At 59.4% G+C, this 56,930-nt stretch carries 55 protein-coding genes; 44 read left to right on the top strand and 11 right to left on the bottom strand.

Annotation, left to right across the window (positions count from 1 at the left end; translation table 11 throughout):
- The first annotated feature begins 17 nt into the window (after window positions 1–17).
- From secD to KGB21_RS25260, 3 genes are all read left to right on the top strand, one after another.
- On the top strand, window positions 18–1,886 hold the full coding sequence (gene secD, locus KGB21_RS25270; RefSeq protein ID WP_223507043.1) for a protein translocase subunit SecD: 1,869 nt from the start codon (window positions 18–20) through the stop codon (window positions 1,884–1,886).
- A 9-nt stretch (window positions 1,887–1,895) separates the two neighbouring features.
- Window positions 1,896–2,810 carry a protein translocase subunit SecF gene (gene secF / locus KGB21_RS25265; RefSeq protein ID WP_034150847.1) on the top strand — a complete coding sequence of 305 codons (915 nt, stop codon included), beginning with the start codon at window positions 1,896–1,898 and terminating at the stop codon, window positions 2,808–2,810.
- Window positions 2,811–2,929: 119 nt separating this feature from the next.
- Complete coding sequence (locus tag KGB21_RS25260) at window positions 2,930–3,481, top strand: glycine zipper 2TM domain-containing protein (RefSeq protein WP_034150846.1); 552 nt, start codon at window positions 2,930–2,932, stop codon at window positions 3,479–3,481.
- Window positions 3,482–3,729: 248 nt separating this feature from the next.
- Here KGB21_RS25260 and suhB read toward each other — a convergent pair whose 3' ends face one another.
- Window positions 3,730–4,548, bottom strand: coding sequence for an inositol-phosphate phosphatase (gene suhB, locus KGB21_RS25255; RefSeq protein WP_034150845.1), 819 nt, complete (start codon window positions 4,546–4,548; stop codon window positions 3,730–3,732).
- A 146-nt stretch (window positions 4,549–4,694) separates the two neighbouring features.
- Here suhB and trmJ point away from each other — a divergent pair, with 146 nt between their 5' ends.
- The 21 genes from trmJ to KGB21_RS25150 all read left to right on the top strand — a co-directional run bounded on the left by trmJ (window position 4,695) and on the right by KGB21_RS25150 (window position 23,687).
- Window positions 4,695–5,465, top strand: a complete 771-nt coding sequence (gene trmJ, locus KGB21_RS25250) for a tRNA (cytosine(32)/uridine(32)-2'-O)-methyltransferase TrmJ (protein ID WP_034150844.1) — start codon at window positions 4,695–4,697, stop codon at window positions 5,463–5,465.
- 2 nt (window positions 5,466–5,467) lie between these two features.
- A complete protein-coding gene (gene cysE / locus KGB21_RS25245; RefSeq protein ID WP_034150843.1) occupies window positions 5,468–6,244 on the top strand; it encodes a serine O-acetyltransferase in 777 nt (258 codons plus the stop codon).
- A 238-nt stretch (window positions 6,245–6,482) separates the two neighbouring features.
- Entirely contained in the window at window positions 6,483–6,974 is a 492-nt protein-coding gene (gene iscR / locus KGB21_RS25240) for a Fe-S cluster assembly transcriptional regulator IscR (RefSeq protein WP_007903581.1), read from the top strand.
- A gap of 51 nt (window positions 6,975–7,025) precedes the next feature.
- Window positions 7,026–8,240, top strand: a complete 1,215-nt coding sequence (locus tag KGB21_RS25235; protein ID WP_034150842.1) for an IscS subfamily cysteine desulfurase — start codon at window positions 7,026–7,028, stop codon at window positions 8,238–8,240.
- 83 nt (window positions 8,241–8,323) lie between these two features.
- Window positions 8,324–8,710 (top strand): Fe-S cluster assembly scaffold IscU, encoded by a 387-nt coding sequence (iscU, locus tag KGB21_RS25230; protein WP_007916892.1) that lies wholly within the window; start codon window positions 8,324–8,326, stop codon window positions 8,708–8,710.
- Window positions 8,711–8,744: 34 nt separating this feature from the next.
- Window positions 8,745–9,068, top strand: coding sequence for an iron-sulfur cluster assembly protein IscA (gene iscA / locus KGB21_RS25225; RefSeq protein ID WP_034150841.1), 324 nt, complete (start codon window positions 8,745–8,747; stop codon window positions 9,066–9,068).
- 8 nt (window positions 9,069–9,076) lie between these two features.
- Window positions 9,077–9,598 carry a co-chaperone HscB gene (gene hscB / locus KGB21_RS25220; RefSeq protein WP_034150840.1) on the top strand — a complete coding sequence of 174 codons (522 nt, stop codon included), beginning with the start codon at window positions 9,077–9,079 and terminating at the stop codon, window positions 9,596–9,598.
- A gap of 51 nt (window positions 9,599–9,649) precedes the next feature.
- Window positions 9,650–11,512: a Fe-S protein assembly chaperone HscA gene (gene hscA / locus KGB21_RS25215; RefSeq protein ID WP_034150839.1), complete on the top strand. Its 1,863-nt coding sequence runs from the start codon at window positions 9,650–9,652 to the stop codon at window positions 11,510–11,512.
- Between the two features lie 2 nt (window positions 11,513–11,514).
- Window positions 11,515–11,856, top strand: coding sequence for an ISC system 2Fe-2S type ferredoxin (fdx, locus tag KGB21_RS25210; RefSeq protein WP_034150838.1), 342 nt, complete (start codon window positions 11,515–11,517; stop codon window positions 11,854–11,856).
- 14 nt (window positions 11,857–11,870) lie between these two features.
- A complete protein-coding gene (iscX, locus tag KGB21_RS25205; protein ID WP_017123703.1) occupies window positions 11,871–12,071 on the top strand; it encodes a Fe-S cluster assembly protein IscX in 201 nt (66 codons plus the stop codon).
- 88 nt (window positions 12,072–12,159) lie between these two features.
- Window positions 12,160–12,585, top strand: coding sequence for a nucleoside-diphosphate kinase (ndk, locus tag KGB21_RS25200; protein ID WP_007916882.1), 426 nt, complete (start codon window positions 12,160–12,162; stop codon window positions 12,583–12,585).
- Window positions 12,586–12,613: 28 nt separating this feature from the next.
- A complete protein-coding gene (gene rlmN, locus KGB21_RS25195; RefSeq protein ID WP_034150837.1) occupies window positions 12,614–13,756 on the top strand; it encodes a 23S rRNA (adenine(2503)-C(2))-methyltransferase RlmN in 1,143 nt (380 codons plus the stop codon).
- A gap of 16 nt (window positions 13,757–13,772) precedes the next feature.
- A complete protein-coding gene (gene pilW, locus KGB21_RS25190; RefSeq protein WP_223507042.1) occupies window positions 13,773–14,531 on the top strand; it encodes a type IV pilus biogenesis/stability protein PilW in 759 nt (252 codons plus the stop codon).
- Entirely contained in the window at window positions 14,531–15,559 is a 1,029-nt protein-coding gene (locus KGB21_RS25185; protein WP_223507041.1) for a helix-turn-helix domain-containing protein, read from the top strand. Before pilW ends, KGB21_RS25185 begins: the two co-directional genes overlap by 1 nt.
- A 2-nt stretch (window positions 15,560–15,561) precedes the next feature.
- Complete coding sequence (gene ispG, locus KGB21_RS25180; RefSeq protein WP_003185136.1) at window positions 15,562–16,671, top strand: flavodoxin-dependent (E)-4-hydroxy-3-methylbut-2-enyl-diphosphate synthase; 1,110 nt, start codon at window positions 15,562–15,564, stop codon at window positions 16,669–16,671.
- A 37-nt stretch (window positions 16,672–16,708) separates the two neighbouring features.
- Complete coding sequence (gene hisS / locus KGB21_RS25175) at window positions 16,709–17,998, top strand: histidine--tRNA ligase (protein WP_034150834.1); 1,290 nt, start codon at window positions 16,709–16,711, stop codon at window positions 17,996–17,998.
- A gap of 42 nt (window positions 17,999–18,040) precedes the next feature.
- Complete coding sequence (locus KGB21_RS25170; RefSeq protein WP_034150833.1) at window positions 18,041–18,682, top strand: tetratricopeptide repeat protein; 642 nt, start codon at window positions 18,041–18,043, stop codon at window positions 18,680–18,682.
- Complete coding sequence (gene bamB / locus KGB21_RS25165) at window positions 18,675–19,826, top strand: outer membrane protein assembly factor BamB (RefSeq protein ID WP_034150832.1); 1,152 nt, start codon at window positions 18,675–18,677, stop codon at window positions 19,824–19,826. The genes KGB21_RS25170 and bamB overlap by 8 nt, the downstream gene beginning before the upstream one ends.
- 241 nt (window positions 19,827–20,067) lie before the next feature.
- Window positions 20,068–21,537: a ribosome biogenesis GTPase Der gene (der, locus tag KGB21_RS25160; RefSeq protein ID WP_034150831.1), complete on the top strand. Its 1,470-nt coding sequence runs from the start codon at window positions 20,068–20,070 to the stop codon at window positions 21,535–21,537.
- Between the two features lie 222 nt (window positions 21,538–21,759).
- Window positions 21,760–22,908, top strand: coding sequence for a pyridoxal phosphate-dependent aminotransferase (locus KGB21_RS25155; protein ID WP_223507040.1), 1,149 nt, complete (start codon window positions 21,760–21,762; stop codon window positions 22,906–22,908).
- Window positions 22,896–23,687 carry an amidohydrolase gene (locus KGB21_RS25150; protein WP_034150829.1) on the top strand — a complete coding sequence of 264 codons (792 nt, stop codon included), beginning with the start codon at window positions 22,896–22,898 and terminating at the stop codon, window positions 23,685–23,687. The genes KGB21_RS25155 and KGB21_RS25150 overlap by 13 nt, the downstream gene beginning before the upstream one ends.
- Window positions 23,688–23,891: 204 nt before the next feature.
- Here the strand turns inward: KGB21_RS25150 and leuA are convergent, their stop codons facing one another.
- Window positions 23,892–25,571 carry a 2-isopropylmalate synthase gene (leuA, locus tag KGB21_RS25145; RefSeq protein WP_223507039.1) on the bottom strand — a complete coding sequence of 560 codons (1,680 nt, stop codon included), beginning with the start codon at window positions 25,569–25,571 and terminating at the stop codon, window positions 23,892–23,894.
- 167 nt (window positions 25,572–25,738) lie between these two features.
- On the opposite strand from leuA, the gene KGB21_RS25140 reads away from it, so the two are divergent.
- Window positions 25,739–26,317, top strand: coding sequence for a hypothetical protein (locus KGB21_RS25140; RefSeq protein ID WP_223507038.1), 579 nt, complete (start codon window positions 25,739–25,741; stop codon window positions 26,315–26,317).
- 131 nt (window positions 26,318–26,448) lie between these two features.
- Here KGB21_RS25140 and KGB21_RS25135 read toward each other — a convergent pair whose 3' ends face one another.
- Window positions 26,449–27,270, bottom strand: coding sequence for a M23 family metallopeptidase (locus KGB21_RS25135; RefSeq protein WP_223507037.1), 822 nt, complete (start codon window positions 27,268–27,270; stop codon window positions 26,449–26,451).
- 3 nt (window positions 27,271–27,273) lie between these two features.
- Window positions 27,274–28,653 (bottom strand): exodeoxyribonuclease VII large subunit, encoded by a 1,380-nt coding sequence (gene xseA / locus KGB21_RS25130; RefSeq protein ID WP_223507045.1) that lies wholly within the window; start codon window positions 28,651–28,653, stop codon window positions 27,274–27,276.
- 137 nt (window positions 28,654–28,790) lie between these two features.
- Here xseA and KGB21_RS25125 point away from each other — a divergent pair, with 137 nt between their 5' ends.
- Window positions 28,791–29,552, top strand: coding sequence for a sulfite exporter TauE/SafE family protein (locus KGB21_RS25125; protein WP_223507036.1), 762 nt, complete (start codon window positions 28,791–28,793; stop codon window positions 29,550–29,552).
- Window positions 29,553–29,713: 161 nt separating this feature from the next.
- On the opposite strand, the gene KGB21_RS25120 is transcribed toward KGB21_RS25125, so the two are convergent.
- The 3 genes from KGB21_RS25120 to KGB21_RS25110 are packed head-to-tail and all read right to left on the bottom strand — an operon-like array spanning window position 29,714 to window position 32,097.
- Window positions 29,714–30,109 (bottom strand): hypothetical protein, encoded by a 396-nt coding sequence (locus tag KGB21_RS25120; RefSeq protein WP_034150825.1) that lies wholly within the window; start codon window positions 30,107–30,109, stop codon window positions 29,714–29,716.
- A gap of 8 nt (window positions 30,110–30,117) precedes the next feature.
- Window positions 30,118–30,546 (bottom strand): DNA polymerase III subunit chi, encoded by a 429-nt coding sequence (locus KGB21_RS25115; protein WP_223507035.1) that lies wholly within the window; start codon window positions 30,544–30,546, stop codon window positions 30,118–30,120.
- Between the two features lie 60 nt (window positions 30,547–30,606).
- Window positions 30,607–32,097 carry a leucyl aminopeptidase gene (locus KGB21_RS25110; RefSeq protein WP_223507034.1) on the bottom strand — a complete coding sequence of 497 codons (1,491 nt, stop codon included), beginning with the start codon at window positions 32,095–32,097 and terminating at the stop codon, window positions 30,607–30,609.
- Between the two features lie 391 nt (window positions 32,098–32,488).
- Between KGB21_RS25110 and lptF the strand changes: the two genes are divergently transcribed.
- From lptF to pdxJ, 8 genes are all read left to right on the top strand, one after another.
- Complete coding sequence (gene lptF, locus KGB21_RS25100) at window positions 32,489–33,607, top strand: LPS export ABC transporter permease LptF (protein ID WP_034150822.1); 1,119 nt, start codon at window positions 32,489–32,491, stop codon at window positions 33,605–33,607.
- The gene (gene lptG / locus KGB21_RS25095; protein ID WP_034150821.1) at window positions 33,600–34,661 is read left to right on the top strand and encodes an LPS export ABC transporter permease LptG; all 1,062 of its coding nucleotides are present in this window, start codon (window positions 33,600–33,602) and stop codon (window positions 34,659–34,661) included. The genes lptF and lptG overlap by 8 nt, the downstream gene beginning before the upstream one ends.
- A gap of 171 nt (window positions 34,662–34,832) precedes the next feature.
- Entirely contained in the window at window positions 34,833–36,632 is a 1,800-nt protein-coding gene (lepA, locus tag KGB21_RS25090; protein WP_034150820.1) for a translation elongation factor 4, read from the top strand.
- Window positions 36,633–36,637: 5 nt separating this feature from the next.
- A complete protein-coding gene (gene lepB / locus KGB21_RS25085; RefSeq protein ID WP_034150819.1) occupies window positions 36,638–37,492 on the top strand; it encodes a signal peptidase I in 855 nt (284 codons plus the stop codon).
- Window positions 37,493–37,676: 184 nt separating this feature from the next.
- On the top strand, window positions 37,677–38,366 hold the full coding sequence (rnc, locus tag KGB21_RS25080) for a ribonuclease III (RefSeq protein WP_034150818.1): 690 nt from the start codon (window positions 37,677–37,679) through the stop codon (window positions 38,364–38,366).
- Entirely contained in the window at window positions 38,359–39,261 is a 903-nt protein-coding gene (gene era, locus KGB21_RS25075) for a GTPase Era (protein WP_034150817.1), read from the top strand. Before rnc ends, era begins: the two co-directional genes overlap by 8 nt.
- Before the next feature lie 120 nt (window positions 39,262–39,381).
- On the top strand, window positions 39,382–40,071 hold the full coding sequence (recO, locus tag KGB21_RS25070; RefSeq protein WP_223507033.1) for a DNA repair protein RecO: 690 nt from the start codon (window positions 39,382–39,384) through the stop codon (window positions 40,069–40,071).
- 52 nt (window positions 40,072–40,123) lie between these two features.
- Window positions 40,124–40,870: a pyridoxine 5'-phosphate synthase gene (pdxJ, locus tag KGB21_RS25065; protein ID WP_034150816.1), complete on the top strand. Its 747-nt coding sequence runs from the start codon at window positions 40,124–40,126 to the stop codon at window positions 40,868–40,870.
- 83 nt (window positions 40,871–40,953) lie between these two features.
- Here the strand turns inward: pdxJ and mltF are convergent, their stop codons facing one another.
- Window positions 40,954–42,414, bottom strand: coding sequence for a membrane-bound lytic murein transglycosylase MltF (gene mltF / locus KGB21_RS25060; protein ID WP_034150815.1), 1,461 nt, complete (start codon window positions 42,412–42,414; stop codon window positions 40,954–40,956).
- Window positions 42,415–42,699: 285 nt separating this feature from the next.
- Between mltF and purL the strand changes: the two genes are divergently transcribed.
- A complete protein-coding gene (gene purL / locus KGB21_RS25055; RefSeq protein WP_223507032.1) occupies window positions 42,700–46,596 on the top strand; it encodes a phosphoribosylformylglycinamidine synthase in 3,897 nt (1,298 codons plus the stop codon).
- A 5-nt stretch (window positions 46,597–46,601) separates the two neighbouring features.
- Window positions 46,602–46,913, top strand: coding sequence for a YqfO family protein (locus KGB21_RS25050; protein WP_034150813.1), 312 nt, complete (start codon window positions 46,602–46,604; stop codon window positions 46,911–46,913).
- Window positions 46,914–47,082: 169 nt separating this feature from the next.
- Here KGB21_RS25050 and KGB21_RS25045 read toward each other — a convergent pair whose 3' ends face one another.
- Both KGB21_RS25045 and KGB21_RS25040 read right to left on the bottom strand, forming a co-directional pair.
- Window positions 47,083–47,586 (bottom strand): murein L,D-transpeptidase family protein, encoded by a 504-nt coding sequence (locus tag KGB21_RS25045; RefSeq protein ID WP_034150812.1) that lies wholly within the window; start codon window positions 47,584–47,586, stop codon window positions 47,083–47,085.
- A gap of 108 nt (window positions 47,587–47,694) precedes the next feature.
- Window positions 47,695–48,246: an NUDIX hydrolase gene (locus KGB21_RS25040; RefSeq protein ID WP_223507031.1), complete on the bottom strand. Its 552-nt coding sequence runs from the start codon at window positions 48,244–48,246 to the stop codon at window positions 47,695–47,697.
- 147 nt (window positions 48,247–48,393) lie between these two features.
- On the opposite strand from KGB21_RS25040, the gene KGB21_RS25035 reads away from it, so the two are divergent.
- The 8 genes from KGB21_RS25035 to guaA all read left to right on the top strand — a co-directional run bounded on the left by KGB21_RS25035 (window position 48,394) and on the right by guaA (window position 55,848).
- Window positions 48,394–48,993: a CoA pyrophosphatase gene (locus KGB21_RS25035; protein ID WP_034150810.1), complete on the top strand. Its 600-nt coding sequence runs from the start codon at window positions 48,394–48,396 to the stop codon at window positions 48,991–48,993.
- Window positions 48,994–49,048: 55 nt separating this feature from the next.
- Complete coding sequence (locus tag KGB21_RS25030; protein ID WP_034150809.1) at window positions 49,049–49,573, top strand: gamma carbonic anhydrase family protein; 525 nt, start codon at window positions 49,049–49,051, stop codon at window positions 49,571–49,573.
- Window positions 49,570–49,785, top strand: a complete 216-nt coding sequence (locus tag KGB21_RS25025; RefSeq protein WP_034150808.1) for a DUF1289 domain-containing protein — start codon at window positions 49,570–49,572, stop codon at window positions 49,783–49,785. The genes KGB21_RS25030 and KGB21_RS25025 overlap by 4 nt, the downstream gene beginning before the upstream one ends.
- A 208-nt stretch (window positions 49,786–49,993) precedes the next feature.
- The gene (locus KGB21_RS25020) at window positions 49,994–50,461 is read left to right on the top strand and encodes a VUT family protein (RefSeq protein WP_034150807.1); all 468 of its coding nucleotides are present in this window, start codon (window positions 49,994–49,996) and stop codon (window positions 50,459–50,461) included.
- Window positions 50,462–50,548: 87 nt separating this feature from the next.
- Window positions 50,549–51,730, top strand: a complete 1,182-nt coding sequence (gene purT, locus KGB21_RS25015) for a formate-dependent phosphoribosylglycinamide formyltransferase (RefSeq protein ID WP_034150806.1) — start codon at window positions 50,549–50,551, stop codon at window positions 51,728–51,730.
- A gap of 203 nt (window positions 51,731–51,933) precedes the next feature.
- Window positions 51,934–52,482: a sugar ABC transporter ATPase gene (locus tag KGB21_RS25010; protein ID WP_223507030.1), complete on the top strand. Its 549-nt coding sequence runs from the start codon at window positions 51,934–51,936 to the stop codon at window positions 52,480–52,482.
- A 219-nt stretch (window positions 52,483–52,701) separates the two neighbouring features.
- Window positions 52,702–54,171 (top strand): IMP dehydrogenase, encoded by a 1,470-nt coding sequence (guaB, locus tag KGB21_RS25005; RefSeq protein ID WP_034150805.1) that lies wholly within the window; start codon window positions 52,702–52,704, stop codon window positions 54,169–54,171.
- Between the two features lie 99 nt (window positions 54,172–54,270).
- The gene (guaA, locus tag KGB21_RS25000; protein ID WP_034150804.1) at window positions 54,271–55,848 is read left to right on the top strand and encodes a glutamine-hydrolyzing GMP synthase; all 1,578 of its coding nucleotides are present in this window, start codon (window positions 54,271–54,273) and stop codon (window positions 55,846–55,848) included.
- 84 nt (window positions 55,849–55,932) lie between these two features.
- Here guaA and KGB21_RS24995 read toward each other — a convergent pair.
- The coding region (locus KGB21_RS24995) for a membrane-targeted effector domain-containing toxin (RefSeq protein ID WP_223507029.1) at window positions 55,933–56,930 on the bottom strand (998 nt) is incomplete at its 5' end.

The raw sequence follows: 56,930 nt of genomic DNA, 5'->3' as shown, positions 1-56,930 counted from the left end.
CATAAACGGGCGGCGTGATGCTGAACAAATACCCTCTGTGGAAATACATTCTGATCCTGGCGGTGCTGGCGGTCGGTCTGATTTATTCCGCTCCCAATCTTTATCCTGATGACCCGGCCATTCAGGTCAGCGGCGCAAGCACTGCGCTGCAGGTCAATCAGGCTGATCTGGACCGCGTGAGCGCTGCGCTCAAAGAGTCCGGGATCAACGTCAAGGCAGCTTCGCTGACCGCTGGCGGAAAGGGCGGTCTGATTCGTCTGGTTAAAGCCGAAGACCAATTGCCTGCCAAAGATGTCGTGCGCAAGGCGTTGGGTGATGACTACGTCGTCGCGCTGAACCTGGCACAAACCACCCCGCAATGGCTGCGCAACCTCGGCGCGCACCCGATGAAGCTGGGTCTGGACTTGTCCGGTGGTGTGCACTTCCTGCTGGAAGTGGACATGGACAAAGCCCTCGACGCACGCCTGAAAGTCTACGAAGGCGACGTCAAGAGCCTGTTGCGTAAAGAGAAACTGCGCTATCGCAGCCTGCCGCAACTCAATGGCGCCATCCAGCTGGGCTTCGCTGATGAAGACAGCCGTGAACAGGCCCGTTCGATCATTCGCAAGAACTTCAACGATTTCGACATTGTTCCGGCCGACCTCAATGGTCAGGCGGTGCTGCGTCTGGCGATGACCCCAGCCAAGCTGGCGGAAATCCGCGAATACTCCATCAAGCAGAACTTGACCACGGTACGTAACCGCGTCAACGAGCTGGGTGTTGCCGAACCGATAGTCCAGCGTCAGGGCGCCAACCGCATCGTGGTTGAGCTGCCGGGCGTGCAGGACACCGCAGAAGCCAAGCGTATCCTCGGCAAGACGGCCAATCTTGAGTTCCGTCTCGCCGCCGAGCCTGGCGCTTCGAAAGCCACTTCCGAAGAATTCGAGTTCCGTGAAGGCAAGCGTCCTCCTGCGCTGATCGAGCGTGGCCTGATCATCACCGGTGACCAAGTCACTGACGCCAAGGCTGGCTTCGGCGAGCACGGCACGCCAGAAGTGAACATCCGTCTGGATGGTCACGGCGGCGAGCTGATGAGTCGTGCGACTCGCAGCAACGTCGGTCGCAGCATGGCGGTGATCTTCATCGAGCAGCGTCCTGTTACCACTTACACCAAGCAAATGGTCAACGGCGTCGAGAAAGACGTCGCGGTTCAGACGTTTAAAGAAGAGAAGAAGATCATCAGCCTGGCGACCATTCAGTCGCCGCTGGGTGCTCAGTTCCGCATCACTGGTCTGAACGGCCAGGGCGAGTCGTCCGAACTGGCGCTGCTGCTGCGTGCCGGTGGTCTGGCTGCACCGATGTACTTCGCTGAAGAGCGCACCATTGGCCCGAGCCTGGGTGCGGACAACATCACCAAAGGTATCGATGCATCGCTGTGGGGCATGCTGTTTGTCTCGCTGTTCATCATCGCCATCTACCGCTTCTTCGGCATCATCGCCACCGTCGCACTGGCGGTGAACATGGTGCTGCTGCTGGCCCTGATGTCGCTGCTGGGTGCAACGCTGACCCTGCCGGGTATCGCCGGTATCGTATTGACCATGGGTATGGCGGTCGACGCCAACGTACTGATCTTCTCGCGTATCCGTGAAGAGATTGCGGCGGGTATGACCGTACAACGGGCAATCAACGAAGGCTTCGGCCGGGCATTCACCGCGATTCTCGACGCCAACCTGACAACACTGTTGGTCGGCGGGATTCTCTTTGCCATGGGCACAGGCCCGGTCAAGGGCTTCGCAGTGACCATGTCCCTCGGGATCTTTACCTCGATGTTCACGGCCATCATGGTGACCCGCGCGATGGTCAACCTGATCTTCGGCGGTCGTGACTTCAAGAAGTTGTGGATTTAAGGGGCTGCCATGTTACGTACAATCAACTTCATGGGCGTTCGCAACTTTGCGTTCGGCGTCACATTGTTCCTTACGGTCCTGGCACTGTTCAGTGTCTTCACCAAGGGCATGAACTGGGGCCTGGACTTCACCGGCGGTACGCTCATCGAGCTGACCTACGAGCGTCCGGCCGATGTCACCAAGGTGCGTGAGCAACTGGTGACTGCTGGTTATCACGAGGCGATCGTGCAGAGCTTCGGTGCGACTACCGATTTGCTGGTGCGCATGCCGGGTGAAGATCCGCAGCTAGGCCATCAAGTGGCAGAAGCGCTGTTGAAAGTCGGCGGCGAAAACCCGGCGACGGTCAAGCGCGTCGAGTTCGTCGGCCCGCAGGTGGGTGAAGAGCTGCGCGACCAGGGCGGCCTCGGCATGCTGATGGCGCTGGGCGGCATCCTGATCTACCTGGCTTTCCGCTTTCAGTGGAAGTTTGCGGTCGGTGCGATCGTTTCCCTGATCCACGACGTGATCGTGACCATCGGTATCCTGTCGTTCTTCCAGATCACCTTCGACCTGACGGTGTTGGCGGCGGTACTGGCGATCATCGGTTACTCGCTCAACGACACCATCGTGGTATTCGACCGGGTTCGTGAGAACTTCCGTGTGCTGCGCAAGGCCAACCTGATCGAGAACATCAACATCTCGACCACGCAAACCCTGCTGCGGACCATGGCGACGTCGATTTCCACCTTGCTGGCGATTGCCGCACTGCTGTTCTTCGGTGGCGACAACCTGTTCGGCTTCTCCATCGCCCTGTTCATCGGTGTTCTGGCGGGTACTTACTCGTCGATCTACATCGCGAACGTGGTGCTGATCTGGCTGAACCTGAGCACTGAAGACCTGATTCCTCCGGCGAATACCGATAAGGAAGTCGACGACCGTCCTTGAAGGAAGTTTCCTCCAGTGGCGTAGTCCAAAAAGGCGCGAGTTGAACTCGCGCCTTTTTTTATGCTCCAAGGCTGGGAGAAGCGCGGACATGTTCCGCATGTGATGGTCAGGAGGTTCATGTGAACAAGTCGATGCTGGTTGGTGCGGTATTGGGTGCTGTCGGTGTAACTGCCGGTGGTGCTGTGGCCACCTACAGCCTGGTTAAAGATAACGGCCCTGAGTACGCGCAAGTACTCGCCGTTGAGCCGGTCAAGACACAAATCAAGACTCCACGTGAAGTGTGCAAGGATGTAACTGTCACCCGGCAGGCGCCGGTGAAAGATCAACACCAGATCGCCGGTACAGTGGTAGGTGCGCTGGCAGGCGGTTTGCTGGGTAACCAGATCGGCGGCGGCACCGGCAAGAAAATTGCCACGGTTGCAGGCGCGGTCGGTGGTGGTTATGCCGGTAATAAGGTTCAGGAGGGTATGCAGGAGCGTGACACCTACACCACGACCCAGACCCGTTGTAATACGGTGAATGACATCAGTGACAAGGTCGTGGGTTACGACGTGCGTTATTCGCTGGATGGCAAGGAAGGCAAAGTGCGGATGGATCGTGATCCGGGCAACCAGATTCCGGTCGACAAGGAAGGCAAGTTGATCCTGTCTCAGAACGAACCGGCTCAATAATTAGCACCGCTTAAAAAGAAGCACCCTACGGGGTGCTTTTTTTATGTGCCTGAAATACGGCTTAGAAAACACTGCTGAACCTGTGGGAGCGGGCTTGCCCGCGATGACGTATCACCTGCGCCAAATGCGGCGACTGACCCACCGCTATCGCGGGCAAGCCCGCTCCCACAGGGGGTCAGGGTGTTATCGAGGGTGAAATGCGGGCATAAAAAAAGCACCCCGAAGGGTGCTCTTTTGTCGCGGGAAGCTTAGCGCTTCAGCGAGGCCGGCAGGTGCGGCTGGATCGCCGTCAGCACTGCCTTGAAGCATTTGGTGTTGCCGGCAACAACGTGACCTTTCTCAAGGAAGTCGTGACCGCCGGTGAAGTCGCTCACCAAGCCGCCAGCTTCCTGGATCAGCAGGGCGCCTGCAGCCATGTCCCACTCGGACAGGCCCGACTCCCAGAAGGCGTCGAAACGGCCGGCAGCCACGTAGGCCAGGTCCAGGCTCGCCGAACCGGCGCGGCGGATGCCGGCAGTCTGGCCAACCAGGGCGCGGAACATGCCCAGGTAGTTGTCGAGGTTGTCCATCTGGTCGTCACGGAACGGGAAGCCGGTACCCAGCAGGGCGCCGTCCAGGCTGGTGCGGCCGCTAACGCGCAGGCGACGACCGTTCAGTTGAGCGCCGCGACCACGGCTGGCGGTGAATTCTTCCTGGCGAACCGGGTCCAGAACAACAGCGTGCTCAAGACGACCGCGGTATTTGCAGGCGATGCTGACAGCGAAGTGAGGGATGCCGCGCAGGAAGTTGGTGGTGCCGTCCAGCGGATCGATGATCCACAGGTACTCTTCGCCTTCGATGCCGGAGCCGGCGTGCAGGCCAGTCTCTTCACCCAGGATCGAATGGTTCGGGTAAGCCTTGCGCAGCGCGTCGATGATTTTCTGTTCAGCGGCGCGATCTACCTCGGATACGTAATCCTTGGCGTCTTTTTCGTCGACCTTGATGGTATCCAGGCGCTCGATGGAGCGGAAGATCAATTCACTGGCGCTGCGGGCGGCGCGCAGCGCGATATTCAGCATGGGCTGCATGGATGTGTCACCTAAGGTTGTTAAAGAAAGCCGGGCATTCTATCAGAAAGTTTCTACAGGAGAAGGACGACGTTCGCTTTCATGGCTTAACGGTAGGATGAGCTGTAAGATTCTGCTCCCGATTATTGTGTTCGAGAGCGCCTCCCTTGCTGCAAAACATTCGTGTCGTCCTGGTCAATACCAGCCATCCGGGCAATATCGGCGGGGCTGCGCGTGCCATGAAGAACATGGGGCTGTCGCGGCTGGTGCTGGTCGAGCCTCGTGTGTTCCCGCATCACGAAGCCGATGCCCGTGCTTCCGGTGCCGGTGACATCCTTGAAAACGCGCAAGTCGTCGCCACCTTGGAAGATGCCTTGGTCGGCTGCAATCTGGTGCTCGGCACCAGCGCCCGCGACCGGCGGATTCCCTGGCCGCTGCTCGACCCCCGCGAATGCGGGACGAAAGTGGTCGAGGAAGCAGGGCAGGGTGCCGAAATCGCCCTGGTGTTCGGTCGTGAAGACTCCGGCCTGACCAACGAAGAGCTGCAGCGATGTCATTATCACGTGCACATCCCATCAGACCCTGAGTTCAGCTCGCTGAACCTTGGGGCAGCGGTGCAGGTGTTGAGCTATGAAGTGCGGATGTCCTGGCTGGCGGCCCAAGGTCAGCCAAGCAAGGTCGAGAAGGAAGAAGTGGCATCGGTCAAAAGCGCTGAGCTGGCGACCATGGATGAGCTTGAGCGATTCTATGAGCACCTGGAGCAAACCCTGGTGGCCATTGAATTCCTCGATCCGGAAAAACCACGGCACTTGATGGCGCGCCTGCGCCGGTTGTACGGACGCAGCTCGGTCAGCCGAGCGGAAATGAATATATTGCGTGGCATCCTCACGGAAACCCAAAAAGCGGCCCGTGGTGAGCTTCTAAAGCGGAAGGATTAATGATGTTCGAGCGTTTGCGTGAAGATATCCAGAGTGTTTTCCATCGTGACCCGGCGGCGCGTAACGCTTTTGAAGTCCTGACTTGCTACCCCGGCATGCATGCCATCTGGATTCACCGTTTGTCGGCGATGCTGTGGCGCGCAGACCTGAAATGGCTGGCGCGGCTGGTGTCGAACTTCGGTCGCTGGTTGACCGGGATCGAGATCCATCCGGGTGCCAAGGTCGGTCGTCGTTTCTTCATTGACCATGGCATGGGCATCGTCATCGGTGAAACCGCTGAGATCGGCGATGACGTGACCATTTATCAGGGTGTGACCCTCGGTGGCACCAGCTGGAATAAAGGCAAGCGTCACCCGACGCTGGGTGACGGTGTGGTTGTCGGTGCCGGCGCCAAGGTGCTTGGTCCGTTCACTGTGGGGGCGGGTGCCAAGGTCGGCTCCAACGCCGTGGTGACTAAGGAAGTGCCACCGGGCGCCACGGTGGTGGGTATTCCGGGGCGGATCATCGTCAAACCCGACGAAGAGCAAGACGCCAAGCGCAAGGCCATGGCAGAGAAGATTGGTTTTGATGCGTACGGCGTGACTGAAGACATGCCGGACCCGGTGGCGCGCGCCATTAACCAGTTGCTCGATCATCTGCAGGCAGTTGATGGCCGTCTGGAGGGGATGTGCGGGGCGTTGAAGGATCTGGGCAGTAATTACTGTGCGAAAGATCTGCCTGAGTTGCGCGAAGAAGATTTCGCCTGTGTGAAGGACAAGGATCAGAGTCAGGCCGGCTAGACCGAGTTGGCCTTATCGCGAGCAGGCTCACTCCTACATTTGAAATGCGTACCCCTGTAGGAGTGAGCCTGCTCGCGATGAACGATGACTCGGTATTACTGGCTGTTCACCGCCAGCCTTTGCTATCATGCGCCCGCTCTTTTGCGGGTAAACCTGACTAAAGTACTAGGTCTTATAGTTGACTTAAATACTCGGGAATTGCATACTCGCCCCATTCCGAACTCCGTGGTAATTGTCCATGCGACTGACTACAAAAGGCCGATACGCCGTGACCGCCATGCTCGACCTGGCGTTGCACGCGCAGCACGGGCCCGTGTCCCTGGCCGATATCTCCGAGCGCCAAGGCATCTCCCTGTCCTACCTCGAACAGCTGTTTGCCAAATTGCGCCGTAGCAATCTGGTGTCCAGCGTCCGCGGTCCGGGCGGTGGCTACCAATTGTCCCGCGACATGCAGGGCATCCAGGTCGCCCAGGTGATCGATGCGGTGAACGAATCGGTCGATGCAACCAAATGCCAGGGCCAGGGTGATTGCCATCAAGGCGACACCTGTCTGACTCACCACTTGTGGTGCGATCTGAGCCTGCAGATTCACGAATTTCTGAGCGGTATCAGCTTGGCTGACCTTGTAACTCGCCGTGAGGTGCAAGAAGTAGCCCAGCGTCAGGATCAACGCCGTTGCAACAGCAAGGCGCCACGCCTGGACAAGATTGAAGCGTCCGCCGTCGAATGACAGCCAGAGAGCTAAGCGGCACGCCAGCCAGCCTGATTTAGGAGATAGTCCATGAAATTGCCGATTTACCTTGATTACTCTGCGACTACCCCGGTTGATCCGCGTGTCGCGCAAAAGATGAGTGAATGCCTGCTGGTCGACGGAAACTTCGGTAACCCGGCGTCCCGTTCCCACGTGTTTGGCTGGAAAGCTGAAGAGTCCGTCGAAAACGCCCGTCGTCAGGTCGCTGACCTGGTCAACGCCGACCCGCGTGAAATCGTCTGGACCTCCGGCGCCACCGAGTCCGACAACCTGGCAATCAAGGGTGCGGCACATTTCTACGCCACCAAAGGCAAGCACCTGATCACCACCAAGATTGAGCACAAGGCTGTCCTCGACACCATGCGCCAACTGGAGCGTGAAGGCTTCGAAGTCACCTACATCGAGCCTCGCACCGATGGTCTGGTCACTCCTGAGATGATCGAAGCCGAACTGCGCGACGACACCATCCTGGTTTCGGTCATGCACGTGAACAACGAAATCGGCACCGTCAACGACATCGCTGCGATCGGCGAACTGCTGCGTTCCAAGGGCATCCTGTTCCACGTCGACGCCGCTCAGTCCACCGGCAAGGTCGAAATCGACCTGCAGAAGCTGAAAGTCGACATGATGTCGTTCTCCGCCCACAAGACCTACGGTCCTAAAGGCATTGGCGCTCTGTACGTAAGCCGCAAGCCGCGCGTACGTATCGAAGCGACCATGCACGGCGGCGGTCACGAGCGCGGCATGCGTTCGGGCACCCTGGCCACTCACCAGATCGTTGGCATGGGTGAAGCTTTCCGCGTAGCCAAGGAAGACATGGCTGCCGAGAACGTGCGCATCAAAGCCTTGAGCGACCGTTTCTACAAGCAGGTCGAGCACCTGGAAGAGCTTTACGTCAACGGCAGCCTGACCGCCCGCGTCCCGCACAACCTGAACCTGAGCTTCAACTACGTTGAAGGCGAGTCGCTGATCATGGCGCTCAAGGATCTGGCGGTTTCGTCCGGTTCGGCTTGCACCTCGGCTTCGCTGGAGCCTTCGTACGTACTGCGCGCCCTGGGCCGCAACGACGAACTGGCACACAGCTCGATCCGCTTCACCTTCGGCCGTTTCACCACCGAAGAAGAAATCGACTACGCCGCGCAGAAAGTCTGCGAGGCCGTTACCAAGCTGCGCGCTCTGTCGCCGCTGTGGGATATGTACAAAGACGGTGTCGACATTTCGAAAATCGAGTGGGCGGCACACTGATTTCAAGTCGCCGCGAACCGGCCCCGCGCACGATAGTGACGGGGCTCAAAGAGCGACTCTCTGATGAGTGAGGATTAAGAATCATGGCTTACAGCGAAAAGGTCATCGACCACTACGAAAACCCGCGCAACGTCGGCAAGATGAACGCGGAAGATCCTGATGTCGGCACCGGCATGGTCGGCGCGCCGGCTTGCGGCGACGTCATGCGCCTGCAGATCAAGGTCAACGACGCCGGCATCATCGAAGATGCCAAGTTCAAGACCTACGGCTGCGGTTCGGCTATCGCTTCCAGCTCCCTCGCCACCGAGTGGATGAAGGGCAAGACCCTGGACGAAGCGGAAACCATCAAGAACACTCAGCTGGCTGAAGAACTGGCCCTGCCGCCAGTGAAAATTCACTGCTCGGTACTCGCTGAAGACGCTATCAAAGCGGCCGTTCGCGACTACAAGCAGAAGAAAGGCTTGATCTGACTTTCAAGATTTGGCGACGAGTAAGGAGTCACCGATGGCTATCAGCATGACAGAAGCGGCTGCTCGACACGTGCGGCGCTCCCTCGACGGGCGCGGCAAAGGTGAAGGGATTCGTCTGGGTGTTCGCACCACGGGCTGTTCCGGCCTTGCCTACGTGCTGGAGTTTGTCGACGAGGTGGTTGCAGACGATCAGGTGTTCGAAAGTCACGGCGAAAAAGTGATCATCGACCCGAAAAGCCTGGCCTACCTGGACGGCACCGAGCTCGATTTCGTCAAGGAAGGGTTGAACGAAGGCTTCAAGTTCAACAACCCCAACGTGCGCGGTGAATGTGGCTGCGGCGAAAGCTTCAACATCTGAGGCTTGTCGTGGGTACTCCTTGTCATTTCGCTTTATTTGAGCTGCAACCGAGTTTCAATCTGGACCTCGATCAGCTGGCTACGCGCTACCGTGAGTTGGCGCGCAGTGTTCATCCGGACCGCTTCGCTGACGCTTCCGAGCGTGAGCAGCGGTTGGCCCTAGAGCAATCCGCGAGCCTCAACGAGGCCTACCAGACGCTCAAGAGTCCACCCAAGCGCGCGCGTTACCTGCTCGCCTTGAATGGGGGCGAGCTGCCGCTGGAGGTCACGGTGCATGATCCGAAGTTTCTTCTGCAACAGATGGAGTTGCGTGAAGAGCTCGAAGACCTGCAGGACAGCGCAGACCTCAATGGCGTTGCCGTCTTCAAGCGTCGCCTGAAGGCTGCCCAGGATGAACTGAACCAAAGCTTCGCAGCTTGCTGGAACGATGCCGCGCACCGCGAACAGGCCGAACGCCTGATGCGGCGCATGCAGTTCCTCGACAAGCTCACCTACGAAGTGCGCCAGTTAGAAGAGCGCCTCGACGATTAACCCAGTGCCGCTCCGGTCGCACGCCTGATATACAGATAAGTCCTGATAACGATGGCCCTACTGCAGATCGCCGAACCCGGCCAAAGTCCTCAACCGCACCAGCGTCGTCTGGCTGTGGGGATCGACTTGGGCACTACCAATTCGCTGGTCGCTGCATTGCGCAGTGGTCTTTCCGAGCCTCTGGCCGACGCAGAAGGGCAGGTTATCCTGCCGTCTGCGGTGCGCTATCACGCTGATCGCGTCGAAGTGGGCGAATCCGCCAAGCTGGCTGCCGCAACCGATCCCTTGAACACCGTGCTGTCGGTCAAGCGCTTGATGGGTCGTGGTCTGTCCGACGTCAAGCAATTGGGCGATCAACTGCCATACCGCTTTGTCGGCGGCGAGTCGCACATGCCGTTCATCGACACGATCCAGGGCCCGAAAAGCCCGGTGGAAGTGTCCGCCGATATCCTCAAGGTTCTGCGTCAGCGCGCTGAAGCGACCTTGGGCGGCGAACTGGTGGGCGCGGTAATCACCGTTCCGGCCTATTTCGATGACGCTCAGCGTCAAGCCACCAAGGATGCGGCCAAACTGGCCGGTCTGAACGTGCTGCGTTTGCTCAATGAGCCGACGGCTGCCGCTGTGGCTTATGGTCTGGATCAACACGCCGAAGGCCTGGTCGCGATTTACGACCTGGGTGGCGGCACCTTCGATATTTCGATTCTGCGCCTGACCGGCGGTGTCTTCGAAGTCCTGGCTACCGGTGGCGACAGCGCCTTGGGCGGCGATGACTTCGACCACGCAATCGCTGGCTGGATCATTGAAAGCGCAGGCCTGTCTGCCGATCTCGATCCGGGTGCGCAGCGTCAACTGCTACAAACGGCCTGCGCTGCCAAAGAAGCGCTGACCAATGCCTCGTCGGTCGAAGTGGCTCACGGCGACTGGAAAGCCGAGCTGACCCGCGAAGCCTTTGATGCGTTGATCGAGCCGATGGTCGCGCGCAGCCTTAAAGCCTGCCGCCGCGCGGTGCGTGATTCCGGTGTTGAGCTGGAAGATGTGCATGCAGTGGTCATGGTTGGCGGTTCGACTCGCGTGCCGCGTGTTCGCGAAGCTGTCGCTGAAGCCTTCGGTCGCCAGCCGCTGACTGAAATCGATCCGGATCAAGTGGTGGCCATTGGTGCCGCGATCCAGGCCGATACCCTGGCCGGCAACAAGCGCGATGGCGATGAACTGCTGCTGCTCGACGTGATTCCGTTGTCCCTGGGGCTGGAAACCATGGGCGGCCTGATGGAGAAGGTGATTCCGCGTAACACCACCATCCCCGTCGCTCGCGCCCAAGACTTCACCACCTATAAAGACGGCCAGTCGGCCATGGCGATCCACGTATTGCAGGGTGAGCGCGAGCTGATCAGCGACTGCCGTTCCCTGGCACGTTTCGAATTGCGCGGCATTCCAGCGATGGTGGCCGGCGCGGCGAAGATTCGCGTGACCTTCCAGGTCGATGCCGACGGTCTGCTCAGTGTCTCGGCCCGTGAGTTGGGTTCGGGCGTTGAAGCCAGCATCCAGGTCAAACCGTCGTACGGCCTGACCGACGGTGAAATCGCCAAAATGCTCAAGGATTCGTTCCAGCACGCCAATGACGACAAGGTTGCCCGCGTATTGCGTGAGCAGCAGGTCGATGCCCAGCGCCTGATCGAAGCGGTGCAGGCAGCTCTGGAGGCTGATGGCGAGCGTTTGCTCGACGCCGAAGAGCGCATGGTTATCGATGCGCAGGTGCAGGAACTCACCGAACTGATGAAAGGTACCGATGGTTTCGCCATCGAGCAGCAGACCAAGCGTCTGTCGCAAGTCACCGACGCCTTTGCTGCCCGCCGCCTGGACTCGACGGTGAAAGCCGCGCTGGCGGGGCGCAACCTGAATGAGATTGAGGAATAACGATGCCGCAGGTCATTTTTCTGCCACATGAAAAGTTTTGCCCGGACGGCATGGTCGTGGAAGCTGAGACGGGTGTTTCCATCCTCGAACTGGCACATGAACACCATATCGAGATGGAAAGTGCCTGCGGCGGCGTCTGTGCCTGCACCACTTGTCACTGCCTGATTCGCGAAGGGTTTGACTCGCTGGAAGAGGCTGACGAGCTGGAAGAGGACTATCTTGATCGGGCCTGGGGGCTGGAGCCTGTGTCCCGCCTGGGTTGCCAGGCCAAGGTCGGTACCGAAGACCTGACCGTCGAAATTCCGAAATACTCGCTCAACCACGCAGCCGAAGCGCCGCACTGATTCAAGGAATTGTCATGAGTCTCAAGTGGACTGATGTGCTGGAAATCGCGATCCAGCTGGCTGAAAGCAAGCCCGACGTGGACCCTATGTCGGTCAACTTCGTCGATCTGCGCAAATGGGTGATGGAACTGCCCGAGTTCGACGACAAGCCTGAGCATTGTGGCGAGAAGATCCTGGAGGCCATTCAGGCCCACTGGATCGAAGAACGCGACTGAGCCACGCTGCAGGTTAGGCAATACCCAAGAACCCGCGTATAATTCGCGGGTTTAATTTTTCGCAAATTACCGTTTCTGGAGTTACACCATGGCTGTTCAACGTACTTTCTCCATCATCAAGCCTGACGCTGTTGCAAAAAACGTTATCGGCGAGATCACCACTCGTTTCGAAAAAGCTGGCCTGCGCGTTGTAGCTTCGAAACTGAAGCAACTGTCCAAAGCTGAAGCTGAAGGCTTCTACGCTGAGCACAGCGCTCGTGGTTTCTTCGGCGACCTGGTTGCTTTCATGATCTCCGGTCCGGTTGTCGTTCAGGTTCTGGAAGGCGAAAACGCTATCGCTCTGAACCGTGAGCTGATGGGCGCTACCAACCCTAAAGAAGCTGCTGCCGGCACCATCCGCGCTGACTTCGCTGATTCCATCGACGCCAACGCTGTACACGGTTCGGACTCCGAAGCCGCTGCTGCTCGCGAAATCTCGTACTTCTTCGCAGCTACTGAAGTAACCACTCGCTAAGCATTGGCTTAAGAGTGAAGGTGAATCCATGACTACATCGACTGTAAAAACTAACCTGCTGGGTCTGACTCAGCTGGAAATGGAAAAATTCTTCGACTCAATCGGGGAGAAGCGTTTCCGTGCCGGTCAGGTAATGAAATGGATTCACCACTTTGGCGTCGATGATTTCGACGCCATGACGAACGTCAGCAAGGCCTTGCGCGAAAAGCTCAAGGCTGTTGCTGAGGTCCGTGGTCCGGAAGTGGTCAGCGAGGACATCTCCAGCGACGGCACCCGTAAGTGGGTGGTGCGCGTGGCGTCCGGCAGCTGCGTCGAGACCGTTTACATTCCCCAGGGCAAACGCGGCACCTTGTGCGTTTCGTCCCAGGCAGGCTGTGCCCTGGATTGCAGTTTCTGCTCCACCGGCAAGCAAGGCTTCAATAGCAACCTCACCGCCGCCGAAGTCATTGGCCAGGTGTGGATTGCCAACAAATCCTTTGGCAGCGTCCCGGCGACCGTCGACCGTGCCATCACCAACGTGGTGATGATGGGCATGGGTGAGCCGCTGCTGAACTTCGACAACGTCGTTGCGGCCATGCACCTGATGATGGATGACCTGGGCTACGGCATTTCCAAGCGCCGTGTGACCCTGTCTACTTCGGGTGTGGTGCCGATGATCGATGAGCTGTCCAAGCACATCGACGTCTCCCTGGCGTTGTCCCTGCACGCACCGAATGACGCATTGCGTAACCAATTGGTGCCGATCAACAAGAAGTATCCGCTTAAGATGCTGCTCGAGTCTTGCCAGCGCTACATGTCGTCCCTGGGCGAAAAGCGCGTGCTGACCATCGAGTACACCTTGCTCAAAGACATCAATGACAAGGTCGAGCACGCGGTCGAGATGATCGAGTTGCTGAAGAACATTCCGTGCAAGATCAACCTGATTCCGTTCAACCCGTTCCCGCATTCCGGTTACGAGCGTCCGAGCAACAACGCCATTCGTCGGTTCCAGGATCAGCTTCATCACGCCGGTTTCAACGTCACTGTCCGCACCACTCGTGGTGAAGACATCGACGCGGCCTGTGGTCAATTGGTAGGGCAGGTGCTGGATCGCACCCGTCGCAGCGAACGTTATATCGCCGTGCGTGAACTCAACGCTGACAACGATATAGCGCAGAACGCCGCGAAATAATTAAGAGAGGATCTCTATGTCCCTGCGCTTTGCGCTGCTTTTGCTGTTGGCCAGCCTGTGTTCCGGCTGCGTGCTTTCGGGTGATTACAACCCGATGAAGACCAGCAAGGGCCGTGACGAAGCGCGTGATGCGTACGTGCAGCTCGGGATCGGCTATCTGCAGCAAGGCATGACCGAGCGGGCAAAAGTGCCGTTGAAAAAAGCACTGGAGCTGGATGACGCAGATCCGGACGCCAATGCGGCACTGGGCTTGGTATTCCAAGCCGAAATGGAGCCGGAACTGGCTGACCAGCACTTCCGCAAGGCGCTGTCTTCTCGTCCCACCGATGCGCGCATCCTCAATAACTACGGCAGTTTTCTTTTCGATCAGAAACGTTACAAGGAAGCCTACGAGCGCTTCGAACAGGCCGCTGCCGATACCCTGTATCCTGAGCGTTCGCGAGTGTTCGAAAACCTGGGTATGACTGCTTCAATGCTCGGCCTGCGTGATTTGGCCCAGCAGCAACTGGAAAAAGCCCTGCGCTTGAATCGTCAACAACCTCGCGCCTTGCTGGAAATGGCTGAGTTGTCTTACGAAGACAGGCATTATGTGCCCGCGCGTGACTATTACGATCGTTTTAGCCTGCTTGCCGAGCAAAATGCACGTAGTCTATTGCTCGGCGTTCGGCTTGCAAAAGTGTTCGAAGATCGCGACAAGGCCGCCAGTGCAGGCCTGCAATTAAAACGACTTTATCCCGGTACGCCGGAATATCAGCAATACCTGTCGGAGCAATGATGAAAGCGGCGCATCCTGAAGTTGTAGCAGCGAATCGCGTAAATCCCGGTGAGACCTTGCGCCAGGCCCGCGAAAGCAATGGCTGGTCGCTGGCCGAAGTGGCCCTCAAGCTCAACCTTACCGTCAATTCCCTGAGTAATCTGGAAGCCGGCGCTTTCGACAAGCTGCCTGGGCACACCTTTGCTCGCGGCTACATCCGTGCCTACGCCAAATTGCTCGGTATGGACCAGGCCGTTCTGGTCCAGCAGTTCGACCAATCCACCGGTACCGATTCCAAAGGAAGCAGTGTCCATAGCCTGGGTCGTATCGAAGAACCGGTCCGGGTTTCCCACACGATTTTGCGAATTGTCAGCCTGCTGTTGCTGGTTGCTGTGATTGGTGGTGGTTTTGTCTGGTGGCAGGACCAGACTTCACTGCGCACCAAAGACCTGGTTAGCCTGAGTCCGGAACACGTCGAAGTCGAAGGCGCTGACGGCACCACCCAGATCCATCCGCTGGACGAGCCGGAAGATCAGGCCGTTGCCGAAGGTCAGGCTGAAGGTACAACCGCCCTGGCATTGCCACAGGCCGAAACCTCGACAGAAGCACCGGCCGCAGCTCCAGAAGCGGCACCTGCCGTAGCGCCGACGGCTCCTGCTCCGGCAGCACCGACGCATAGCGCTGCTCCAGTTGTTGCTACCCCTGCGACCCCGGCTCCAGCTGCTCCTGCCGTTCCAGCCCCGGCTGTGACTGCACCGGTTGCTCCGACTGCTCCCGCACCGGCTGTGCCAGCTGCTCCGGTTGCCGGCCAAGGCCAGGTTCAACTGCAATTTACTGCCGATTGCTGGACACAAGTCACAGACGGCACCGGCAAGGTGCTGTTGAGCGGCCTCAAGCGCAAGGGCGACAGCGTTTCCGTCAGCGGCAAGCCGCCGTTCGCCGTTCGCCTGGGCTACGCCCGTGGCGCGCAGGTCAGTTACAACGGTCAGGCAGTCGATGTTGCTCCGTTCACCAGTGGCGAGACTGCTCGCCTGAAGTTGGGTCAATAGTCATGCACGGCGAATCTCCAATCAAACGTCGCGAATCGCGCAAGATCTGGGTCGGCAACGTACCGGTGGGCGGCGATGCGCCTATCGCTGTGCAGAGCATGACCAACAGCGACACCAATGATGTCGCAGCCACCGTCGCCCAGATCAATCGTCTGGAAGCGGCCGGCGTCGATATCGTGCGGGTTTCCGTCCCGGACATGGACGCTGCCGAAGCGTTCGGCAAGATCAAGCAACTGGTCAAGGTGCCGCTGGTTGCCGATATCCATTTCGACTACCGCATTGCATTGCGCGTAGCCGAGTTGGGCGTGGACTGCCTGCGGATCAACCCAGGCAATATCGGTCGTGAAGATCGCGTGCGAGCTGTAGTCGACGCTGCCCGTGACCGCGGTATTCCGATTCGCATCGGTGTCAACGCCGGTTCCCTGGAAAAAGACCTGCAGAAGAAATACGGCGAGCCGACGCCTGCCGCGCTGGTCGAGTCCGCGTTGCGCCACGTCGAGCACCTTGAACGCCTGAACTTCCAGGACTTCAAGGTCAGCGTGAAAGCCTCGGATGTGTTCATGGCCGTCGAAGCGTACCGCTTGCTGGCCAAGGAAATCGTCCAGCCGCTGCACCTTGGCATCACCGAAGCTGGTGGTTTGCGTTCCGGCACAGTGAAATCTGCCGTGGGCCTCGGTATGCTGCTCGCCGAAGGGATTGGCGATACTATCCGCATCTCGTTGGCGGCCGACCCGGTCGAGGAAGTGAAAGTCGGCTACGACATTCTCAAGTCCCTGCACCTGCGTTCCCGTGGCATCAACTTCATCGCCTGCCCGAGCTGCTCGCGGCAGAACTTCGATGTGGTCAAGACCATGAACGAGCTGGAAGGGCGCCTCGAAGACCTGCTGGTGCCGCTGGATGTTGCGGTGATCGGTTGCGTGGTCAACGGCCCGGGCGAAGCCAAGGAAGCCCATATCGGCTTGACCGGCGGCACGCCAAACCTGATTTACATCGACGGCAAGCCGTCGCAGAAACTGACGAATGACAATCTGGTGGATGAGCTCGAACGCTTGATCCGCCAGAAAGCGGCCGAAAAGGTCGAAGCTGACGCTGCCGTCATTGCGCGCGGTTGAGACTGACTGAAGAGCCGAACGAATTTAAGGATTTATTGTGAGCAAGTCTCTGCAAGCCATTCGTGGCATGAACGACATCCTGCCCGAACAGACTCCCCTGTGGCGTCATTTCGAGGGCACCGTTTCGCGTCTGCTGGATAACTACGGTTACAAGCAGATCCGCATGCCGATCGTCGAGTTCACCGAGCTGTTCAAGCGCTCCATCGGTGAAGTGACCGACATCGTCGAAAAAGAGATGTACACCTTCGACGACCGTAACGGTGATTCCCTGACCCTGCGCCCTGAAGGCACGGCTGCCTGCGTGCGTGCGGTGCTTGAGCACGGCATCACCGGCGGTGGCCAGGTGCAGAAACTCTGGTACATCGGCCCGATGTTCCGTCACGAGCGTCCGCAGAAAGGCCGTTATCGCCAGTTCCACCAGATCGGTGTCGAAGTGTTCAACCTCGACGGTCCGGACATCGACGCCGAGCTGATCGTGCTGACCTGGCGCCTGTGGGGCGAGTTGGGTATCCGCGATGCGGTCAAGCTCGAACTCAACAGCCTGGGCACCAGCGAATCCCGTGGTCGTTATCGCGAAGCTCTGGTCGAGTTCCTGTCCGGGCATCTGGACAAGCTGGACGAAGACAGCCAGCGCCGCCTGAAAACCAACCCGTTGCGGGTACTGGACACCAAGAACGCCGACACACAAGCGATCCTGGTCGACGCGCCGAAGATGGCTGACTACCTCGACGATGAATCCCGCGTGCACTTCGAGGGCCTCAAGGCTCGCCTGGACGCCGCCGGCATTCCTTATGTGATCAACCCGAAGCTGGTGCGCGGGCTCGATTACTACAGCAAGACCGTTTTCGAATGGGTCACCGACAAACTGGGCGCCCAGGGCACCGTGTGTGCCGGTGGTCGTTACGACGGCCTGGTCGAGCAGATGGGTGGCAAGCCCACCGCTGGCGTCGGTTTCGCCATGGGTATCGAGCGTCTGGTTCTGCTGCTGGAAACCCTGGAGCAGATCCCGGAAGAGATCTCCCGTCAGGTCGACGTTTACCTCTGTGCCTTCGGTGAAGCTGCCGAACTCGCCGGCCTGACCCTGGCGGAGCGCGTTCGTGATCAGTTGCCCAACCTGCGCCTGCAAGTGAATGCCGGCGCCGGCAGTTTCAAAAGCCAGTTCAAGAAAGCTGACAAGAGCGGCGCGCTGTATGCGCTGATCCTCGGTGACGACGAAATGGCCCAGCAAGTGGTAGGTTTCAAACCCCTGCGTGGCCAGGGCGAACAACAAAGCATTGCCTGGGATGCGCTTGCCGCTCACCTGGCCACCTGCGTCGTGCAGGGTTGAAGCTGTCTTAAACAGCCGATTTAGTGATTAAGGAGTATTGGGGTGTCGAGTACCGAAGACGAACAGCTGGCGGATTTGAAGGACTGGTGGTCACGCAACGGCAAGCCCCTGGTCACTGGCGGCCTGTTGGCGCTGGTTATCGTGTTCGGCTGGCAAGCCTTTCACAAGTATCAGAACAACCAGTCGCAAGGCGCCTCGGTGCTCTATCAGCAACTGCTGGAGACCACGCTGACGCCGGATGGCAAGCCTGATGCGGCCCGTGTTTCCGACCTGGCCGGCAAGCTCAACAGTGAGTTCGGCGGCAGTGCCTATGCGCAATACGGCAGCCTGTTCGTAGCGAAAGTCGCTGTCGACAGTGGCAAGCTGGATGACGCAGTTACCGAGCTGAAAGCCATCGTCGCCAAACCTGCCAACCCGGCACTGGGCGAAATCGCCCGTCAGCGCCTGGCGCAGGTACTGGGCGCGCAGAACAAGGCCGATGAAGCCCTGAAACTGCTTGAAGGCGATGCCGACAAAGCGTTCCTGGCCACTCGCGAAGAACTTAAGGGCGACCTGCTGGTGCAGTTGGGTCGTACCGATGAAGCACACGCGGCGTATCAAAAAGCCAAGGCGGCACTGTCGGATGAAGCGGCGGTCGGTGGCCTACAAATCAAGCTGGACGATCTGGCCAAAGGGGATGCGTGACGTGATCCGTTGGAAACATGCAGCATTGCTGGCTCTGGCCGTTTTGGCCGCGGGTTGCAGCAGCAACAGCAAAAAAGAACTGCCGCCGGCCGAGTTGACCGACTTCAAAGAAGAAGTGGTTTTGCAAAAGCAGTGGAGCCGTTCGATCGGTGACGGTCAGGGCGATAGCTACAACATGCTGGTTCCGGCAATCGATGGCGATACCATCTATGCCGCCGACGTGACCGGTGTGGTGATGGCGATGGATCGCAGCAACGGCGACGTGAAATGGAAGAAAGATCTCGAACTGCCTGTTTCCGGCGCCGTTGGCGTGGGTTACGGTCTGCTGACGATCGGTACGATCAAGGGTGAAATCGTTGCCCTGGACACCATCAACGGCGAAGAGAAATGGCGCGCTCGCGTGTCCAGCGAAGTCCTCGCACCACCGGCCAACAATGGTGATGTGGTGGTGGTTCAGACTCAGGACGACCGTCTGATCGGTCTGGATGCCGCGACCGGCAACCAGCGCTGGTTGTATGACAGCACGCCTGCGGTCCTGACCCTGCGCGGTACCAGCGCACCGATCGTTACCAACCGCCTCGCTGTGGCTGGTTTTTCGACCGGTAAAGTGGTCGCTCTCGACATTTCCAACGGCGTGCCGGTGTGGGAGCAGCGTGTAGCAATCCCGCAAGGTCGTTCGGAACTGGAGCGCGTGGTCGACATCGACGGTGGCTTGCTGCTGTCCGGCGAAACGATTTACGTCGCCAGCTACCAGGGTCGCGTAGCGGCACTGGACCTGCAAAGCGGTCGTCAGCTCTGGCAGCGTGATGCTTCCAGCTATGCCGGTGTCGCCCAGGGTTTCGGCAGCGTCTACGTGAGCCTGTCTTCGGGCACCGTTGAAGGCGTCGACGAGCGTTCTACCTCAGCCTTGTGGAGCAACGATGCTTTGGCCCGCCGTGAACTGTCGGCTCCGGAAGTGTTCTCCAGCTACGTTGCAGTCGGTGACCTGGAAGGTTACCTGCACCTGCTGAGCCAGGTGGACGGTCGTTTCGTCGGCCGCGAGCGCATCGACAGCGACGGCCTGCGTGCCCGTCCGCTGGTGGTGGGTGACACGATTTATGTATATGGCAACAGCGGCAAACTGGAAGCCCTGACCATTAAGTAAAGGTTTGACTATGCTTGGGGTTAACCCCCCAGGCTGCTTCACTTGTGGGTATGAAATGTGGGAGCGAGCCTGCTCGCGATGGACGTCAACGATAACGTTTGCGGCCTGAATGAATGCGGTGCCTTTGCGTTTATCGCGAGCAGGCTCGCTCCCACAAAAACAGCCACGGTGATGCCCCGAGCACCAGCCGCTGCCTCGCAGCGGCTTTTGTATTTTCTGAAATAACGAAGTGGAGAGCCGCATGGTTCCCGTAATCGCCCTGGTGGGCCGACCGAACGTCGGCAAGTCCACCTTGTTCAACCGCCTGACCAGGACTCGCGACGCCATCGTCGGCGACTTGTCCGGTCTGACCCGTGATCGCCAATACGGTGAGGCCAAGTGGCAAGGGCGTTCCTACATTCTGGTCGACACCGGCGGTATCTCCGGTGACGAGCACGGTATGGACGAAAAAATGGCCGAGCAGTCGCTGCTGGCCATTGAAGAAGCGGATGTTGTGTTGTTCCTGGTAGATGCCAAGGCCGGTTTCACCGCCGCCGACCAGATGATCGCCGAGCATTTGCGCAAACGTAACAAGCGTTCCTACGTGGTGGCCAACAAAGTCGACAACATCGACCCTGAAATGGCCCGCGCCGAATTCGCTCCGTTGGGCATGGGCCACGCGATTCCGATCGCCGGTGCTCACGGCCGTGGCATCACCCAGATGCTGGAAATCGCCCTGAGCGACTTCCCGAAAGACGAAGAAGAGCCGGAAGAAGGCGAGGAAGAGATCGTTGCCGAAGGCGAGGAAGCCAAGCGCATTCCTGGCCCGAGCGAAAAAGACGGGATCAAGATCGCCATCATCGGCCGTCCGAACGTTGGCAAGTCGACCCTGGTCAACCGCATGCTCGGTGAAGACCGGGTTATCGTCTACGACCAACCCGGCACCACCCGCGACAGTATCTACATCCCGTTCGAACGGAATGAAGAGAAGTACACGCTGATCGACACCGCCGGTGTGCGCAAGCGCGGCAAGATCCACGAAGAAGTTGAAAAGTTCTCCGTGGTTAAAACCCTGCAAGCGATCAAAGACGCCAACGTGGTGATCTTCGTGATGGACGCCCGCGAAGGTGTGGTGGATCACGATCTCAACCTGCTGGGCTTCGCCATTGAGTCGGGTCGTGCACTGGTTATCGCGATCAACAAGTGGGACGGCATGACGCCGAGCGAGCGCGACTTCGTGAAGGTCGAGCTGCAGCGTCGCCTGTTCTTCGTTGACTACGCCGACATCCACTTCATCTCGGCGCTGCACGGCACTGGCGTGGGCAACCTCTACGCTTCCGTACAGAACTCGTTCAAGTCCGCGGTCACCCGCTGGCCAACCAACCGCCTCACCCAGATCCTGGAAGATGCGGTTGGCGAGCACGCGCCACCGATGGTCAACAACCGCCGGATCAAGCTGCGTTATGCCCACTTGGGTGGTGCTAACCCGCCGATCATCGTGATTCACGGTAACCAGATCGAGAAAGTGCCGAAGTCGTACGTTCGTTATCTGGAAAACACTTACCGTCGTGTGCTCAAGCTGGTCGGTACGCCGATCCGCATCGAGTTCAAGGGCGGCGAGAACCCGTACGAAGGCAACAAGAACTCGCTGACGGACCGTCAGGTCAACAAGAAGCGTCGCTTGATGTCGCACAACAAGAAGGCCGACAAGAAGCGCCGCGACAAGCGTTGATTCCTGAAGGCCGTCGTCCGCTCTTGTAGGAGCTGCCGCAGGCTGCGATCTTTTGATCTTAAAAAAAACAAGATCAAAAGATCGCAGCCTGCGGCAGCTCCTACAGGGCTCGGTCATAAAAAGGGTGCTCACCAGAGCGCCCTTTTTTTATGGGCGCCGGATGGGCTATCCTCGGGCTCTCCCGCGCCGACGTAGAGCCGGGTGTAGAGCAGGGAATCACCAATGATCAGCAGTAAGCTGCCGAATGTCGGCATCACTATCTTCACTCAGATGTCTCAACTCGCGGCGCAGACCGGGGCAATCAACCTGTCCCAGGGTTTCCCCGATTTCGATGCCCCGCAGGCCCTGTGCGATGCGGTTGGCCGGCATATTGCCAGTGGCCACAACCAGTATTCACCGATGACCGGCCTGCCGGCGCTGCGTCAGCAGATTTCTGCGAAGATCGCGCGCAGCTATGGCGTCAACGTGGATGCCGATCATGAAGTGACGGTCACTCCTGGCGCCACTCAAGCGATCTTCTGTGCGATTCAGGCGGTTATCCACAACGGCGACGAAGTGATCGTGTTCGATCCTTGCTACGACAGTTACGAGCCCTCGGTGGAACTGGCCGGTGGTCGTTGCGTGCATGTGCAACTTGGGCTGAATGACTTCTCCATCGACTTCCAAAAGTTGGCTGACGCGATCACGCCGCGCACGCGGATGATTGTGCTCAATACGCCGCACAACCCAAGCGGTGCGCTGATCAGCCGTGCCGAGCTGGATCAGTTGGCGGATTTGATCCGCGATCGCGACATTTACATCGTCAGCGATGAAGTCTACGAACACCTGGTGTTCGACGGTGTGCCTCACGTCAGCGTGCTGAATCACGAAGAACTGTACCAGCGCGCGTTCGTGGTCAGCTCCTTCGGCAAGACTTACCACGTCACCGGCTGGAAAACCGGCTATGTGGTCGCGCCGCCAGCCCTGACGGCGGAGCTGCGCAAGGTGCATCAATACGTCAGCTTCTGCGGCGTGACGCCGCTGCAATATGCTCTGGCTGATTTCATGGCCGAGCATCCGGAACACATCGATGAGCTGCCGGGTTTCTATCAGGCCAAGCGCGATCTTTTTTGCGATCTGCTAGCGCCTTCGCGTTTCAGTTTTACCCGGGTGACCGGCACGTATTTCCAGTTGGTCGATTATTCGCAGATCCGTCCGGACCTTAATGACGTGGAAATGGCGTTGTGGATGACCCGCGAACACGGCGTGGCAAGCATCCCGATCTCGGTGTTCTACCAGACGCCTCCCGAGGGCCAGCGCCTGGTGCGGCTGTGTTTTGCCAAACGCGAGGAGACGCTGCGTGAAGCAGCGGAAAAGCTATGCGTGATCTGAGTGCGCTGCCGAACCTGACCGTTGCGCTGATCCAGACCTCGCTGGCCTGGCATGACCGTCAGGCCAATCTGGAGCATTTCGAACCGTTGCTGGAACAGGCTCGGGGCGCTGATCTGATTATCCTGCCGGAGATGTTCACCACTGGATTTTCCATGGAGTCCGAGACCCTCGCCGAGCCGGAAAACGGTCCCACCAGCAAATGGCTGCGGGCTCAGGCAGCGAAGCTTGATGCGGTGATTACCGGCAGCGTCATCGTCCAGGCCGCCGACGGCAGCCATCGCAATCGTCTGTTGTGGGTTCGACCGGATGGCGAGGTGTTGCACTACGACAAGCGCCATCTGTTCCGCATGGCCGGCGAACACAATCACTACACCCCCGGCGAGCGTCAGGTGCAGTTCGAACTCAAGGGCTGGCGCGTGCGGCCGTTGATTTGTTACGACCTGCGCTTTCCGGTGTGGAGTCGCGACGCCCAGGACACTGATTTACTGCTGTACACGGCAAACTGGCCGGGTGCACGGCGTCAGCACTGGAACCGCTTGCTGCCGGCTCGGGCGATTGAAAACCTCTGCTATGTGGCGGCGGTGAATCGCATCGGTACTGACGGTAAAGGCTTTGCGTATACCGGTGACAGTCAGGTGCTGGATTTTCAGGGTGAAACGTTGCTCAGTGCGGGGGAGGCGGACGGGGTGTTCAAGGTAGTGCTGGATGCGGCGGAATTGGCGGCGTACCGCACAAGATTTCCGGCGAACCTGGATGCCGATACCTTCGAGTTCACCTGAGATTTTCGCTGCCTGACATGGCCTCATCGCGGGCAAGCCCGCTCCCACAGGGTATCTGGGTGTACATAAAATTTGTGTTCACAACGGTCAACTGTGGGAGCGGGCTTGCCCGCGATGGGGCCAGAACAGGCAACGCATAACCCGCAGACAAACAAAAAGGCCCCGGGATTCGCATCCCGGGGCCTTTTGTATTTCAGCGATGGCTTACGCCGCTTTCGCTTCCGGCTGGCTCAGCGAGCGGTTCAGTGCGCTGAACAGCGCCTTGAAGCTGGCCGTGGTGATGTTTTCATCGATACCCACGCCGTGCACCGCACGTTCACCGTTCACACGCAGTTCAATGTAGGCCGCCGCCTTGGCATTGGTGCCCGCGCCGATGGCGTGTTCGTTGTAGTCCATGATTTCCACCGGGATCGGCAGGCCGGCCACCAGGGCCTCCAACGCGCCGTTGCCCTTGCCACGCCAGTGCAGGTTGGTTTCGCCCTGACCCTTGCTCGCCACTTCAACTTCGACGGCGCTGTTGCCGTTTTCTTCCTGCAGGCGATGGCTGACCAGCGCGTACGGGGTATTGGCCTGCAGGTACTCGCTGATCAACAGCGAGTGAATCTGCTTGGCGGTCATTTCCAGGCCCAGGCGATCGGTTTCGCGCTGCACGACCTGGCTGAATTCGATCTGCATGCGACGCGGCAAGCTGATGCCGTATTCCTGTTCCAACAGGTAGGCGATACCGCCCTTGCCCGACTGGCTGTTGACGCGAATCACTGCCTCGTAGCTGCGGCCGATGTCGGCCGGGTCGATCGGCAAGTACGGCACTTCCCACAAGGCATCGGATTCCTGCTGGGCGAAGCCCTTGCGGATCGCATCCTGGTGGGAGCCGGAGAACGCGGTGTGCACCAGGTCGCCGACGTACGGGTGACGCGGGTGAACCTGGATCTGGTTGCACTCTTCGACGACTTTGCGCACGCCGTCGATGTCGGAAAAGTCCAGTTGAGGGTCGAGACCCTGGGTGTACATGTTCAGCGCCACGGTCACCAGGTCGACGTTACCGGTACGCTCGCCGTTGCCGAACAGGCAGCCTTCGACACGGTCCGCGCCAGCCATCAGGCCCAGCTCGGTGGCGGCCACGCCAGTGCCACGGTCGTTGTGGGTGTGCAGGCTGATGATCACGCTGTCACGACGGTTGATGTGACGGCCGAACCATTCGATCTGGTCGGCATAGATGTTCGGGGTCGCGCATTCCACGGTGGCCGGCAGGTTCAGAATCATCTTGTGCTCAGGCGTCGGGTTCCAGACCTCGATCACCGCGTCACAGACTTCCTTGGCGAATTCCAGCTCGGTAGCGCTGAAGGTTTCCGGCGAATATTCGAAGGTCCACTCGGTTTCAGGCTGCTGGGCCGCATATTTGACGAACAGCTTGGCTGCGCTGACAGCGATTTCCTTGATCCCGTCTTTGTCCTGGTTGAAGACAATGCGGCGGAAGGAAGGGGAGGTCGCGTTGTACAGGTGAACGATGGCTTTCTTCGCCCCGCGCAGGGATTCGAAAGTGCGCTCGATCAGGTCTTCACGGCCCTGGGTCAGCACCTGGATGGTGGTGTCGTCCGGGATGTGGCCGTCTTCGATCAGGGTGCGCACGAAGTCGAAGTCGGTTTGCGACGCGGCCGGGAACGAGGCTTCGATTTCTTTCACGCCGACCTGCACCAGGGTTTTCCAGAAGCGCAGCTTCTTGACGGCGTCCATCGGTTCGATCAGCGACTGGTTGCCATCACGCAGGTCGGAGCTGCACCAGATCGGCGCGGTGGTGATGGTTTTCGACGGCCAGGTACGGTCCGGGATATCGATGGTCGGGAACGCGCGGTATTTTGAAGACGGGTCTTTGAGCATGCTCATCGGGATAATCCTTATTGTGTGGGCCGAAAAAAGGCGGCCTGCCGGTGGATCAAAATGTTCTGGGGTGGAGCGTAAGACGAGGCGCTGCGATTCAGCCCGGCAGTCGTGCGCTGACTAGGCACAAACTGCGGTGCTGGCGAAGCTGAATGAGGGTGTGAGAGGTTTTCATGCCTTCAACCCTAACCGCGAGGGGGAAGGATGGCAAGCAGTCGAAAAAAATTGAGAGGAATACTCGTGACGCCGTATTTATCGAGATTTTATTGCTCTGGTTCATGGCGATCGTTCGGTTGTTTGCGCAAGGTTTGAGCGATGCGCAATCGAGGGTTTCGGCGCCGGACGGTGTCAGTGAAGCTATTCTTAAAGCCTCGATTGGCAAGCAGGAGTCGGTGATGAACGAGTCCGATTGGAAGCTCTATTGCGTGTTGCGCCCGTTGGCCCGTGAGCGGATGTGCGTGCGGATTCTGGCGGATGTGGAAAAAACGGTGCTGGACAAGAGCATTGCGCCCTACGAACGGATTGATGCCAGCGAGGAAACACTCAAGGCGGGGCAGAAGGAGCTGTATTGGGCGTTTGGCGTGTTCAGGTTTTCACGTCACGAAGCGCGTTCGCATCTGCTCGGGTTGTGTGCCCGGGAGTTGATCTCGGGTGAGGAATTGATGGGTTTCTCGCAGGAAACTCAGGAGTGGATCAAGCATTGCCTGGCGGATCGCGAGGTGCATGGGATTGAGGATTTGGAGGCGGAGTAAGTGCCTGTGCAATCGCCATCGCGGGCAAGCCCGCTCCCACAGTTGGCGATGGTGTTCATAACATTTATGTACGTCGCCGAACCTGTGGGAGCGGGCTTGCCCGCGATGGGGGAATCCGCTTCACCCAATAACTAAGGCTGAAACGCCCCGATAAAAATCGCCGGATCCACCCGCGCGTCATTCAGGCTGACATTCCAGTGCATATGAGGCCCGGTCGCCCGGCCGGTCGCGCCGACCTTGCCCACCACACCACCGCGAGCCAATTGCTGCCCGACCTTCACGTCGATTTTCGACATATGGCAAAACATGCTGATAAAGCCCTGGCCGTGATCGACAAACACCGTGTTGCCATTGAAGAAGTAGTTGCCGATCAGGATTACTTTGCCGGCGGCCGGGGTCTTGATTGGTGTGCCAGCGCCCACGGCGAAATCCAGGCCGGAGTGAGGATTGCGTTCTTCACCGTTGAAGAAGCGGCGCACACCGAACTTGCTCGACAGCGGGCCGTTGACCGGTTTGTCCAGCAACAGGTTGCTCGGGGTGTTCGGGCTGAAGGTGCGATAAGCGGCAATCTGTTCGGCCAGTTCACGCTCGATGCGCTTGAGGTTGTCCGGGTCCGGATTGACTTGCTGGGTGTTCTTCAGGGTAATGCGTTGTTCCGGATACTTCTTGTTGCCGACGGTGAAACTCAGGTTGCGGCCGCCGCTGCTAATGGACTGGGCACCCGGTTTGACCGTCAGCGGTACGCCGACAATCGCCAGCCAGTTGTTCTGCTCCTTGACCACCAACACCGGTTTGCCCTGATAACTGGCCTTCGGCGCTTGCGCGGAAGCGCCCAGGTCGACGACGGCCACGCCGCCCGGCACCGGTTTATTCAACAGGCGGGTGATGTAGCTGTCGGCATGGGCGTTGAAAGTCAGGCACAGCAACAGCAGCGAAGCGAAAAAACGCGGCATGGATCAATCCAGTAAAGAAAGGGTGACAGGCGTCAGGTGATTGTCTTCGACCCGTACTTGCAGCTCGCCTTCGCCGAGTTTGGCTTTCAGGCGCTGGCCGGTATGAGTCTGCGCGGCGTTGCGGATCGCGTTGCCGCGCTCATCGAGCAAAATGCTGTAGCCACGGCCGAGGGTCGCCAGCGGGCTGACTACGTGCAACGTCTGCATCTGGCTTTGCAGTTGCAAGCGACGGCTTTTCAGTCCTTCGCGGATGGCGCGGGGCAGGCGTTCGGCGAGGCTGTCGAGGCGTTGGCGCAGCATCGCCAGTTGCCGACCGGGATGTTGCCCGGCCAAACGCGTCTCCAATCGGATCAATCGTTCGCGGCGGGTATTGAGACTGCGCTCGAAGGCGCGGCGCATGCGCATGTCCAGATCATCCAGACGCTGCGCTTGCTGGCGCAGGCGTTCGCCGGGATGGCGCAGGCGACGGGAGATGCCTTCCAGACGTAGCCGATCACGCATCAGGCGGTCGCGCATGCGCATCACCAAGCGGCGATGCAAGCTTTCGACCCGGCGCACCAGGTCGCTGGAATCCGGCGCGAGCAGTTCGGCAGCGGCGGACGGTGTCGGCGCGCGAACGTCGGCCACGAAATCGCTGATCGACACATCCGTTTCATGGCCGACGGCGCTGACGATCGGCGTCACGCACGCATCCACAGCGCGGGCCACGGCTTCTTCGTTGAAGCACCAGAGATCTTCCAGAGAGCCGCCGCCACGGGCCAGGATCAGCGCGTCGAAACCACGGGCATCCGCCAGTTTCAGGGCGCGGACAATTTGCGCGGTAGCTTCACGGCCTTGCACGGCGGTGGGGATCAGCGTCAGTTGAATCTGCGGCGCACGGCGGCGGAACACGCTGATGATGTCGCGGATCACCGCGCCGGTCGGCGAACTGATGATGCCAATGCGTTGCGGATGGGCCGGCAAGGGCACTTTGCGCTCGGCGCTGAACAGGCCTTCGGCGCTGAGTTTTTCCTTCAAGGCATCGAAGGCCAGACGCAAGGCGCCATCACCGGCCGGCTCCACGGTGTCGAGGATCAACTGGTAATCGCCGCGCCCTTCGAACAGCGAGACCTTGCCGCGCACCTTGACTGCCAGACCGTCCTTCAGCGCCTGGCGGACTCGCGCGGCGTTCTGCCGGAACAGTGCGCAACGTACTTGGGCGCCGCTGTCCTTGAGGGTGAAGTACACGTGGCCGGACGCCGGGCGGGCGAGGTTGGAGATTTCGCCCTCGACCCAAATGTTGCTGAACACGTCTTCGAGCAACACCCGCGCACGGCCGTTGAGCTGGCTGACGGTCAGGACTTCGCGGTCGAGGCCGAGTCTTGCAAAGGGATCTTTAATCATGGGGCGCATGATAAAGGCATTCTCCAGCTGAATGCACGATCCCTTGTAGGAGCTGCCGAAGGCTGCGATCTTTTGATGTTCAAAGGGCAAGATCAAAAGATCGCAGCCTGCGGCAGCTCCTACAGGGATTGGGTGAAATGTTCGATTTGTTGGGTCAATGGAATTTTGGTGGGGTGGGCTGGCTGGTGATCGGGGCGGGGATCGCCCTGGCGTATATCGTGTTTGGCATTGCCGGTTTCGGCACGGCCTTGGTGGCCGGGCCGATTCTTATTCTGTTCATGCCGTTGTCGAAAATCGTACCGCTGCTGGTGTTGCTGGATTTCGTCGCGGCGTTCGGCAATCTGTTGCCCTCACGGCGCGATGTGGCCAAGCCGGAGTTGCTACGGTTGCTGCCCTGCATGGCGGTGGGTTGTACCTTGGGCGTGATTTTCCTGCTGAACCTGAAATCCGATCTGTTGCTGTTGTTGATGGGGCTGTTTATCAGCGCCTATGCGATTTACAGCTTGTGGATAAAAGTCCGGCCGGAGCAGTTGTCCGCAGCCTGGGCGGTGCCGATGGGGACAGTGGGTGGGATGTTCGGTGCGTTGTTTGGCAGTGGTGGGTTTTTGTATGCGATCTATCTGAACAGTCGTCTGCCAAAAGATGAGGCGAGGGCGACGCAAAGTGCGTTGATCAGCTGCAGCACGGTGGTGCGCTTGAGCTTGTTTGCGATAGCGGGCGTGTATGCCGAGTTGCCCTTGCTGGTGTTGGCGCTGTGCTTGTTGCCGGCGATGGCGCTGGGGCTGTGGGTCGGTCGGCGGCTGACGATGCGTTTGTCCCGGGAAGCGTTTGTGCGATTGGTGACGTGGTTGGTGTTGGCTAGCGGGATTGCCCTGATTGGCCGCTATCTGAGCGCTTGATCACCATCCCTGTGGCGAGGGAGCTTGCTCCCGATGGGTCGCGTAGCGACCCCAAAAGGATTGATGCCGGATTTCAGAAAAAAATGGCTGACAGGTGATTGGGCTGCTGCGCAGCCCAGCGGGAGCAAGCTCCCTCGCCACAAAGATTTTTTGCGCTTGGATCAGTCGTTGTACTGGCTCAACAACCGTTCCATCCGCGCACTGAGGCGGCGTTTGATTTCGGTTTCGATGTGCGGCGCGAAGTCGTCGATCACGTCTTGCATGATCAATTGCGCTGCGGCGCGCAGTTCGTTGTCGAGGTACAGCAGGGCGTCGGCGTTTTTGCTGGCGCTCGGTGCCGGTGCCGGTTCGGCAGCAGGCTTGGGGGGGGGCGGTGCGACAGTCGGCGCAGGTTCGCTGACGGTATCGAACAGCATTGGAATCTGTTCCTGGTCACCGTCCTCGACCGTGTCGGTCAGCAGCGGTGGTTGCAGGTTGTCATCGCCGAGCAATTGGCGGATCGACTCAAGGTCGTCCAGCAGGTGCGCGGAATCTTGCAGCGGTTTTGGAGTGTCCATCGGAATGCTCAGAGTCGCTGTAAACGGTGATCTTGCAGAGGATAGCCCTGTTCGCGGTAGAAACGGAAACTCTCCCGCGCGGCCTGGCGTATCACCGGATCTTCGACCACCACTTCCGCCACGCGGGCAAAGCGTTGGGCAAAGGCCGGCACTTTCAGGTCGAGGTTGACCAGCAGGTCCTGATGCTGACCGCAGTCATCGCCTAAACCCAGCACGATCAGGCTGTCCGGTTCGCTTTCAGCAGGACCGTGGGGCACGAAGCTTTCACCTTTGAAGGTCCACAGGCGCGCATCGAGATCGTCGCGTTGAGCCGCATCACTGCAATGCAGGTAGACGCGGTGGCCCATGCGCCAGGCTTTCTCGGTGAGCTTGCAAGCAAAATCCAGACGTGCCGAAGGATCGGCGCTGGGCAGGATATAGAAGTCGACTTTGGTCATTGCGGTTCCTGAGCCTTTGGCGGCGTTACTCGAAAGCGACGCCGCCAAAGGTCATTGGTTTCAGGCTTTGGCGCGGTCCAGCAGGTATTGGGTCAGCAGTGGAACCGGACGGCCAGTGGCGCCCTTGTCCTTGCCACCGCTGGTCCAGGCAGTGCCTGCGATGTCCAGGTGCGCCCAGTTCAGGTTCTTGGTGAAGCGCGACAGGAAGCAGGCAGCGGTGATGGTGCCGGCTTTCGGGCCGCCGATGTTGGCGATGTCGGCGAACGGGCTGTCCAGTTGCTCCTGGTATTCGTCGAACAGCGGCAGTTGCCAGGCGCGGTCGTCGGCAGCTTTACCGGCACTCAGCAGTTGGCCGATCAGTTCATCGTTGTTGCCCAGCAGGCCCGAGGTGTGGGAGCCCAGTGCAACCACGCAGGCGCCGGTCAGAGTCGCGATGTCGATGACCGCTTGCGGTTTGAAGCGCTCGGAGTAGGTCAGGGCGTCGCACAGCACCAGACGGCCTTCGGCGTCGGTGTTGAGGATTTCCACGGTCTGGCCGCTCATGGTGGTGACGATGTCGCCCGGGCGCGAAGCGTTGCCGCTCGGCATGTTCTCGGCGCAGGCCAGAATGCACACCAGGTTGATCGGCAGCTTCAATTCCAGCACGGCACGCAAGGTGCCGAATACGCTGGCAGCGCCGCCCATGTCGTACTTCATTTCATCCATGCCGGCGCCCGGTTTCAGGCTGATGCCGCCGGTGTCGAAGGTGATGCCTTTACCGACCAGCGCGTATGGCTTCTCGGATTTCTTGCCGCCGTTGTATTGCATGACGATCAGGCGCGGAGGCTGGGCGCTGCCCTGGCCAACGGCGTAGAACGAGCCCATGCCCAGCGCCTTGATTTTCTTCTCGTCGAGGACTTCGACTTTCAGGTCCTTGAACTCTTTGCCGAGGTCTTTCGCCTGCTCACCGAGGAAAGTCGGGTGGCAGATGTTCGGCGGCAGGTTGCCCAGGTTGCGGGTGAAGGCCATGCCATTGGCGATCGCGGTCGCGTGGTTCACGGCGCGCTGCACTTCAGCCTGGGCGGCCTTGATGGTCAGCAGGGTGATTTTCTTCAGGGCGCGCGGCTCGGCTTTCTGGCTCTTGAACTGATCGAACTGGTATTCGCCATCGACCAGGGTTTCGGCCAGCAGACGGGTCTTGCCGTAGCTGTCACGACCCTTGACCACCACTTCGTCCAGCGCCAGAACAGCATCGCTGCCGGCCAAGCCTTTCAGCGTGTTGAGCACGCCGGCGATGATTTTGCGGAACGGGCGGTCGCCCAGTTCTTCATCCTTGCCCACGCCGACCAACAGCACGCGTTCGGCTTTCAGGTTCGGCAGGCTGTGCAGCAACAGGCTCTGGCCGACTTTGCCAGCCAGGTCACCGCGCTTGAGCACGGCGCTGATCGCACCGCCGCTGAGTTCGTCGAGTTGTTTGGCAGCGGCACCGAGCTTGCGGCCTTCGCTAACGGCGACGACCAGCGTGGCGGTCTTCAACGTTTCCGGGTTAACGCTTTTTACAACCAGTTCCATGTCCGGGTCCCTGAATTGATGGTCATCACGCAAGCGCTCGACAAGTTAAAGGCGTCGCTTGCTTATAAATAGGAAGGCGCCAGTACCTGCCGGCGACAAAGGCCGCAGTTTGAACCTCGCCGGCGGCGCCTGACAACCCTCGGTTGTACGATTGTAGGAGCGAGCCTGCTCGCGAGAAACCTGAGGCCACCGTGGGGTTTCAGACTTCCCGCGTTATCGTTGACGACCACCGCGAGCAAGCTTGCTCCTACACCCCCGCACCAATGCGCAGTGACAGGCGCACTCAATCACAGGATAATGCGCCATCTTTTTTCGGCGGCTCTGCCTTGCGGGCTGTCTGATGTGTTTGCTTGTTTGGCCGCCTTAGCCTGACAACCCTGGAGTGTCTGGTTTGATCGTCTTCCGTTATCTATCCCGCGAAGTCCTGTTGACCTTGAGCGCCGTCAGCGCCGTGCTGCTGGTCATCATCATGAGCGGGCGTTTCATCAAATACCTCGCCCAGGCGGCGTCGGGTCTGCTGGACCCGGGCTCGCTATTCCTGATCATGGGCTTCCGTCTGCCCGGTTTTCTTCAGCTGATCCTGCCGCTGGGGCTGTTTCTCGGGATCCTGCTGGCCTATGGCCGCTTGTACCTCGAAAGCGAAATGACTGTGCTGTCGGCCACCGGCATGAGCCAGCAACGCCTGTTCCGCATGACCCTGTTCCCGGCCACGCTGGTGGCACTGGTCGTGGCCTGGTTGAGCCTGAGCCTGGCACCACAAGGTGCCAATCAGTTTCAACTGCTGCTGAACAAGCAAGATGCCCTGACCGAGTTCGATACCCTGGAGCCCGGCCGCTTCCAGGCCCTGCGCGACGGAACACGGGTGACGTATACCGAACAGCTGTCGGATGACCGTGTCAATCTGGGTGGCGTGTTCATCTCGCAAAAGAACGTCAATTCCGACAAGAAGGATCGCGGGATCTCCGTGCTGGTGGCCGAGAAGGGCCGTCAGGAAATCCGCCCTGACGGCAACCGCTACCTGATCCTCGACAATGGCTACCGCTACGACGGTAATCCCGGGCAAGCCGATTACCGCGCGATCAAGTACGAAGAATATGGCGTGTTGCTGCCAAAGCCTGATGTCAGCGACGAAGTGACCGACCGTGACGCGATGACCACCGCTTCCTTGCTGGGCAGTGACGACATCCGTTCCCGCACCGAGCTGCAATGGCGCCTGTCCTTGCCGTTGCTGGTGTTCATCGTCACCTTGATGGCGGTGCCGCTGTCACGGGTCAATCCGCGTCAGGGCCGTTTCCTCAAGCTGCTGCCGGCGATTCTCCTCTACATGGCTTACCTGACCATCCTGATTGCCGCTCGCGGCGCCCTGGAAAAGGGCAAGATCCCGCCGGCGTTGGGGTTGTGGTGGGTGCACGGGATCTTCCTGGTCATTGGCCTGGGCCTGCTCTATTGGGAACCTTTGCGCTTGAAGATGGCGAGTCGCCGTAGCGCGCAGGAGGTGGCCCGTGGTTAAGCTCGATCGTTACATTGGTAGCAGCGTATTCATGGCGATCCTGGCGGTACTGGGGATCATTCTCGGTCTGGCGACACTGTTCGCGTTCATCGACGAGATGAGCGAAGTCAGCGATACCTACACCTTGGTCGACGTGGCAAGTTACGTACTGCTGACCGCGCCGCGACGTCTGTACGACATGCTGCCGATGGCGGCATTGATCGGTTGCCTGATCGGCCTCGGCAGCCTGGCCAGTAACAGCGAGCTGACCATCATGCGTGCGGCTGGCGTCTCGATCGGCCGGATCGTCTGGGCCGTGATGAAGCCGATGCTGATCCTGATGGTCGTTGGTGTCTTGATCGGTGAATACGTCGCGCCGGCCACCGAAGTGACTGCTCAGGCCAATCGTTCCCTGGCTCAGGGCGGGGGCGATGCACAAAGCGCCAAGCATGGTCTGTGGCACCGCCAGGGTGACGAGTTCATTCACGTCAACTCTGTCCAGCCTAATGGCCTGCTGTACGGCGTCACCCGTTATCGTTTCGATAATGAGCGTCATATGCTGTCCTCCAGCTTCGCCAAGCGGGCGCAGTTTGACCAGGATCACTGGCAGTTGAGCGACGTCACCACCACGCTGTTCCATGAGAAGAGCACCGAGGTGGTTTCCGCGCCTGTTGAGCGTTGGGATGTGGCTTTGAGCCCGCAACTGTTGAGTACGGTGGTGATGTCGCCGGACACGCTGTCGATCAGCGGCTTGTGGGGTTACATCCACTACCTGGCGGACCAGGGGTTGAGCAATGGCCGCTACTGGCTGGCATTTTGGGTCAAGGTGTTGCAGCCGTTGGTCACCGCTGCACTGGTACTGATGGCGATTTCATTCATCTTCGGTCCGTTGCGTTCGGTGACCCTTGGTCAGCGAGTGTTTACTGGCGTGCTGGTGGGCTTCACGTTCCGTATTGCCCAGGATTTGCTGGGGCCTTCGAGCCTGGTGTTTGGCTTCTCGCCGCTGTTTGCGGTGCTGGTGCCGGCCGGTATCTGTGCCTTGGCCGGATTCTGGTTATTGCGTCGCGCCGGTTAAGGGCGGGGCTTTCCCGACTTCACTGGTCATAAAAAACGCCCCTGTCGCAAGACCGGGGCGTTTTTGTACGTGCCGTCTGACCTGCGAACGTGACGCTTGCGCCGTGGATCAGGTACAATTCCCGGCTATTTTTCGGCGGGCTATGCCTGCAGCCTTTTTGAGTGTTGATCCGTGAGTGATTTGAGTCATATCCGCAATTTCTCCATCATCGCCCACATTGACCATGGCAAGTCGACGCTGGCCGACCGTTTCATTCAGATGTGTGGCGGCCTGGCCGAGCGCGAAATGGAAGCCCAGGTCCTCGACTCCATGGACCTTGAGCGGGAACGCGGCATCACCATCAAGGCGCATAGCGTTACCCTGTATTACAAAGCCCGTGATGGCGTCACCTATCAGCTGAACTTCATTGATACCCCCGGCCACGTTGACTTCACCTATGAAGTCAGCCGTTCGTTGGCGGCCTGTGAAGGCGCGCTGCTGGTGGTCGATGCCGGTCAGGGCGTTGAAGCCCAGTCCGTAGCCAACTGCTATACCGCGATCGAGCAGGGCCTGGAAGTGATGCCGGTGCTGAACAAGATCGACCTGCCACAGGCCGATCCGGACCGCGTCAAAGAAGAAATCGAAAAAATCATCGGCATCGATGCCACCGACGCGGTCACTTGCAGCGCCAAGACCGGTCTGGGCGTCGATGAAGTGCTGGAGCGCCTGGTTACCACCATTCCTGCGCCAACCGGCAACATCGAAGATCCGTTGCAAGCGTTGATCATCGACTCCTGGTTCGACAACTACCTGGGTGTTGTGTCCCTGGTTCGCGTGCGCCACGGCCGCGTGAAGAAGGGCGACAAGATCCTGGTCAAGTCCACCGGCAAGATCCACCTGGTGGACAGCGTCGGTGTATTCAACCCGAAACACACCGCCACCGTTGACCTGAAGGCCGGCGAAGTGGGCTTCATCATCGCCGGTATCAAGGACATCCACGGTGCACCAGTCGGTGACACCCTGACCTTGAGCTCGACGCCAGATGTCGACGTCCTGCCAGGCTTCAAACGCATCCAGCCGCAGGTTTACGCCGGCCTGTTCCCGGTCAGCTCCGACGATTTCGAAGATTTCCGTGAAGCGCTGCAAAAGCTCACCCTGAACGACTCGTCGCTGCAGTACACCCCGGAAAGCTCCGACGCCCTGGGCTTCGGCTTCCGTTGCGGCTTCCTCGGCATGCTGCACATGGAGATCATCCAGGAGCGCCTCGAGCGCGAGTATGACCTGGACCTGATCACCACCGCGCCGACAGTAATCTTCGAGCTGCTGCTCAAGACCGGTGAGACGATCTACGTCGATAACCCGTCGAAACTGCCGGACCTGTCTTCCATCGAAGACATGCGTGAGCCGATCGTGCGGGCCAACATTCTTGTGCCGCAAGAGCACCTTGGCAACGTCATTACGCTGTGCATCGAAAAACGTGGTGTGCAGGTCGACATGCTGTTCCTCGGCACCCAGGTCCAGGTGACCTACGACTTGCCGATGAACGAAGTGGTCCTGGACTTCTTCGATCGCCTGAAGTCCACCAGCCGCGGCTATGCTTCGCTGGATTACCATTTCGATCGTTACCAATCGGCTAGTCTGGTGAAACTGGATGTGCTGATCAACGGCGACAAGGTCGACGCCCTGGCGCTGATCGTGCACCGTGACAACGCGCACTACAAAGGTCGCCAGTTGACCGAGAAGATGAAAGAACTGATTCCGCGGCAGATGTTCGACGTGGCAATCCAGGCCGCCATTGGCGGGCAGATTGTGGCGCGGACAACCGTCAAGGCGCTCAGAAAGAACGTATTGGCCAAATGCTACGGTGGTGACGTCAGCCGTAAGAAGAAACTGCTGGAGAAGCAAAAGGCCGGTAAAAAACGCATGAAGCAGGTCGGCAACGTGGAAATTCCACAAGAAGCCTTCCTTGCCGTGCTCAGGTTGGATAGTTAGGTCCTATGTCACTAAATTTCCCGCTGTTGCTGGTCATCGCCGTATTTGTCTGCGGCCTGTTGGCGTTGCTTGATCTGTTGATCCTGGCACCGCGTCGGCGTGCCGCCATCGCTTCCTATCAGGGCAGCGTCAGCCAGCCTGATGTGGTGGTGGTCGAGAAACTGAACAAAGAGCCGCTGCTGGTCGAGTATGGCAAGTCGTTCTTCCCGGTGTTGTTCATCGTGCTGGTGCTGCGTTCGTTCCTGGTGGAACCGTTCCAGATTCCTTCCGGCTCGATGAAACCAACCCTGGACGTCGGCGACTTCATTCTGGTGAGCAAGTTTTCTTACGGGATCCGCCTGCCGGTGATCGACAAGAAAATCATCGAAGTTGGCGAGCCACAACGCGGTGATGTGATGGTGTTCCGCTATCCGAGCGACCCGAACGTCAACTACATCAAGCGTGTAGTGGGCTTGCCGGGTGATCAGGTTCGCTACACTGCTGACAAGCGTCTGTTCGTCAACGGCGAGTCGATTGCTGAAAAACTGGTCGGCTCCGAGCCGGGTACGCTGGGCAGCGCCGAGCTCTACAAGGAAAAACTCGGCGCTGCCGAGCACTTGATCCGCAAGGAAATGAGCCGCTATCGCGCAACGCCGGACCGTACATGGACTGTGCCTGCCGGGCACTATTTCATGATGGGCGACAACCGCGACAACTCCAACGACAGTCGCTACTGGGATGATCCGAGCATTCCCAAGGATCTGCTGGGCATGGTTCCCGACAAGAATATCGTCGGCAAGGCCTTCGCAGTCTGGATGAGCTGGCCGGAACCCAAACTCAGTCACCTGCCGAATTTCTCGCGGGTTGGCCTGATCCAGTAATCACACACGGCGCTGTTGAACACAGCGCCGAATGCATTTCTGGAACCGGCACATTCAGGACTGGAAGCATGAAGCCAATGATATTCAGGACGTTATTTTTGAACACAGCGTTAATTGTCCCAAGCCTGCGCCCAATCCCGGCGATGGCGGTGGAATCCAACCACGAACTCAGCGTGGGTAAACCGTGAGCGTCTCCTTAAGCCGTCTCGAGCGTCAGCTCGGTTACACCTTCAAGGATCAGGAACTGATGGTCCTGGCCCTGACTCACCGCAGCTTCGCCGGGCGTAACAACGAACGCCTGGAATTCCTCGGTGATGCCATTCTCAACTTCGTCGCCGGCGAGGCTTTGTTCGATCGCTTCCCGTTGGCTCGCGAAGGCCAATTGTCGCGTTTGCGCGCGCGCCTGGTGAAAGGTGAGACCCTGGCCGTACTGGCCCGCGGTTTCGATCTGGGCGAGTACTTGCGTTTGGGTTCCGGCGAATTGAAAAGCGGCGGTTTCCGTCGCGAGTCGATTCTGGCCGATGCCCTGGAAGCGCTGATTGGTGCGATCTATCTGGACGCCGGCATGGAAGTGGCGCGCGAACGCGTGCTGGCCTGGCTGGCCGGTGAGTTCGAAGGCCTGACACTGGTCGACACCAACAAGGATCCCAAGACCCGTTTGCAGGAACACCTGCAATCGCGCGGTTGCGATCTTCCTCGTTACGAGGTGGTGGACATCCAGGGTGAGCCGCACTGCCGAACCTTCTTCGTCGAATGCGAAGTTGTCTTACTGAATGAAAAAAGCCGAGGTCAGGGTGTGAGCCGTCGTATTGCCGAACAGGTAGCGGCCGCCGCAGCACTGATTGCCCTGGGCGTGGAGAATGGCAATGACTGATACAAACGCAACTCGCTGTGGCTACGTTGCCATCGTCGGCCGTCCCAACGTGGGCAAGTCCACACTGCTGAATCACATCCTCGGCCAGAAGCTGGCGATCACCTCGCGCAAACCGCAAACCACCCGCCACAACATGCTCGGCATCAAGACCGAGGGTGCCGTGCAAGCGATCTACGTTGACACCCCTGGCATGCACAAGGGTGGCGAAAAGGCGCTGAACCGCTACATGAACAAGACCGCTTCGGCGGCGTTGAAAGACGTCGACGTGGTGATCTTCGTGGTGGATCGCACCAAGTGGACCGAAGAAGACCAGATGGTCCTCGAGCGCGTGCAATACGTGACCGGCCCGCTGATCGTGGCGCTGAACAAGACCGACCGCATCGAAGACAAGGCCGAGCTGATGCCGCACTTGTCCTGGTTGCAGGAACAGCTGCCGAACGCGCAGATCATCCCGATTTCGGCCCAGCACGGTCACAACCTCGACGCGCTGGAGCGCGTGATTGCCGAGCATCTGCCGGAAAACGATCACTTCTTCCCGGAAGACCAGATCACCGACCGCAGCAGCCGTTTCCTCGCCGCCGAACTGGTACGCGAGAAAATCATGCGTCAGATGGGCGCGGAGCTGCCGTACCAGATCACCGTCGAAATCGAAGAGTTCAAGCAGCAGGGCAAGACCCTGCACATCCATGCCTTGATCCTCGTCGAGCGTGACGGCCAGAAGAAAATCATCATTGGCGACAAGGGCGAGCGCATCAAGCGCATCGGCACCGAGGCGCGCAAGGACATGGAGTTGCTGTTCGACTCCAAGATCATGCTGAACCTGTGGGTCAAGGTTAAGGGTGGCTGGTCCGATGACGAGCGTGCGTTGCGTTCGCTGGGTTATGGCGACCTGTAACTGATTCAAAGATCAAAAGATCGCAGCCTTCGGCAGCTCCTACATGGGTTTTGTGTTTACCTGTAGGAGCTGCCGAAGGCTGCGATCTTTTTGCAATTCCTGACAGGTAAATTCTTCACCATGTCGCAAACTCCGGCACTCGGCCAACCCGCCTACGTCCTCCATTCCCGCGCCTACCGCGAAAGCAGTGCGCTGGTGGACTTCCTCACGCCGCAAGGTCGGCTGCGGGCGGTGTTGCGCAGTGCGCGGGGCAAGGCCGGGACGCTGGCGCGGCCGTTTGTGCCGCTGGAAGTCGAGTTCCGCGGACGCGGCGAGCTGAAGAATGTCGGTCGTATGGAAAGTGCCGGCGTTTCCACCTGGCTCAATGGCGAGGCGCTGTTCAGTGGCCTGTATCTCAATGAATTACTGATTCGCCTGCTGCCTGCCGAAGACCCGCATCCTGCCGTGTTCGATCACTACGCCGCGACCTTGCTGGCCCTGGCCGAAGGTCGTCCGCTCGAGCCACTGCTGCGTTCGTTCGAATGGCGGCTGCTGGATGATCTGGGCTATGGCTTTTCCATGAATACCGACATTCACGAAGAGCCCATCGCACCTGACGGCCTCTATCGCTTACAAGTGGATGCGGGGCTGGAGCGGGTTTACCTGCTGCAACCCGGCCTGTTCAACGGTACGGAATTACTGGCCATGGCCGATGCTGACTGGAGCGCTCCCGGTGCCTTGTCGGCGGCCAAGCGTTTGATGAGACAGGCGCTGGCCGTTCATCTGGGCGGTCGGCCGCTGGTTTCCCGAGAGTTGTTTCGAAAGCCGTAAATTCCCCGTGTATGCTGTGCACCGAACTTTCTCTTCTTCTGGAGCGCTTTCCGTGACCACCAGCACCCGTATTCTTCTTGGCGTGAACATCGACCACGTTGCCACCCTGCGTCAGGCCCGGGGCACTCGCTACCCGGATCCGGTCAAGGCAGCACTGGACGCGGAAGAGGCGGGCGCTGACGGCATCACCGTGCACCTGCGTGAAGACCGTCGGCACATCCAGGAACGCGATGTGCTGCTGCTCAAGGACGTGCTGCAAACCCGCATGAACTTCGAAATGGGCGTCACTGAAGAGATGATGCAGTTCGCCGAACGGATTCGTCCGGCGCATATTTGCCTGGTGCCGGAAACCCGTCAGGAGCTGACCACCGAAGGTGGCCTGGACGTGGCGGGGCAGGAAGCGCGGATCAAGGCCGCGGTGGAGCGCCTGTCGAAGATTGGCTCCGAAGTGTCGCTGTTCATTGACGCCGACGAGCGTCAGATCGAAGCGTCCCGTCGTGTCGGCGCCCCCGCCATCGAGTTGCACACTGGGCGTTATGCCGATGCCGAGACGCCGACTGAAGTGGCGGAAGAACTCAAGCGCGTGGCTGATGGCGTGGCGTTTGGTTTGGCCCAGGGTCTGATCGTCAATGCAGGCCACGGTCTGCACTATCACAACGTTGAGGCCGTGGCGGCGATCAAGGGCATCAACGAGCTGAATATTGGCCATGCACTGGTGGCTCATGCGTTGTTCGTCGGGTTCAAGTCGGCTGTTTCGGAGATGAAAGCGCTGATTCTGGCGGCGGCTTTGAAGGGTTAAGATCAAAAGATCGCAGCCTTCGGCAGCTCCTACAGGGGATCGCATTCCAATGTAGGAGCTGCCGAAGGCTGCGATCTTTTGCTTTAAAGGGGAGCCGGTTCCTGCGCAGGCTTGCTCTTGTCGATCCCCGGCACGTGCAGGTTGCCCTCGGCCACCTGGTCGCCTTCAAGTTGCGGCTGCGTCACCCAGGTCAGGATGTCGTAATAGCGGCGGATGTTCGCCACAAAATGCACTGGCTCGCCGCCACGGGCGTAGCCGTAACGGGTTTTGCTGTACCACTTCTTCTCGGACAGACGCGGCAGCATTTTCTTCACGTCCAGCCACTTGTCCGGATTCAGCCCTTCCTTGGCCGCCAGTTTGCGCGCGTCGTCCAGGTGACCGCTGCCGACGTTGTAGGCGGCGAGGGCAAACCAGGTGCGATCCGGCTCCTGGATCGAATCGTCCAGCTGTTCCTTCATATAGGCCAGGTACTTGGCGCCGCCCATGATGCTCTGCTTGGGGTCGAGGCGGTTGGACACGCCCATGGCCTGTGCGGTGTTCTGGGTCAGCATCATCAAGCCACGCACGCCGGTCTTGGACGTGACGGCCGGTTGCCACAGGGATTCCTGATAGCCGATCGCCGCCAGCAGGCGCCAGTCGACTTTTTCTTTCTTGGCGTACGCCTTGAAGTGCTGTTCGTACTTGGGCAGGCGCTGCTGCAAATGCTGGGCGAACGTGGTGGCGCCCATGTAGCCGAGGACGTCGACATGCCCGTAATAACGGTCTTTAAGGCGTTGCAGGGTGCCGTTTTTCTTGACCTTGTCGAGGTAGTCGTTGATCTCGTTGAGCAGGCTGTTGTCGTCACCGGGCGCCACCGCCCAACTCTGGTTGCTGGCGTCACCCAGGTCAAAGGCGACCCGGATGTTAGTGAAGTAGACCTGGTTCATCGCCACTTCATTGGAGTCGACCAGTGTCAGGTCGATCTGACCTTCGTCGACCATGCGCAACAGATCGACCACTTCAACCTGGTCGGACTCTTCATAATCAATGCCGGGAAATTTCTTTTTCAGCTCCGCCAGTTGTCCGGCGTGGGTGCTGCCCTTGAGTACCATGATCTTCTTGCCCACCAGATCCTTCGCATCGGTCGGCCGTGATTTGCCGTTGCGGTAGATGATCTGCGGGGTGACTTCCAGATAGGAGTGGGAAAAACGCACCTGCTTCTTGCGTTCTTCGCTGCTGACCAGGCCGGCGGCGGCCAGCACCGGGCCGTTGGGCTTGCCGACCTGATTGAACAGGTCGTCGAGGTTGTCGGCAGTCTCGATCTTCAGCTCGACCCCCAGATCGTCGGCAAAGCGCTTCACCAGCTCGTATTCGAAGCCGGTTTCACCGTTGCGATCCTGAAAGTAGGTGGCGGGGCTGTTACGGGTGACCACCCGCAGCACACCATCCTCCTTTACGCGCTCCAGCGTGTTGGGTTTATCAACACAGCCACCGAGCATCAGGAAGAGTCCGGTTGCGATCAGCCATTTGGCGTACCGCGGACGCAAAGCCGTTGGGGAAAACATGTGCGCAGTATACGCAAAGGACCACGGGCGCCATATCTCGACAGCGAAGGGGTTGTCTGCTAGCGATCACAAAATCGGCCGAAACCCCGCAGGAATGGGCTTTGTCTGCATTTTGATACAGTAAAAATAAGCTGTTGTTATGTGCCCGTTTAACCTGACTTTCGAGGCAGAAACACAGATCGACACTCGAGTGCAACCGTGCGTAGCGTTTCGGGTGATGTCGCGGGCTGTTTAGGCTAGAATGCACGGCCTCAAAGCACACCCCTTCCCGAGGCTGTCCCGAAGATGTTGATCCTGCGCGGCGCTCCTGCCCTTTCTGCCTTTCGCCACAGCAAGCTCCTTGAGCAACTGAGCCAGAAGGTTCCGGCTGTCAGCGGCCTGTATGCTGAATTCGCTCACTTCGCCGAAGTTACCGGCGTCCTGACCGGCGACGAACAGCAGGTGCTCGCGCGCCTTCTGAAGTACGGTCCAAGCGTTCCGGTACAAGAGCCGACCGGTCGTCTGTTCCTGGTGTTGCCGCGTTTCGGCACCATCTCGCCATGGTCGAGCAAGGCCAGCGACATCGCTCGCAATTGCGGTCTGACCAAGATCCAGCGCCTGGAGCGCGGCATCGCCTTCTACGTTGCCGGCCAGTTCAGCGATGCTGAAGCACAGCTGATTGCTGATGCGCTGCACGACCGCATGACCCAGATCGTCCTGGGCAACCTCGAACAGGCTGCCGGCCTGTTCAGCCACGCCGAACCCAAGCCCCTGACCGCGATCGACGTGTTGGGTGGCGGCCGCGCCGCGCTGGAAAAAGCCAACACCGAGCTGGGCCTGGCCCTGGCTGAAGACGAGATCGATTACCTGGTCAACGCCTTCGTCGGCTTGAAGCGCAACCCGCACGACATCGAACTGATGATGTTCGCCCAGGCGAACTCCGAGCACTGCCGTCACAAGATCTTCAACGCCAGTTGGGACATCGACGGCGAGAGCCAGGAAAAAAGCCTGTTCGGCATGATCAAGAACACCTACGTGATGCACAGCGAAGGCGTTCTGTCAGCTTATAAGGACAACGCTTCGGTGATCGTCGGCTCGGTAGCCGGTCGTTTCTTCCCGGACCCTGAAACCCGCCAGTACGGCGCGGTGCAGGAGCCGGTGCACATCCTGATGAAGGTTGAAACCCACAACCACCCGACCGCGATTGCCCCGTTCCCGGGCGCATCCACCGGTTCCGGCGGCGAGATCCGCGACGAAGGCGCTACCGGTCGCGGTGCCAAGCCTAAGGCTGGCCTGACCGGTTTCACCGTGTCCAACCTGCAGATCCCAGGTTTCGAGCAGCCGTGGGAAGTGCCGTACGGCAAGCCCGAGCGCATCGTGACCGCGCTGGACATCATGATCGAAGGCCCGCTGGGCGGCGCCGCGTTCAACAACGAATTCGGCCGTCCGGCCCTGACTGGCTACTTCCGTACCTTCGAACAATCGATCACCACCCCGCACGGTGACGAAGTTCGCGGTTACCACAAGCCAATCATGCTGGCTGGCGGCATGGGCAACATCCGTGAAGAGCACGTCAAGAAAGGCGAGATCCTGGTCGGCTCCAAGCTGATCGTGCTCGGCGGCCCGGCGATGTTGATCGGCCTGGGCGGCGGCGCGGCTTCCTCCATGGCCACCGGTACCAGCTCGGCAGACCTGGACTTCGCTTCCGTACAGCGTGAAAACCCTGAGATGGAGCGTCGCTGCCAGGAAGTCATCGACCGTTGCTGGCAGCTGGGCGACAAGAACCCGATCAGCTTCATCCACGACGTGGGTGCAGGCGGTCTGTCCAACGCCTTCCCGGAACTGGTCAACGACGGCGACCGCGGTGGCCGTTTCGAACTGCGCAACATTCCAAACGACGAGCCGGGCATGGCCCCGCACGAAATCTGGTCCAACGAATCCCAGGAACGTTACGTTCTGGCGGTCGGTCCGGCTGACTTCGAGCGCTTCAAGGCGATCTGCGAACGTGAGCGTTGCCCGTTTGCCGTCGTCGGCGAAGCCACTGCCGAACCGCAGCTTACTGTCACGGATAGCCACTTCGGCAACAGCCCGGTGGACATGCCGCTGGAAGTGTTGCTGGGCAAAGCCCCGCGCATGCACCGTTCGGTGGTTCGTGAAAACGAGCTGGGCGACGATTTCGATCCGTCTACCCTGGACATCGGCGAGTGCGTCGAGCGCGTGCTGCATCACCCGGCCGTGGCGAGCAAGAGCTTCCTGATCACCATCGGCGACCGCACCATCACCGGCCTGGTGGCCCGTGACCAAATGGTCGGTCCGTGGCAGGTTCCGGTGGCCGACGTTGCCGTCACCGCCACCAGTTTCGACGTCTACACCGGCGAAGCCATGGCCATGGGTGAGCGTACTCCGCTGGCGCTGCTGGACGCTCCGGCGTCGGGTCGCATGGCCATCGGCGAAACCCTGACCAACATCGCCGCTTCGCGCATCGGCAAGATCTCCGACATCAAACTGTCGGCGAACTGGATGTCCGCTGCCGGTCACCCGGGTGAAGACGCACGTCTGTACGACACCGTGAAAGCGGTCGGCATGGAACTGTGCCCTGAGCTGGGCATCACCATTCCGGTGGGCAAGGACTCGATGTCCATGGCTACGCGCTGGAACGATGAAGGCGTCGACAAATCCGTCACGTCGCCAATGTCGCTGATCGTCACCGGTTTCGCGCCAGTCACTGACATCCGTCAGACCCTGACCCCGCAACTGCGCATGGACAAGGGCACCACCGACCTGATCCTGATCGACCTCGGCCGTGGCCAGAACCGCATGGGCGCCTCGATCCTGGCACAGGTTCACGGCAAGCTCGGCAAACAGGCTCCGGACGTCGATGACGCCGAAGACCTGAAAGCCTTCTTCGCCGTGATCCAGGGCCTCAACGCCGACGGTCACCTGCTGGCTTACCACGACCGTTCCGACGGTGGTCTGCTGACCAGCGCCGTGGAAATGGCCTTCGCCGGTCACTGCGGTCTGAGCCTGAACCTCGACGGTCTGGCTGAAACCTCCGCCGACATCGCCGCAATCCTGTTCAACGAAGAACTGGGTGCCGTGATCCAGGTTCGCCAGGACGCTACGCCGGACATCCTCGCGCAGTTCAGCGCTGCCGGTCTGGGTGAGTGCGTGTCGGTGATCGGTCAGCCGATCAACAACGGCCAGATCAACATCACCTTCAACGGTGACACCGTGTTCGAAGGCCAGCGTCGTCTGATGCAGCGCCAGTGGGCGGAGACCAGCTACCAGATCCAGCGTCTGCGTGACAACGCCGACTGCGCCGATCAAGAGTTCGACGTGTTGCTGGAAGAAGACAATCCGGGCCTGAGCGTCAAGCTCAGCTACGACGTCAACCAGGACATCGCTGCGCCTTACATCAAGAAAGGCATCCGCCCACAGGTTGCCGTGCTGCGTGAGCAGGGCGTCAACGGTCAGGTGGAAATGGCAGCAGCGTTCGACCGCGCCGGTTTCAACGCGATCGACGTGCACATGAGCGACATTCTGGCCGGCCGTGTCGACCTGAACGAGTTCAAGGGCCTGGTCGCTTGCGGCGGTTTCTCCTACGGCGACGTATTGGGTGCCGGTGAAGGCTGGGCGAAATCCGCGCTGTTCAACAGCCGTGCCCGCGATGCGTTCCAGGGCTTCTTCGAACGTAACGACAGCTTCACCCTCGGCGTGTGCAACGGTTGCCAGATGATGTCCAACCTCCACGAGCTGATCCCGGGCAGCGAGTTCTGGCCGCACTTCGTGCGTAACCGCTCCGAGCAATTCGAAGCGCGCGTAGCAATGGTGCAGATCCAGGAATCGAACTCGATCTTCCTGCAGGGCATGGCCGGTTCGCGTATGCCAATCGCCATTGCTCACGGTGAAGGTCATGCCGAGTTCGCCAGCGAAGAAGCTCTGCTGGAAGCCGATCTGTCCGGTTGCGTGGCGATGCGTTTCGTCGACAACCACGGCAAGGTCACCGAAACCTACCCGGCCAACCCGAACGGCTCACCGCGCGGGATCACCGGTTTGACCAGCCGCGACGGTCGCGTAACGATCATGATGCCGCACCCGGAGCGTGTGTTCCGCGCCGTGCAGAACTCGTGGCGTTCGGAAGACTGGAACGAAGACGCACCTTGGATGCGCATGTTCCGTAATGCCCGCGTCTGGGTTAACTGATAGCTGTGTACAAGCTCAGCTTTTTCGTTCCTGACAGTCATGTCGAGGTGGTCAAGAGCGCCGTATTCGCTGCCGGTGGCGGGCGGATCGGGGCTTATGACCATTGCGCCTGGCAGGTGTTGGGCCAAGGCCAGTTTCGTCCGTTGGATGGCAGTTCGCCGTTCATTGGCGAAGCGGGGCAGGTCGAGCAGGTCGAGGAATGGAAAGTTGAGCTTGTGGTAGCGGATGAGTTGATTCGTTCGGTGGTGGCGGCTTTGAAACAGAGTCACCCCTACGAGACACCAGCTTATGAAGTGTGGCGGTTGGAGGATTTCTGATCTTCTCGTCGCTTAAACAAAAAAACCGCTGAAAGCGATTTCAGCGGGTTTTTTATTGCCTTTAACGCACCCCCTGTAGGAGCTGCCGAAGGCTGCGATCTTTTGATCTTAAAAAATCAAGATCAAAAGATCGCAGCCTGCGGCAGCTCCTACAGGGTGCGTGTCGAACTTATGGGCGGATTTCGATCATCGTGCCATCCGGCACCAGGTTCCAGATTTCGCGCATGTCCATGTTGCGCATGGCGATGCAGCCATCGGTCCAGTCCAGGGTGTGGAACAGGTCTTCCGGAGTGTCTTCGGTGTCCGGGGTGCCGTGGATCATGATCATGCCGCCGGGCTCGACGCCTTCGCGGCGGGCGCGGGCGGAATCGCTGATGTTCGGGTAGGAGATGTGCATCGCCAGGTTGAAGCGGTCACTGACTTTGCGCCAGTCGACCCAATAGAAACCCTCCGGCGTGCGCTTGTCACCCTCCATCAGCTTCGGCCCCTTGGGGCGTTTGCCCAGGGAAATGCGATAGGTCTTCAGCGGCTTGCCGTCATTGATCAATTGCAATTGATGAGAGGACTTGAGAACCAGAATTTTCTCGATGGGCTTGCCGTTGAGCGTTTCCACGGCGGAAGCCTGGGACAGCGCTACAAACGACAAGCAAAACAGGGCAAGCAACCAGCGCATTGAAACGATTCCCCAAGAGGTGTCGCGACTATTTAGTTATAGATGTTTTTGCAAGGAGCTGCCGCAGGCAGCAATCTTTAAGCGCCTGCGACGGTGCCGAATTTGTAATCAAATAATTGCAGGCTGAGCCAGCGGCGGGATCGATTCTGACCGCACGGGGTAGACCTCGGTCCGACGGTCAGCGAAGAAGCATTCTAAGGTACGGCCCACCGTGCGGAAAGCCAACTCGGACCAAGGAATGTCGGCTTCGTCGAATAGTTGCACTTCCAGGCTCTCGGGGCCGGCAGAAAAGTCCAGGTCCGCCAGTTCGGCGCGGAAGAACACGTGCACCTGGCTGATGTGCGGCACGTCGATCAGCGTATAGATGCTCAAATTGCGCACCCGGGCGCAGGCTTCCTCGGCGGTTTCGCGGATGGCCGCCTGCTCGATGGTCTCGCCGTTCTCCATGAAACCGGCGGGCAGGGTCCAATAGCCGAGTCGCGGCTCGATGGCGCGTCGGCACAGCAACACCTTGGAGCCCCAGGTCGCCACGCACCCGGCGACAATATTGGGGTTCTGGTAATGAATGGTGTGACAGCTGTCGCAAACGAAACGCAGGCGCGAATCGCCTTCTGGAATGCGCTGGGTCACCGGGTTGCCGCACTGACTGCAAAATTTCATGCTTGGGTTCCTGAATGCTGCGCCTATCTTGGCGTGCGGCGGTGTCTGTCGGCAAGTTGTCGTTTCGCGACACGCCGCCATTCGGGGGGTTGGGCGACCGATGCGATTGGTGCATGATGCAGGGTAAGGCACAGATCGAGAACACTCATGCTGGACGAGCTACTGCATCGGGTAAGTAACCACACACCGCGAACGCTGGAGACCGACCGACGTTTCCCCGAGGCCGCCGTCCTGGTGCCCATCACTCGCAGTGATGAACCGGAGTTGGTATTGACCCTGCGTGCCAGCGGACTCTCAACCCATGGCGGCGAAGTCGCTTTTCCCGGCGGCCGACGCGACCCCGAAGACCCAGACCTGATTTTTACTGCCCTGCGCGAAGCCGAAGAAGAGATCGGCCTGCCGCCCGGATTGGTCGAGGTGATCGGCCCGTTGAGCCCGCTGATTTCCCTGCACGGCATCAAGGTCACCCCTTATGTCGGGGTGATTCCGGACTTCGTCGAGTACCAGGCCAATGATGCCGAGATCGCCGCGGTTTTCAGCGTGCCGCTGGAATTCTTCCGCAAGGACCCGCGTGAACACACCCACCGCATCGATTATCAAGGCCGCAGTTGGTACGTGCCGAGCTATCGCTATGGCGAGTACAAGATCTGGGGCCTGACAGCGATCATGATCGTCGAGTTGATCAACCTGCTCTATGACGCGAAAATCAGCCTGCACCAACCCCCGAAAAGCTTTATCAATACTTGAAGCCATCATTCGAATGGCCTGAACACGCCGCTGCCTGAGCCTTGAGGACAACACGATGAAATACCGCCTGGGCGACGCCCGTGTCGAGACCCACCCACAGAGCTGGGTCGCACCCAACGCCGTGCTCGTGGGCAAGGTCAAGCTGGAAGAGGGCGCCAACGTCTGGTTCAACGCCGTGCTGCGCGGCGACAACGAGTTGATCCTGATCGGCAAGAACAGCAACGTCCAGGACGGCACCGTGATGCACACCGACATGGGCTACCCGCTGACCATCGGCACCGGCGTGACCATCGGCCACAATGCCATGCTCCATGGCTGCACTGTTGGGGATTACAGCCTGATCGGGATCAACGCTGTCATTCTCAACGGCGCGAAAATCGGCAAGAACTGCATCATCGGCGCCAATTCGCTGATCGGCGAAGGCAAGGAAATTCCCGACGGCTCGCTGGTGATGGGTTCGCCCGGCAAGGTTGTGCGCGAGTTGACCGAACAGCAGAAGAAGATGCTGGAAGCCAGTGCCGCTCACTACGTGCATAACTCCCAGCGTTATGCCCGTGATCTGGCCGAGCAAGAACAATGACCGCTACCGAACGCCCAGTGGCATCGCCCTGCGTGAACATCTGTGCGCTGGACGACGATGACATCTGCACCGGTTGCCAGCGTACGGTAGAAGAAATCACCCGTTGGAGCCGGATGGACAACGAGGAGCGCCGCAAGGTGCTGGGGTTGTGTCATGAGCGGGCGAAAGCCAGTGGGTTGATCTGGATGTTGCCGACCAAATCCAATAATTGAATAGAGCGGGCTTTTGTGGCGAGGGAGCTTGCTCCCGCTGGGCTGCGAAGCAGCCCCAATCTGGTCAAGGTCATACATTTGACACACCGCGTCTTCCGGTTTTGGGACCGCTTCGCGCTCCAGCGGGAGCAAGCTCCCTCGCCACAGGTTATTTGTGTCCGAAGATGAAGTAATCTGTGCGCAAAATTGACAGGTGTTCCCACGCCCCATGCTCTTCCTGATCGCCTACATCAGCAGCGTCGTGCTGATCAACTACGCCTTCTCCACAGCCCCGCACCTGGACATCATCTGGTCGGCCTGGGGCGGGTTGGTGTTCATCCTGCGCGACATGGTGCAAACCCGTTTCGGCCACGGTGCCATCGCGGCGATGCTGGCGGCGCTGGTGCTGTCTTATGTCACGTCTGATCCGTCCATCGCCCTGGCCAGCGCCACGGCGTTCGCAGTCTCCGAGTGCATCGACTGGCTGGTGTTCAGCATCACCAAACGTCCTTTGCACGATCGCCTGTGGATAAGTTCAGCCCTGAGCATTCCCCTCGACACCTTTATCTTTTTCGGCATGATCGATGCGCTGACTCCCGGCGTGATCCTCACCGCCCTGGGCTCGAAGTTCGCCGGTGTGACTGCCGTGTGGCTGATCATGGCGTGGCGCCTGCGCAAACAGGCTGTCGTCGGCTGAAGTTCATGTAAAATGCCGCGCTTTCTCCCCATGGGAAGCGCGCATGGCGACGCATCCCTCGATGATCCGCTTCTTGAGGACCTGCAGATGACCCGTATCGGAACTCCATTGTCGCCGACCGCGACCCGCGTATTGATGTGTGGCTGTGGCGAGTTGGGCAAGGAAGTGGTGATCGAGCTGCAACGCCTGGGCGTTGAAGTGATTGCCGTGGACCGCTACGCCAACGCGCCGGCCATGCAGGTTGCGCACCGCAGCCACGTCATCAACATGCTCGACGGCGCCGCCCTGCGTGCCGTGATCGAAGCCGAGAAGCCGCACTTCATCGTGCCGGAAATCGAAGCCATCGCCACCGCGACCCTGGTCGAACTGGAAGCCGAAGGCTTCACCGTGATCCCGACCGCGCGCGCCGCGCAGTTGACCATGAACCGCGAAGGCATTCGTCGCCTCGCCGCCGAAGAGCTGGACCTGCCGACCTCGCCGTACCACTTCGCCGACACCTTCGAGGACTACAGCAAGGCTGTCGAAGACCTCGGTTTCCCGTGTGTGGTCAAGCCGGTGATGAGCTCGTCGGGCAAGGGCCAGAGCCTGCTGCGCAGCGTCGATGACGTCAAAACAGCCTGGGACTACGCGCAAGAAGGCGGCCGCGCCGGTAAAGGTCGGGTGATCATCGAAGGCTTCATCGATTTCGACTACGAAATCACCCTGCTGACCGTGCGTCACGTCGGCGGCACCACCTTCTGCGCGCCGGTCGGCCACCGTCAGGAGAAGGGCGACTACCAGGAATCCTGGCAGCCTCAAGCCATGAGCCCGATTGCCTTGGCTGAATCCGAGCGTGTTGCCAAAGCGGTGACTGAAGCGTTGGGCGGCCGTGGTCTGTTTGGTGTTGAGTTGTTCATCAAGGGTGATCAGGTGTGGTTCAGCGAAGTCTCGCCGCGCCCGCACGACACCGGCCTGGTGACCCTGATTTCCCAGGACCTGTCGCAATTCGCCCTGCATGCACGCGCTATTCTCGGTTTGCCGATCCCATTGATCCGTCAGTTCGGACCATCCGCTTCGGCGGTGATCCTGGTGGAAGGGCAGTCGACTCAGACCGCTTTCGCCAACCTCGGTGCTGCGTTGAGCGAGCCGGATACCGCGCTGCGCCTGTTCGGCAAGCCTGAAGTCAACGGTCAGCGCCGCATGGGTGTTGCATTGGCGCGTGACGAGTCGATCGAAGCTGCTCGCGCCAAGGCGACGCGTGCTTCGCAGGCGGTTGTCGTCGAGCTGTAAAAACCTTTTCGCGGGCAAGCCCGTATCTCTGTGGGAGCGGGCTTGCCCGCGAATGCGATCTGACATTCAACAAAGATGTCGACTGACACACCGCCATCGCGGGCAAGCCCGCTCCCACAGGTTCCGTGTCCGACCCGGCTTTACGGGTCCGCCTATAATTTGTGGATGCTGAAAATCCCTACTTCAACGCTCCGGGCCTGAACATGAATTCGCAAAGCATCATCGTCCCGAAAATCTCCACGCTGCCGGTGCACGAGCCCCGAGCCCGGGCGATCGTGCGGTGGCTGGTGCGCAAGAACATCATCGAGGAAGAGCTGACCACCTGCGGCCGCACCGGCAATCGCATGGCCCACGCCATCGCCGATGGCGCCCGCGCGGTGGTGCTGCACCCGGAAGCCTTGCCGTTTGGCGAGCCGGTCAATGGCCTGGAAATCGTCACCAAGCGCTGCATCTATACGCCGGCCAAGGGGTTTCTCAGTGAGGCCGGTTGCGCCGAGTGCCGCAAGGAAGTCGGTGAAGCGCTGTTTGAAAGTCTGGAAGACTGGATGCCGGGACGGACTGACAACTTCACTTGCCCGGAATGCGGGCATGAAGATGACATCAACGGCTTTCTGTTTTTGCAGGAATGCGGCTTTTCCAACCTGGGCTTCATTTTCAACAACTGGGCCGAAGCCGGGTTCAAGCAGAGCTTTCTCGACGAGTTTGCCGACTGGCTGGATCAACCCGTCAGTTGGGTAAAGGTCGAACTCTAAAAAACGCCGCATCCCCCTGTAGGAGCTGCCGCAGGCTGCGATCTTTTGACCTTGATGTTCAAAAACAAGATCAAAAGATCGCAGCCTGCGGCAGCTCCTACAGGAAGCGAAATTCCCGTATATCTGTAACATCGATAATAGACAGAGTTTTACATTGAACCCGAGGGGGTGTCTGACTATAATGGCGCGCTTCCATTTTCCCGCTCGGGAGCCCCCGCGATGCTGCGTATCAGCCAAGAAGCTCTGACATTCGACGACATTCTCCTAGTGCCCGGTTATTCCGAGGTGCTTCCTAACGAAGTCAGTCTCAAGACCCGCCTTACCCGTGGCATCGAGCTGAATATTCCACTGGTTTCCGCTGCCATGGACACCGTCACTGAAGCCCGTCTGGCAATCGCCATGGCTCAGGAAGGTGGCATCGGCATCATCCACAAGAACATGACCATCGAGCAGCAAGCTGCCGAAGTCCGCAAGGTCAAGCGTTACGAAGCCGGTGTGGTCAAGGACCCGATCACCATCGACGCCGACGCTACCGTGCGCGAGTTGTTCGAACTGACCCGCATGCACAACATCTCCGGCGTCCCGGTGCTGCACAATGGCGACCTGGTCGGCATTGTCACTTCCCGTGACGTGCGTTTCGAAAATCGTCTGGAAGCCACTGTCCGTGAAGTCATGACGCCGAAAGAGCGTCTGGTCACGGTCAAGGAAGGCGCCGACAAGAACGACGTTCGCGAGTTGCTGCACAAGCACCGCATCGAACGCGTGCTGATCGTCGACGACAAATTCGCCCTCAAAGGCATGATGACCGTCAACGACATCGAAAAAGCCAAGGCTTACCCGCTGGCCAGCAAGGACGATCAAGGTCGTCTGCGCGTTGGCGCCGCCGTCGGGACCGGTAAAGACACCGGTGACCGCGTCGCTGCCCTGGTCAACGCCGGCGTTGACGTGGTGGTGGTCGACACCGCCCACGGTCACTCCAAAGGCGTGATCGACCGCGTTCGCTGGGTCAAACAGAATTTCCCTGAAGTGCAGGTCATCGGCGGCAACATCGCCACCGGCGCTGCCGCCAAGGCTCTGGCCGAAGCTGGCGCTGACGCGGTCAAGGTCGGTATCGGCCCGGGCTCGATCTGCACCACTCGTATCGTCGCCGGTGTCGGCGTCCCGCAAATCAGTGCCATCGCCAACGTTGCCGCTGCCCTTGAAGGCACTGGCGTTCCGTTGATCGCCGACGGCGGCATCCGTTTCTCCGGTGACCTGTCCAAGGCCATCGTAGCCGGTGCTTCCTGCGTGATGATGGGCTCGATGTTCGCCGGTACTGAAGAAGCACCGGGCGAGATCGAACTGTTCCAGGGCCGTTCGTACAAGGCTTATCGCGGCATGGGTTCGCTGGGCGCCATGTCCCAGGCTCAAGGCTCCTCCGACCGTTACTTCCAGGACTCCTCGGCAGGCGCCGAGAAACTGGTTCCGGAAGGCATCGAAGGGCGTGTTCCTTACAAGGGCACCCTAAGCGCGATCATCCACCAGTTGATGGGCGGCCTGCGTTCCTCGATGGGTTACACCGGCAGTGCCGACATCGAAGAAATGCGCACCAAGCCTGAGTTCGTGCGGATCACCGGCGCTGGCATGGCCGAGTCCCACGTTCACGACGTGCAGATCACCAAAGAAGCGCCAAACTACCGCGTAGGTTGAGCCTTCAAGCAACAAGCTAAGCAACCGGGGCTGTTTTATTCAGCCCCGAGTTGTTTCTGAATCACGACTGTTTCTGAATGACTTAGACGAGACTGAATCATGGCCCTCGATATTCACGCTCACCGCATCCTGATCCTCGACTTCGGTTCCCAGTACACCCAACTGATCGCCCGCCGCGTGCGTGAAATCGGCGTGTACTGCGAACTGCATCCATTCGATATGGACGAAGATGCGATCCGCGAATTCGCTCCTAAAGGCGTCATCCTCGCTGGCGGCCCAGAGTCGGTCCACGAAGCCAACAGCCCTCGCTGCCCGCAAGCCGTGTTTGACCTGGGCGTTCCGGTCTTCGGTATCTGCTACGGCATGCAGACCATGGCCGAACAACTGGGCGGCAAGGTTGAAGGTTCCGAGCTGCGTGAGTTCGGTTATGCCCGCGTAGACGTGGTCGGCAAGAGCCGCCTGCTCGACGGCATCGAAGACCACATCGACGCTGACGGCCTGTTTGGCCTCGACGTATGGATGAGCCACGGTGACAAGGTCACCAAGATGCCGGAAGACTTCCACATCCTGGCCAGCACCCCGAGCTGCCCGATTGCCGGCATGTTCAGCGACGAGCGTCGTTACTACGGCGTGCAGTTCCACCCGGAAGTGACCCACACCAAGCAGGGCGGTCGCATCCTGTCGCGCTTCATCCTCGACATCTGCGAGTGTGAAGCCCTGTGGACGCCGTCGAAGATCGCTGAGGACGCCATCGCCCAGGTTCGCGCCCAGGTTGGCACCGACAACGTCCTGCTCGGTCTGTCCGGCGGTGTGGATTCGTCCGTGGTTGCCGCGCTGCTGCACAAAGCCATCGGCGACCAGCTGACTTGCGTGTTCGTCGACAACGGCCTGCTGCGCTTGCACGAAGGCGAGCAAGTGATGGCCATGTTCGCCGAGAACATGGGCGTCAAGGTGATTCGCGCCAACGCCGAGGACCAATTCCTCAACAACCTGGCCGGCGAAGCCGACCCGGAGAAGAAGCGCAAGATCATCGGTCGTACCTTCATCGACGTATTCGATGCCCAGTCCAACAAACTGGACAACATCAAGTACCTGGCGCAAGGCACCATCTATCCAGACGTGATCGAGTCGGCTGGCGCGAAAAGCGGCAAGGCCCACGTGATCAAGTCGCACCACAACGTGGGCGGCTTGCCGGAAGAAATGAACCTGAAACTGGTTGAACCGCTGCGTGAGCTGTTTAAGGACGAAGTCCGTCGTCTGGGCCTGGAACTGGGCCTGCCGTACGACATGGTCTACCGTCACCCGTTCCCGGGCCCGGGCCTGGGCGTGCGGATCCTCGGTGAAGTGAAGAAAGAATACGCCGACCTGCTGCGTCGCGCCGACCACATCTTCATCGAAGAACTGCGCAAGGCCGACTGGTACCACAAGGTCAGCCAGGCATTCGTGGTATTCCAGCCGGTGAAATCGGTTGGCGTGGTCGGCGATGGCCGCCGTTACGCTTGGGTTGTGGCCCTGCGTGCCGTGGAAACCATCGACTTCATGACCGCGCGTTGGGCACACCTGCCTTACGAACTGCTGGAAACTGTCAGCGGCCGCATCATCAATGAAATCGAAGGCATCTCCCGCGTCACCTACGACGTGTCGAGCAAGCCGCCGGCGACCATTGAGTGGGAATGATCCTGCACAAGCTTTGATGGCTAGATCGCAGTCACAACAAAAGCCGTGTGAAATCAGATTTCACACGGCTTTTTTGTCGGCGGGTTACAGCGGTTTCGACCAGCCGCCCAGCCTCAGGCCCATGTTGTCGAGGCCCTGTAGCAGTTCTTTGATGCTGTCATAGCGTTTTTCATTCACCGATGGCCAGTTCGGGCGCTCGATGTAGTAACGACCTGCATCGTCAATCTCGATGAGCGTACGCACGAGGGCTTTGGTGCGACTGCGATGCACCAGAAACAACAGCCCGGGTTGTTGCTTTAAGGTGTACATGCCGTAGCGCGGTAGCAGGGTTTCGATTTCCGACATGGATTGCGCCGTCCAGGGTGTTTCCATTTGCAGGCGCAAGTCTCCTTTGACCAGGGCAGCCTTACCGCTGAGGTTATCGCCAAAGTGCAGGACCTTGCCCGGATCGGGTTCGATCCCCGTGGAGGAGCCTTCGGCGACGTCTTCAACGCGAATACCAATGGCTTCTTCCAGCTCGCTGACGCCGGCAATGTTTTTGAAGGTGTTGGAGTGGGAGTTGCCCATCAGGGCCACCCATTTGTGAGCGCCGCGCATTGCCTGGTCGCTGCGAATGGTGGATCTGGCAAAGAAGTTCATCATTTTCTGCCGCGCTGTTTCATCGATGATGCTTTGCGCGCCGTTGGTGATCTCCATGCCCGTGACCCTGTAACTCGCCATGCAGTCGATGGCTTGCACGTTGACTCCCTGTTTTGCAGCTTCCCTGACCAGTTCAGTAAACGTGTAGCGTCCCAGCGGATCCGTCATGTTCCCGGCGTCGAGCGTCTTGAGGTAGCTTTGCAGTTCCCTGGACATCACCCCTGTTTTGAAGAGCGAATTCAGCGCGGCCTGATGGAAGTCGGTCAACAGGTGTTCCATGTACAGCGTCTTCACGTTTTTACTGGCCAGCAGCTCCATGTTTTCGATCAGCCATTGTTTGCTGCCGATACCAGCATGGCTTTCACCGATGATCAATCCGCGGGCATGTTCCAGACTCTTCTCGATGATTTCCTCGGCGCTGGCTTCGGGATTCAATGTCGGGG

It is taken from the genome of Pseudomonas sp. GL-RE-29 (assembly GCF_019947275.1).
Taxonomy (GTDB): Bacteria; Pseudomonadota; Gammaproteobacteria; order Pseudomonadales; family Pseudomonadaceae; genus Aquipseudomonas; species Aquipseudomonas fluorescens_A.
This window is presented reverse-complemented; position numbering and strand designations above follow the sequence as displayed.

Excerpts from the sequence above, each read along its gene's own strand:
- secD (WP_223507043.1), top strand. The coding sequence starts at position 18 with ATGCTGAACAAATACCCTCTGTGGAAATACATTCTGATCCTGGCGGTG.
- secF (WP_034150847.1), top strand. The coding sequence starts at position 1,896 with ATGTTACGTACAATCAACTTCATGGGCGTTCGCAACTTTGCGTTCGGC.
- suhB (WP_034150845.1), bottom strand. The coding sequence starts at position 4,548 with ATGCAGCCCATGCTGAATATCGCGCTGCGCGCCGCCCGCAGCGCCAGT.
- cysE (WP_034150843.1), top strand. The coding sequence starts at position 5,468 with ATGTTCGAGCGTTTGCGTGAAGATATCCAGAGTGTTTTCCATCGTGAC.
- iscR (WP_007903581.1), top strand. The coding sequence starts at position 6,483 with ATGCGACTGACTACAAAAGGCCGATACGCCGTGACCGCCATGCTCGAC.
- KGB21_RS25235 (WP_034150842.1), top strand. The coding sequence starts at position 7,026 with ATGAAATTGCCGATTTACCTTGATTACTCTGCGACTACCCCGGTTGAT.
- iscU (WP_007916892.1), top strand. The coding sequence starts at position 8,324 with ATGGCTTACAGCGAAAAGGTCATCGACCACTACGAAAACCCGCGCAAC.
- iscA (WP_034150841.1), top strand. The coding sequence starts at position 8,745 with ATGGCTATCAGCATGACAGAAGCGGCTGCTCGACACGTGCGGCGCTCC.
- hscA (WP_034150839.1), top strand. The coding sequence starts at position 9,650 with ATGGCCCTACTGCAGATCGCCGAACCCGGCCAAAGTCCTCAACCGCAC.
- fdx (WP_034150838.1), top strand. The coding sequence starts at position 11,515 with ATGCCGCAGGTCATTTTTCTGCCACATGAAAAGTTTTGCCCGGACGGC.
- iscX (WP_017123703.1), top strand. The coding sequence starts at position 11,871 with ATGAGTCTCAAGTGGACTGATGTGCTGGAAATCGCGATCCAGCTGGCT.
- ndk (WP_007916882.1), top strand. The coding sequence starts at position 12,160 with ATGGCTGTTCAACGTACTTTCTCCATCATCAAGCCTGACGCTGTTGCA.
- rlmN (WP_034150837.1), top strand. The coding sequence starts at position 12,614 with ATGACTACATCGACTGTAAAAACTAACCTGCTGGGTCTGACTCAGCTG.
- pilW (WP_223507042.1), top strand. The coding sequence starts at position 13,773 with ATGTCCCTGCGCTTTGCGCTGCTTTTGCTGTTGGCCAGCCTGTGTTCC.
- KGB21_RS25185 (WP_223507041.1), top strand. The coding sequence starts at position 14,531 with ATGAAAGCGGCGCATCCTGAAGTTGTAGCAGCGAATCGCGTAAATCCC.
- ispG (WP_003185136.1), top strand. The coding sequence starts at position 15,562 with ATGCACGGCGAATCTCCAATCAAACGTCGCGAATCGCGCAAGATCTGG.
- bamB (WP_034150832.1), top strand. The coding sequence starts at position 18,675 with ATGCGTGACGTGATCCGTTGGAAACATGCAGCATTGCTGGCTCTGGCC.
- der (WP_034150831.1), top strand. The coding sequence starts at position 20,068 with ATGGTTCCCGTAATCGCCCTGGTGGGCCGACCGAACGTCGGCAAGTCC.
- KGB21_RS25155 (WP_223507040.1), top strand. The coding sequence starts at position 21,760 with ATGATCAGCAGTAAGCTGCCGAATGTCGGCATCACTATCTTCACTCAG.
- KGB21_RS25150 (WP_034150829.1), top strand. The coding sequence starts at position 22,896 with ATGCGTGATCTGAGTGCGCTGCCGAACCTGACCGTTGCGCTGATCCAG.
- leuA (WP_223507039.1), bottom strand. The coding sequence starts at position 25,571 with ATGAGCATGCTCAAAGACCCGTCTTCAAAATACCGCGCGTTCCCGACC.
- KGB21_RS25140 (WP_223507038.1), top strand. The coding sequence starts at position 25,739 with ATGCCTTCAACCCTAACCGCGAGGGGGAAGGATGGCAAGCAGTCGAAA.
- KGB21_RS25135 (WP_223507037.1), bottom strand. The coding sequence starts at position 27,270 with ATGCCGCGTTTTTTCGCTTCGCTGCTGTTGCTGTGCCTGACTTTCAAC.
- xseA (WP_223507045.1), bottom strand. The coding sequence starts at position 28,653 with ATGATTAAAGATCCCTTTGCAAGACTCGGCCTCGACCGCGAAGTCCTG.
- KGB21_RS25125 (WP_223507036.1), top strand. The coding sequence starts at position 28,791 with ATGTTCGATTTGTTGGGTCAATGGAATTTTGGTGGGGTGGGCTGGCTG.
- KGB21_RS25120 (WP_034150825.1), bottom strand. The coding sequence starts at position 30,109 with ATGGACACTCCAAAACCGCTGCAAGATTCCGCGCACCTGCTGGACGAC.
- KGB21_RS25115 (WP_223507035.1), bottom strand. The coding sequence starts at position 30,546 with ATGACCAAAGTCGACTTCTATATCCTGCCCAGCGCCGATCCTTCGGCA.
- KGB21_RS25110 (WP_223507034.1), bottom strand. The coding sequence starts at position 32,097 with ATGGAACTGGTTGTAAAAAGCGTTAACCCGGAAACGTTGAAGACCGCC.
- lepB (WP_034150819.1), top strand. The coding sequence starts at position 36,638 with ATGTCACTAAATTTCCCGCTGTTGCTGGTCATCGCCGTATTTGTCTGC.
- era (WP_034150817.1), top strand. The coding sequence starts at position 38,359 with ATGACTGATACAAACGCAACTCGCTGTGGCTACGTTGCCATCGTCGGC.
- recO (WP_223507033.1), top strand. The coding sequence starts at position 39,382 with ATGTCGCAAACTCCGGCACTCGGCCAACCCGCCTACGTCCTCCATTCC.
- mltF (WP_034150815.1), bottom strand. The coding sequence starts at position 42,414 with ATGTTTTCCCCAACGGCTTTGCGTCCGCGGTACGCCAAATGGCTGATC.
- purL (WP_223507032.1), top strand. The coding sequence starts at position 42,700 with ATGTTGATCCTGCGCGGCGCTCCTGCCCTTTCTGCCTTTCGCCACAGC.
- KGB21_RS25045 (WP_034150812.1), bottom strand. The coding sequence starts at position 47,586 with ATGCGCTGGTTGCTTGCCCTGTTTTGCTTGTCGTTTGTAGCGCTGTCC.
- KGB21_RS25040 (WP_223507031.1), bottom strand. The coding sequence starts at position 48,246 with ATGAAATTTTGCAGTCAGTGCGGCAACCCGGTGACCCAGCGCATTCCA.
- KGB21_RS25035 (WP_034150810.1), top strand. The coding sequence starts at position 48,394 with ATGCTGGACGAGCTACTGCATCGGGTAAGTAACCACACACCGCGAACG.
- KGB21_RS25030 (WP_034150809.1), top strand. The coding sequence starts at position 49,049 with ATGAAATACCGCCTGGGCGACGCCCGTGTCGAGACCCACCCACAGAGC.
- KGB21_RS25025 (WP_034150808.1), top strand. The coding sequence starts at position 49,570 with ATGACCGCTACCGAACGCCCAGTGGCATCGCCCTGCGTGAACATCTGT.
- KGB21_RS25020 (WP_034150807.1), top strand. The coding sequence starts at position 49,994 with ATGCTCTTCCTGATCGCCTACATCAGCAGCGTCGTGCTGATCAACTAC.
- purT (WP_034150806.1), top strand. The coding sequence starts at position 50,549 with ATGACCCGTATCGGAACTCCATTGTCGCCGACCGCGACCCGCGTATTG.
- KGB21_RS25010 (WP_223507030.1), top strand. The coding sequence starts at position 51,934 with ATGAATTCGCAAAGCATCATCGTCCCGAAAATCTCCACGCTGCCGGTG.
- guaB (WP_034150805.1), top strand. The coding sequence starts at position 52,702 with ATGCTGCGTATCAGCCAAGAAGCTCTGACATTCGACGACATTCTCCTA.
- guaA (WP_034150804.1), top strand. The coding sequence starts at position 54,271 with ATGGCCCTCGATATTCACGCTCACCGCATCCTGATCCTCGACTTCGGT.